General features: G+C 64.3%; 48 protein-coding genes, 3 tRNA genes, 1 other RNA gene and 1 pseudogene (2 of these 53 cut by a window edge). 36 read left to right on the forward strand and 17 right to left on the reverse strand.

Annotation, left to right across the window (positions count from 1 at the left end; genetic code table 11):
• The 3 genes from rpmA to proB all read left to right on the forward strand — a co-directional run.
• Positions 1–11, forward strand: partial view of a 50S ribosomal protein L27 gene (gene rpmA, locus SSA02_RS06835; RefSeq protein ID WP_023977546.1) — the 3' end only. Its footprint begins 256 nt before the window's first position; the window shows 11 of its 267 coding nt (coding positions 257–267); its start codon lies beyond the left edge, outside the window; it ends in the stop codon at positions 9–11.
• Between the two features lie 95 nt (positions 12–106).
• Entirely contained in the window at positions 107–1,123 is a 1,017-nt protein-coding gene (obgE, locus tag SSA02_RS06840) for a GTPase ObgE (protein ID WP_147093278.1), read from the forward strand.
• A complete protein-coding gene (gene proB, locus SSA02_RS06845) occupies positions 1,124–2,242 on the forward strand; it encodes a glutamate 5-kinase (protein WP_147093279.1) in 1,119 nt (372 codons plus the stop codon).
• Between the two features lie 119 nt (positions 2,243–2,361).
• Here proB and SSA02_RS06850 read toward each other — a convergent pair whose 3' ends face one another.
• The 6 genes from SSA02_RS06850 to SSA02_RS06875 all read right to left on the reverse strand — a co-directional run bounded on the left by SSA02_RS06850 (position 2,362) and on the right by SSA02_RS06875 (position 9,197).
• The gene (locus tag SSA02_RS06850) at positions 2,362–3,186 is read right to left on the reverse strand and encodes a hypothetical protein (protein ID WP_147093280.1); all 825 of its coding nucleotides are present in this window, start codon (positions 3,184–3,186) and stop codon (positions 2,362–2,364) included.
• 68 nt (positions 3,187–3,254) lie between these two features.
• Positions 3,255–4,703 carry a histidine-type phosphatase gene (locus tag SSA02_RS06855; protein WP_147093281.1) on the reverse strand — a complete coding sequence of 483 codons (1,449 nt, stop codon included), beginning with the start codon at positions 4,701–4,703 and terminating at the stop codon, positions 3,255–3,257.
• Complete coding sequence (locus tag SSA02_RS06860) at positions 4,700–7,204, reverse strand: TonB-dependent receptor domain-containing protein (protein WP_246103678.1); 2,505 nt, start codon at positions 7,202–7,204, stop codon at positions 4,700–4,702. Before SSA02_RS06860 ends, SSA02_RS06855 begins: the two co-directional genes overlap by 4 nt.
• A 96-nt stretch (positions 7,205–7,300) precedes the next feature.
• Positions 7,301–8,227, reverse strand: a complete 927-nt coding sequence (locus tag SSA02_RS06865) for a FecR family protein (RefSeq protein ID WP_147093282.1) — start codon at positions 8,225–8,227, stop codon at positions 7,301–7,303.
• Between the two features lie 16 nt (positions 8,228–8,243).
• Positions 8,244–8,768, reverse strand: a complete 525-nt coding sequence (locus SSA02_RS06870) for an RNA polymerase sigma factor (protein WP_147093283.1) — start codon at positions 8,766–8,768, stop codon at positions 8,244–8,246.
• 120 nt (positions 8,769–8,888) lie between these two features.
• The gene (locus SSA02_RS06875) at positions 8,889–9,197 is read right to left on the reverse strand and encodes a DUF2312 domain-containing protein (protein ID WP_147093284.1); all 309 of its coding nucleotides are present in this window, start codon (positions 9,195–9,197) and stop codon (positions 8,889–8,891) included.
• A 367-nt stretch (positions 9,198–9,564) separates the two neighbouring features.
• Between SSA02_RS06875 and zwf the strand changes: the two genes are divergently transcribed.
• The gene (gene zwf, locus SSA02_RS06880; RefSeq protein WP_147093285.1) at positions 9,565–11,034 is read left to right on the forward strand and encodes a glucose-6-phosphate dehydrogenase; all 1,470 of its coding nucleotides are present in this window, start codon (positions 9,565–9,567) and stop codon (positions 11,032–11,034) included.
• Positions 11,035–11,043: 9 nt separating this feature from the next.
• The gene (locus SSA02_RS06885) at positions 11,044–11,499 is read left to right on the forward strand and encodes a hypothetical protein (RefSeq protein WP_147093286.1); all 456 of its coding nucleotides are present in this window, start codon (positions 11,044–11,046) and stop codon (positions 11,497–11,499) included.
• Here SSA02_RS06885 and SSA02_RS06890 read toward each other — a convergent pair.
• Positions 11,429–12,604, reverse strand: a complete 1,176-nt coding sequence (locus SSA02_RS06890) for an alpha/beta hydrolase (RefSeq protein WP_147093287.1) — start codon at positions 12,602–12,604, stop codon at positions 11,429–11,431. The two genes, SSA02_RS06885 and SSA02_RS06890, sit on opposite strands and share 71 nt — an antisense overlap.
• Before the next feature lie 107 nt (positions 12,605–12,711).
• Between SSA02_RS06890 and rnpB the strand changes: the two genes are divergently transcribed.
• From rnpB to SSA02_RS07030, 28 genes and pseudogenes are all read left to right on the forward strand, one after another.
• An RNA gene (rnpB, locus tag SSA02_RS06895) (RNase P RNA component class A) lies at positions 12,712–13,108 on the forward strand.
• Between the two features lie 595 nt (positions 13,109–13,703).
• The gene (gene mraZ, locus SSA02_RS06900) at positions 13,704–14,165 is read left to right on the forward strand and encodes a division/cell wall cluster transcriptional repressor MraZ (protein ID WP_147093288.1); all 462 of its coding nucleotides are present in this window, start codon (positions 13,704–13,706) and stop codon (positions 14,163–14,165) included.
• Positions 14,162–15,163: pseudogene (rsmH, locus tag SSA02_RS06905) on the forward strand (16S rRNA (cytosine(1402)-N(4))-methyltransferase RsmH); the annotation flags it as partial. The gene mraZ and the pseudogene rsmH, both read left to right, overlap by 4 nt.
• 95 nt (positions 15,164–15,258) lie before the next feature.
• Positions 15,259–16,284: a cell division protein FtsL gene (gene ftsL, locus SSA02_RS12710; protein ID WP_186807706.1), complete on the forward strand. Its 1,026-nt coding sequence runs from the start codon at positions 15,259–15,261 to the stop codon at positions 16,282–16,284.
• A gap of 22 nt (positions 16,285–16,306) precedes the next feature.
• Positions 16,307–18,469: a peptidoglycan D,D-transpeptidase FtsI family protein gene (locus tag SSA02_RS06915; RefSeq protein ID WP_147093289.1), complete on the forward strand. Its 2,163-nt coding sequence runs from the start codon at positions 16,307–16,309 to the stop codon at positions 18,467–18,469.
• Positions 18,470–18,472: 3 nt separating this feature from the next.
• The gene (locus SSA02_RS06920; RefSeq protein WP_147093290.1) at positions 18,473–19,987 is read left to right on the forward strand and encodes a UDP-N-acetylmuramoyl-L-alanyl-D-glutamate--2,6-diaminopimelate ligase; all 1,515 of its coding nucleotides are present in this window, start codon (positions 18,473–18,475) and stop codon (positions 19,985–19,987) included.
• Positions 19,984–21,366, forward strand: a complete 1,383-nt coding sequence (locus SSA02_RS06925; protein WP_147093291.1) for a UDP-N-acetylmuramoyl-tripeptide--D-alanyl-D-alanine ligase — start codon at positions 19,984–19,986, stop codon at positions 21,364–21,366. The genes SSA02_RS06920 and SSA02_RS06925 overlap by 4 nt, the downstream gene beginning before the upstream one ends.
• The gene (gene mraY, locus SSA02_RS06930) at positions 21,366–22,457 is read left to right on the forward strand and encodes a phospho-N-acetylmuramoyl-pentapeptide-transferase (protein WP_147093292.1); all 1,092 of its coding nucleotides are present in this window, start codon (positions 21,366–21,368) and stop codon (positions 22,455–22,457) included. The genes SSA02_RS06925 and mraY overlap by 1 nt, the downstream gene beginning before the upstream one ends.
• A gap of 1 nt (position 22,458) precedes the next feature.
• Positions 22,459–23,823: a UDP-N-acetylmuramoyl-L-alanine--D-glutamate ligase gene (murD, locus tag SSA02_RS06935; RefSeq protein WP_147093293.1), complete on the forward strand. Its 1,365-nt coding sequence runs from the start codon at positions 22,459–22,461 to the stop codon at positions 23,821–23,823.
• A gap of 14 nt (positions 23,824–23,837) precedes the next feature.
• On the forward strand, positions 23,838–25,031 hold the full coding sequence (locus tag SSA02_RS06940; RefSeq protein ID WP_147093294.1) for an FtsW/RodA/SpoVE family cell cycle protein: 1,194 nt from the start codon (positions 23,838–23,840) through the stop codon (positions 25,029–25,031).
• Entirely contained in the window at positions 25,028–26,137 is a 1,110-nt protein-coding gene (locus SSA02_RS06945) for a UDP-N-acetylglucosamine--N-acetylmuramyl-(pentapeptide) pyrophosphoryl-undecaprenol N-acetylglucosamine transferase (RefSeq protein ID WP_147093295.1), read from the forward strand. The genes SSA02_RS06940 and SSA02_RS06945 overlap by 4 nt, the downstream gene beginning before the upstream one ends.
• A gap of 141 nt (positions 26,138–26,278) precedes the next feature.
• Positions 26,279–27,700, forward strand: a complete 1,422-nt coding sequence (gene murC, locus SSA02_RS06950; protein WP_147093296.1) for a UDP-N-acetylmuramate--L-alanine ligase — start codon at positions 26,279–26,281, stop codon at positions 27,698–27,700.
• Complete coding sequence (gene murB, locus SSA02_RS06955; RefSeq protein ID WP_147093297.1) at positions 27,697–28,635, forward strand: UDP-N-acetylmuramate dehydrogenase; 939 nt, start codon at positions 27,697–27,699, stop codon at positions 28,633–28,635. The genes murC and murB overlap by 4 nt, the downstream gene beginning before the upstream one ends.
• The gene (locus SSA02_RS06960) at positions 28,632–29,576 is read left to right on the forward strand and encodes a D-alanine--D-alanine ligase (RefSeq protein ID WP_147093298.1); all 945 of its coding nucleotides are present in this window, start codon (positions 28,632–28,634) and stop codon (positions 29,574–29,576) included. Before murB ends, SSA02_RS06960 begins: the two co-directional genes overlap by 4 nt.
• 14 nt (positions 29,577–29,590) lie before the next feature.
• Complete coding sequence (locus SSA02_RS06965) at positions 29,591–30,529, forward strand: cell division protein FtsQ/DivIB (RefSeq protein WP_246103680.1); 939 nt, start codon at positions 29,591–29,593, stop codon at positions 30,527–30,529.
• Positions 30,526–31,917, forward strand: coding sequence for a cell division protein FtsA (gene ftsA, locus SSA02_RS06970; protein WP_147093300.1), 1,392 nt, complete (start codon positions 30,526–30,528; stop codon positions 31,915–31,917). Before SSA02_RS06965 ends, ftsA begins: the two co-directional genes overlap by 4 nt.
• 84 nt (positions 31,918–32,001) lie before the next feature.
• Positions 32,002–33,495 (forward strand): cell division protein FtsZ, encoded by a 1,494-nt coding sequence (gene ftsZ, locus SSA02_RS06975; RefSeq protein ID WP_147093301.1) that lies wholly within the window; start codon positions 32,002–32,004, stop codon positions 33,493–33,495.
• A 170-nt stretch (positions 33,496–33,665) separates the two neighbouring features.
• Positions 33,666–34,688 (forward strand): UDP-3-O-acyl-N-acetylglucosamine deacetylase, encoded by a 1,023-nt coding sequence (gene lpxC, locus SSA02_RS06980; protein WP_147093302.1) that lies wholly within the window; start codon positions 33,666–33,668, stop codon positions 34,686–34,688.
• A gap of 141 nt (positions 34,689–34,829) precedes the next feature.
• Positions 34,830–35,645 (forward strand): outer membrane protein assembly factor BamD, encoded by an 816-nt coding sequence (locus tag SSA02_RS06985; RefSeq protein ID WP_371859196.1) that lies wholly within the window; start codon positions 34,830–34,832, stop codon positions 35,643–35,645.
• Positions 35,646–35,723: 78 nt separating this feature from the next.
• The gene (gene recN, locus SSA02_RS06990; RefSeq protein ID WP_147093304.1) at positions 35,724–37,439 is read left to right on the forward strand and encodes a DNA repair protein RecN; all 1,716 of its coding nucleotides are present in this window, start codon (positions 35,724–35,726) and stop codon (positions 37,437–37,439) included.
• The gene (gene ligA / locus SSA02_RS06995; protein ID WP_147093305.1) at positions 37,439–39,502 is read left to right on the forward strand and encodes an NAD-dependent DNA ligase LigA; all 2,064 of its coding nucleotides are present in this window, start codon (positions 37,439–37,441) and stop codon (positions 39,500–39,502) included. Before recN ends, ligA begins: the two co-directional genes overlap by 1 nt.
• 216 nt (positions 39,503–39,718) lie before the next feature.
• Positions 39,719–41,068: a hemolysin family protein gene (locus SSA02_RS07000; protein ID WP_371859191.1), complete on the forward strand. Its 1,350-nt coding sequence runs from the start codon at positions 39,719–39,721 to the stop codon at positions 41,066–41,068.
• 119 nt (positions 41,069–41,187) lie between these two features.
• Positions 41,188–43,251, forward strand: coding sequence for an FUSC family protein (locus SSA02_RS07005; protein WP_147093307.1), 2,064 nt, complete (start codon positions 41,188–41,190; stop codon positions 43,249–43,251).
• Positions 43,248–43,442: a DUF1656 domain-containing protein gene (locus tag SSA02_RS07010; protein WP_147093308.1), complete on the forward strand. Its 195-nt coding sequence runs from the start codon at positions 43,248–43,250 to the stop codon at positions 43,440–43,442. Before SSA02_RS07005 ends, SSA02_RS07010 begins: the two co-directional genes overlap by 4 nt.
• Before the next feature lie 12 nt (positions 43,443–43,454).
• The gene (locus SSA02_RS07015; protein WP_147093309.1) at positions 43,455–44,402 is read left to right on the forward strand and encodes an efflux RND transporter periplasmic adaptor subunit; all 948 of its coding nucleotides are present in this window, start codon (positions 43,455–43,457) and stop codon (positions 44,400–44,402) included.
• Positions 44,403–44,479: 77 nt separating this feature from the next.
• Positions 44,480–45,052 (forward strand): nicotinamidase, encoded by a 573-nt coding sequence (locus SSA02_RS07020; RefSeq protein ID WP_147093310.1) that lies wholly within the window; start codon positions 44,480–44,482, stop codon positions 45,050–45,052.
• A gap of 94 nt (positions 45,053–45,146) precedes the next feature.
• Positions 45,147–46,697, forward strand: a complete 1,551-nt coding sequence (locus tag SSA02_RS07025) for a PepSY domain-containing protein (RefSeq protein ID WP_147093311.1) — start codon at positions 45,147–45,149, stop codon at positions 46,695–46,697.
• Positions 46,694–47,656, forward strand: a complete 963-nt coding sequence (locus tag SSA02_RS07030; protein ID WP_147093312.1) for a DMT family transporter — start codon at positions 46,694–46,696, stop codon at positions 47,654–47,656. Before SSA02_RS07025 ends, SSA02_RS07030 begins: the two co-directional genes overlap by 4 nt.
• A gap of 49 nt (positions 47,657–47,705) precedes the next feature.
• Here SSA02_RS07030 and SSA02_RS07035 read toward each other — a convergent pair whose 3' ends face one another.
• Positions 47,706–48,089 carry a response regulator gene (locus SSA02_RS07035; protein ID WP_147093313.1) on the reverse strand — a complete coding sequence of 128 codons (384 nt, stop codon included), beginning with the start codon at positions 48,087–48,089 and terminating at the stop codon, positions 47,706–47,708.
• Positions 48,089–50,011 carry a GAF domain-containing protein gene (locus SSA02_RS07040; protein ID WP_186807707.1) on the reverse strand — a complete coding sequence of 641 codons (1,923 nt, stop codon included), beginning with the start codon at positions 50,009–50,011 and terminating at the stop codon, positions 48,089–48,091. The genes SSA02_RS07035 and SSA02_RS07040 overlap by 1 nt, the downstream gene beginning before the upstream one ends.
• Positions 50,012–50,611: 600 nt before the next feature.
• Between SSA02_RS07040 and SSA02_RS07045 the strand changes: the two genes are divergently transcribed.
• Positions 50,612–51,544 carry a restriction endonuclease gene (locus SSA02_RS07045; RefSeq protein WP_147093315.1) on the forward strand — a complete coding sequence of 311 codons (933 nt, stop codon included), beginning with the start codon at positions 50,612–50,614 and terminating at the stop codon, positions 51,542–51,544.
• Between the two features lie 172 nt (positions 51,545–51,716).
• On the opposite strand, the gene SSA02_RS07050 is transcribed toward SSA02_RS07045, so the two are convergent.
• From SSA02_RS07050 to SSA02_RS07065, 4 genes are all read right to left on the reverse strand, one after another.
• Positions 51,717–51,793: transfer RNA gene (locus SSA02_RS07050), tRNA-Arg, on the reverse strand.
• Positions 51,794–51,833: 40 nt separating this feature from the next.
• Positions 51,834–51,910 (reverse strand) — tRNA-Pro (locus SSA02_RS07055).
• A gap of 65 nt (positions 51,911–51,975) precedes the next feature.
• Positions 51,976–52,458, reverse strand: coding sequence for a xanthine phosphoribosyltransferase (gene gpt, locus SSA02_RS07060; RefSeq protein ID WP_147093316.1), 483 nt, complete (start codon positions 52,456–52,458; stop codon positions 51,976–51,978).
• On the reverse strand, positions 52,458–52,919 hold the full coding sequence (locus SSA02_RS07065; RefSeq protein ID WP_246103681.1) for a tRNA-binding protein: 462 nt from the start codon (positions 52,917–52,919) through the stop codon (positions 52,458–52,460). Before SSA02_RS07065 ends, gpt begins: the two co-directional genes overlap by 1 nt.
• A 74-nt stretch (positions 52,920–52,993) precedes the next feature.
• On the opposite strand from SSA02_RS07065, the gene SSA02_RS07070 reads away from it, so the two are divergent.
• Entirely contained in the window at positions 52,994–54,241 is a 1,248-nt protein-coding gene (locus tag SSA02_RS07070; RefSeq protein WP_147093317.1) for an MFS transporter, read from the forward strand.
• Between the two features lie 19 nt (positions 54,242–54,260).
• On the opposite strand, the gene SSA02_RS07075 is transcribed toward SSA02_RS07070, so the two are convergent.
• A tRNA-Asn gene (locus SSA02_RS07075) sits at positions 54,261–54,336 on the reverse strand.
• An 83-nt stretch (positions 54,337–54,419) separates the two neighbouring features.
• Between SSA02_RS07075 and SSA02_RS07080 the strand changes: the two genes are divergently transcribed.
• Positions 54,420–55,427 carry an ABC transporter substrate-binding protein gene (locus SSA02_RS07080; RefSeq protein ID WP_147093318.1) on the forward strand — a complete coding sequence of 336 codons (1,008 nt, stop codon included), beginning with the start codon at positions 54,420–54,422 and terminating at the stop codon, positions 55,425–55,427.
• Positions 55,428–55,497: 70 nt separating this feature from the next.
• Here SSA02_RS07080 and rnhA read toward each other — a convergent pair whose 3' ends face one another.
• The 3 genes in view from rnhA to ispH are tightly spaced (at most 44 nt apart) and all read right to left on the reverse strand, a layout consistent with a single transcriptional unit that may run on beyond the window.
• Positions 55,498–55,971, reverse strand: coding sequence for a ribonuclease HI (gene rnhA / locus SSA02_RS07085; RefSeq protein WP_147093319.1), 474 nt, complete (start codon positions 55,969–55,971; stop codon positions 55,498–55,500).
• Positions 55,964–56,926 carry a homoserine kinase gene (locus SSA02_RS07090; RefSeq protein ID WP_147093320.1) on the reverse strand — a complete coding sequence of 321 codons (963 nt, stop codon included), beginning with the start codon at positions 56,924–56,926 and terminating at the stop codon, positions 55,964–55,966. The genes rnhA and SSA02_RS07090 overlap by 8 nt, the downstream gene beginning before the upstream one ends.
• Before the next feature lie 44 nt (positions 56,927–56,970).
• On the reverse strand, positions 56,971–57,671 hold the 3' portion of the coding sequence (ispH, locus tag SSA02_RS07095; protein WP_147093321.1) for a 4-hydroxy-3-methylbut-2-enyl diphosphate reductase. The gene runs 313 nt beyond the window's last position; only the last 701 of its 1,014 coding nucleotides appear in the window; the start codon falls outside the window, past its right edge; its stop codon occupies positions 56,971–56,973.

Below are 57,671 nucleotides of genomic sequence, written 5' to 3' on the forward strand. Positions count from 1 at the left end.
CCGCAGAGTAAGAAACTGGTCAGGACCAGTTGACGGGAGAGGCCGGTCCGCTTGGGCCGGCCTTTCTCGTTTAGACCGTTATTGTTGGACGAAGACGAGACAGACCATGAAATTCCTCGACCAGGCCAAGATCTATGTGCGCTCCGGCGATGGCGGGGATGGTGTCGTCGCGTTTCGTCGTGAGAAATATATCGAGTTCGGCGGTCCAGACGGAGGCAATGGCGGTCGCGGGGGCGATATCGTCTTCCGTGCCGTCCCGAACCTCAATACGCTGATCGACTTCCGCTATACGCAGCATTTCCGCGCCCGAAAGGGCGGCAATGGCGCGGGATCCGACCGTACCGGCGCCAAGGCCGAAACCGTGATCATCAATGTGCCGATCGGCACACAGATTTTCGACGACGATCGCGAAACGATGCTTGCCGACCTCGATGAGGCGGGCAAGGAAGTGCTGCTCTGCAAGGGCGGCGATGGCGGGTTCGGCAATGCCAACTACAAGACCAGCACCAACCGTGCCCCGCGTCGCGCCGACAAGGGCTGGCCGGGTGAGGAACGCTGGGTCTGGCTGCGTCTCAAACTGATTGCGGATGTCGGTCTGGTGGGCCTGCCCAATGCGGGAAAATCCACCCTGCTGTCGGTCTGTTCGCGCGCCAGGCCCAAGATTGCCGATTATCCCTTCACCACGCTGCATCCGCAGCTCGGTGTCGTGCGCCTCTCGGCCACGGAAGAATTCGTCATCGCCGATATTCCGGGGCTGATCGAAGGCGCAAGCGAGGGCGCCGGACTCGGCGACCGCTTCCTCGGTCATGTCGAGCGCTGTGCCATGCTCATCCATCTGCTCGACGGCACGGAAAGCCAGCTGGTCAGGAACTACCGCATGATCCGCGGGGAACTCCAGGCCTATGACGAACAGCTTGCCCGCAAGCCGGAAATCATCGTGCTCAACAAATGCGACGCCCTGACCAGACCCCAGATCACCGCCAAGAAGAAGGCGCTCGCCAAGGCATCCGATGCCGAGATCCTCACCCTCTCGGCCGCGACCCATGAGGGGCTGGCGGAGCTGCTCCGGATCGTGCAGGATCGTGTTACGGAAACCCGCCTGAAAGAACGCGAGACCTCGTAAGTGAACATTCGGCTGACAGAGTCGCGCTGTGTCGTCATCAAGATCGGTTCGGCCCTTCTGGTCGATCCCGCCGAGGCTGCGCTTCGTCATGCCTGGCTGAAGACCGTCTGCGACGACATCGCCCGCCTGCGCCGCGGAGGCACGCAGGTGGTGGTGGTCTCTTCGGGGGCGATCGCGCTCGCCCGCTTCCGTCTCGGCCTGATCGGACGGCGCCTTCGTCTCGACGAAAAGCAGGCCGCCGCCAGCGTCGGACAGATCGAGCTGGCACAGGCTTGGTCACTCGCCCTCGCCGCCCACGATCTGACCGCAGCGCAGATGCTCCTGACGCCGGAGGATACCGAGGATCGGGAACGGCATCTCAACGCGCGCGCAACCTTGCGCACCCTTCTCTCGCTTGGCTGCGTTCCGGTCATCAACGAAAACGATGCGATCGCCACAAGCGAGATCCGCTTCGGAGACAATGACCGTCTGGCGGCCAGGGTCGCGCAGATGATCGGTGCCGACACGCTCGTCCTGCTCTCCGATATCGACGGTCTGTACACGGCCGATCCCCGGCGCGATCCAGGCGCCGTTCATATCCCCGTTGTCGAGACCCTGACGGACAGCATCATGGAGATGGGTGGCGCCCCTCCTCCGGGCTATTCCTCGGGCGGCATGCATACGAAGCTTCTGGCCGCACAGATCGCGACCCGGGCTGGCACCCGCATGGCCATCGCCTCCGGCCTCGGGGACCATCCGGTGAGCGCCCTCGTCGAGACGGGGCGCTGCACATGGTTTCTCGCTTCCGACGATGCGGGCTCGGCGCGCAAGCGCTGGATCGTCGGCTCTCTCGGGTCCAGGGGGCGGCTCACGATCGATGACGGGGCCGTTTCGGCCCTGCGGCGCGGCAGTTCGCTTCTTCCGGCGGGCGTATGTCTGGTGGAGGGCCGTTTCGATCCCGGAGATCTCGTTACCATCGTCGATCGTGAAGGGCGGGAAATCGCACGCGGGCTGAGCGCCTATGACTGCACGGAGGCACGCCGGATCGCTGGACATCGCTCCGGGGAGATCTCGTCCTGTCTCGGTCATGACGGCCCTGACGAACTGATCCACCGGGACGATCTCGTTCTGCTGCACTGATCCCTTTCGCACTGCCCCCTTTGCACCGGCCGCTCCTGCACTGACCGCCACTGCCTGGGCCGCCTCTGCTTTGCCCACTCGCCGCGCGCTGCGTCCTTGCTGCGTCGGCAGGCGTCCCGTCAGGGACGCGGCGGCCAGCGCAAGGTCGGTTCGGACCTCACCCTGCGCTGATCCTCCGCCTGACGCAGACGCTCTGCATCGGTCTGCGTCGCCCGGGGGGCCATTTCCTGTCTCTGCACCTTCAGGCGCCATGCCGCATCGCGGTCCGTCTGCGCTGCCGGCTCCGGGGCGGACCGCTCCGCCCGCTGATATGAAGAGGCTGGTCCGGTGCTCGTATAGGCCTGATAACCCTGCATGCGCTCTGTCGCGCCGTTTTCCGTCCCGGGGGCCATGCGCGGAGGACGGGGCGCCTCGCGCTGGGGCGGAGGATCGAAATGGGTCGGACGGAGGATTTTCTCGACCGTTTCCTGAGCCCCGGACTCCGCATAGCTGTAATCGTCACGCGCCGGAGGCACCGGCGCAGGCCGCTCTCTTCGCTCCCCTGCGGCCGGAGGCTCCCTGTACACGGCCGGACGATGCGACGCGGCACGGGCTGCCTCGCTGGACCAGGGCATCGCCTCGGCGGATGACGGGGAATGTGCGGCGCCCCCATGCTGGACAGGCACCTCTTTCGCATCTCCGTCCCTGGTTCCGGCGCTCCGGCGCGGCGGGGTAAAGACAGGTTCGCCCGAGGGTCCGGTTTCGGCTCCTCCCTGTGCAAGCCGCATGGCGATGATCCGTAATTCGGCCCGCACTTCGTTCAGCTGGAGTTCGACCTCCTCCAGCCGCGGTTTCACACCGAAAACCGAAAACGGCATGAGAATGAACATGAGCCCCAGCCCGAGCAGGACAAAACCTGCGAGGAACTGCATCCAGAGCGGCAGGGTAAGAAGCGTGGTCGTCATGATCTGCGATCTATGCTATTTTCAGCGACTCCGCCAAGAGAGATCTTTCGGCAGCTTTGCCGCGGCTCTTACCCCGCTCCGGGCCTTTTCACCCCCGTGCCGGAATCGACCCGTGGAACCTGACGGGTGATTTCACCCAGAAACAGCCTCCCCCCATGCTCCATATCCGGCGCCGCCGCCTGGCGCAGTGCATCGAGGGACTGGTGAAACACGACGGCGCGGGTGACCGCCCTGCCGTCTCGCAGGCGCCAGCGCTCGAAAGCGAGCACCGTATCCGGTGCCGTCGGATCGGGCTGATCGACAAAGTTCCAGCTCAGACCGTAATACCCTGCCAGAGCGTCGAGCGTCGTATCGTGCCCGGCAAGAACCAGAAGACGGGTTCGGCGAGCGGGACCGCTCCCATCGGGCAGACGCACCCCCTCACCCGTGAGAAACTTTCCGATGACAGCGGCGAGCCCCTCTCCCCGACGGAGCGCCCGCACGCCGCGCCTGCGGGTGAGATCCGAAAGATAGGTATGGACCGGCAGAACGGCGGCGAGGAGCGACGGGTCGATCCGCCCCAGCCAGGCCGGGCTGTCGCCTTCCGTCCCCAGCTTCTGGAGATAGACGAGCAGCAGGTTTTCCGAAACGCTCGCGCCGAGCGCCGGTCCCGACCTCCGGTCGAGCCGTCCGTCCGACGCGCTACGCAGAGGTGCCGAAAAACAGGGGGATTGTCCCGCACCGCAACCCTGCGGAGCGAAAAGGGCTTGCAGACGCGAAAGACCTTCCCTCACCGCTTCAGGTCGTTCATGACGATCGGCAAGAAGCACGTCATGCGCTTCGTCTCTGCCGTCGCTCCGGTCCTTTTCCTTCTGTATCGCCCCGTCAGGCGCCATACCGGTGAAAACCGGATCGTGCTCTCCCGCATGATGCGAGACGATGCGCGACGCCCCCAGCCCCCGCGCCATGATCGCACCGCTTTCCAGGGTTCGTGCATCGGCGGAATCCGCCCAGATCACCGGCTCGGGATCCGCAAGACAGGGATGATCGTCCCCGTGACAGGAGAGATCGTACCACTCCGCAAGCCCCTCGGTCATGGCACGAAGCGCGTCCCGCCCATGAGGGGTGAGCTGCCCCGGCCCCACCGGCCAGCGCGGCCAGACGCGACCGGTCAGACGACCGAGCACGAGAGGATCCTGGGTGGGTGAGCGTATGCCATGGCGTGCCACGAGCACGAGACGTTCGAGCCGTGCGCCCTCCTCCGCCGGCGCAGTGCGGAGGAAACCCGCATCCATGGCCCGTTGCCGGACGGGGGCGGAATTCTCACCGGGCGCGGCACGAGCCACCGGAAAAAACCCCTGTATGGCAAGGAGGCTGGCGGCCAGAAACGCAATCGGGACGGCGCGCACGCCTCGCCGCCTCACGCGATGCGATACCGGCAAGCGCGCGATATCCGGTCTGGTGTTGCCCGGACTCACGACGTTCGGACTCCCGAGGTTCGGGCTCGTGCTGTTCGGGCTGATCCTGTTCGGGCTCATGGTATGGTCGCGGTCAGATTGAAGAAGACGCTCCTCCCGGCGATCCGCCAGTAGAGCGGCGCGCCCTCGGGATAACCGGGGCTCGCAGAATTCTGGTTGCCGGCGAAGGCATTGACGGCGCGATTGTCGAAAAGGTTCGAGATCTTGAGGCTGGGCGTCACGTCGCGCAGATAACCGCCCACATGTCTGATATGCCAGCCGAGAGCGAGATCCGCCGTCACATTGCTGTGGATGCGATACTGGTTGGCGAAAACGGCGTTTCCGGCACTGTCGGTCGTGCTGTCGAGGCCCCAGCTATTGCCGACATATTTGCCGATCAGGGAGAAATACGGCCCCTTTCCGTCATCGTAAAGCAGGCCGAAGCTTGCGAGCGCGTTGGGACTCGCAGCCACGCGAACGCTGCTCTTCTTGTACTGGGCGTCGTTGACGCTGTAATTTCCATAGAGCGAAAAGCCCTTGCCCAGTGCATATTGCCCCTCGACCTCGAGCCCCTTGTAAATGGCACCACCGCTATTGACCGAAGTGGTCTGCGTGCCGAAACCGGGCACCTTGATCTGCGCCGAGGCGATATAATTCGAGAAATCGATGTAATAGGCATCGAATGAGAGGGTCCAGCGCTTGCGCTGCAGGACCGTGCCGACCTGATAGTTCAGGGTCGTTTCCGGCCGGACATTTCCGACATCCTCGGTCTGGAAGACGCTCATCGGCGGCGCGAGAAATCCCCGGGCTATCTGGCCATATACGCTCCAGCCGGGAATGAGGATCTGGTTGACCGCTATGGACGGTTGCCAGGAGGTGAATGTCTGGCTCGTATCCAGCGGCTTCTTGGTCGATTTGTTCACTGCAGCATCGTAATCGCGCCTGAAATAGGAATATTTGATCCCCGGCTTGATGACCGTGCCAGGGAAAGGCTTCCAGTCGAATTCGAGATAAGGCTGAACCGTCGTATTGAAATCGGAAATATCGTAATTGAAGGCGGAGCCGTTCTTGCCGGGAACCATGATGCCCCCCCGGCTGAGATCGACCGCATAGGTATAGCGACGATCGTCCTGGAGATCCGCCCAGGCGCCCAGCAGGATATCCCCCTGGCTCGTATGCCCCTTCAGGGTCAGTGTATCGCCATAGTCACGAAAACTCGCATTGGCATACTTCGCAGGAATATCCCTGGGATACACGGCGAGCTTCTTCCCCGTCGCAGAATAGAAGGTCACGCCATTGACCGATGACCGATCCTCCGAGGCATCGACCGTCTTGGTGTAGTCATGCTCGAAACCGTTGGTATAGAGACGGTTTTCGACGGTCAGCCAGTCCGTGACCCGCGATTTGAGGTCGATATAGTCGAAATCCGACGTATACGAACTCGGATTATAGCCCGCATAGCATTGCAGGGCCGGATTGGCGCAAAGACCGTAATTCTTGCCATAGCGACGATACTGGTCGAGCGTGGCTCCCTGCGTGGTGTTCTGCCATTCGATATTGTAGGTCGTCAGCAAGGTAAGCGTCGTCCGTGTTCCCAGCGGCACGACATCCTTGAACAGGAGATTGCTGCGTCTTTCCCCGGATCCGGTCAGATAGCCGTCCGTTTCCTCATGCTGCAGATCGAGCACCATCGAGCCGAACCGCGTCTTGCCGCTATCAATTTCGATACCGCCTGCCCGGGTATTGAAGCTGCCATATGTCCCGTAGGGCGTGACGCCGAATTTCTTCGCTGGGCTTCGCGACTCATAGCCGATCGTTCCGCCGAATGTGGCGTTTCCGATGGTCGAAGCCGTTCCGGGACCGCGATTCACCTGCACCTGCCCGAGGAAATGCGCGATGAAAAGAGAGGATGTCGTATGATGCAGATCGCTGGCATTGCCGAAGGGAATGCCGTCGAAAACCATGTTGTACTGTCCATCCTGAAACCCGCGGAGACTCATCGTTTCCGCCTTGCCCATCCCCGGGCCGTTGGGATTCTGGGACCAGATGCTCGGCTGGAACCTGATGATATCGTCAACGCTCGCGAGAGGAACGATATTATTGGTCAGAAAGCGCTTCTGGATCACCGAGGTCGGCTCGGTGATGGTGAGCGGAACGGTGGATGGTGCGAGACGCTCCGCACGCCCGATGACCGTGATCTGCTCATGTCCGGGTCGGGCGTGCCCCGCCGCGTCCCGGTCGTGCAGGCCCGAGGCTGGCGTTACGATCAGCACGACGCCATCGGGCTGGATGCGCGACATGAGGGACGATTTCGAAAGAAGCCGCGCGAGCGCCTGTTCGAAGGTAAAGACGCCGTCGAGCGCAGGCGCGCGAATCCCGCGTGTCTGATCGCCCGAAAACAGGATATCGCGTCCACTGACCCGGGCGAGCCGCGTCAGCGCCTCCGATAGCGGCGCTGCGGGCTGATGCATGGCGAGATGCCGGGCATCCGATGGCGGTGTCTGCGCATGCGCGGCATGAACGGCGAGTGCGAAAGCGAGAATCTGCGCCGGTAGGACACCCGCCCGGAATCTTGAAGTCATGGAAGCACGTATCCCCCTGGAATCGGACCGTGATGGTCCCTCTGTCCGGAGGACGAAGCAGAGCGGGTCTCCCTCAAGCGGGGAGACGCTCTTTCATCAAAGCTTAACAATCCTGATCGCGCCGTCCCGCTGCTCCACCCTGAGCGGCAGCAGATAAGGAAGAGCCGCGAAAAATCCGCCCGGTCGGGCCGTATGGAAAACGCCGCTCACATGCAGCGCAGACAGGGCAGGATTCTCGATCCTGACGGGAAGAGCGGAATACCGGGCCATTTCTGCAACGGCCACATCGAGCCGGGTGTCGCGAAAAATCGCCCTGCCCGTTCGCCATGCCAGAAGAAGATCGAGCGCCGGGCGCGTGACGACGCCCGCCCCCCGGGGGAGCGTTGCAGCCAGACAATCGCCCGCCTTGACGATATGGGCTTCCCGCCCCTTGCGCACGACCGATGCTTCTCCCGACACCGTCGTGAGGCTGAACCGCGTGCCGGTCGAGACGATGTCGAATTCCCCCTGACGCGACGAGAACCGCCAGTCTCCGCATCCGAGGCTCACAACAGAACGCCCCGGCTTCACGGTGAGGGCGAACCGCCCCGTGCGCAGGTCGGGGTCCGTATCGTCCGGGCCGAGAGCGACCGCGCTGCGCGCGTCGAGCAACAGGGAAAATCTCTGCGTCTCGATCCGTTTTCTCTCACCGAACCCCGTACTTACGAGTCGCGCATCGGCGGTGCGCCCCCCGATGACGAGCCCGGCAAAGAGGACACCAGCGCCGAGAACGACGCGCCGCCGCGTATCGCGCATGGCTGCGGAACGCGAACGCCCCGCCCTCGCACCATCCGGATCGGGTAGCGTGCGCGGGTCCATCTCCCATATGCGGGATACGAGTTCGAAAGCCCGACGATGGACGGGATCCCCCTCCAGCCAGGCCGCGAAACGTTCGCGATCCCCGGCGGTGCAGCGATCCGAATGAAGCCGTGCCTGCCATTGCGCCGCCTGCTCGACGGACTCGTTCAGTGTCGGCGTCGTCATGAGGCCTGTCCCGCCGTCATCGACCGATGGCACGAGAAGGATGCAGCTCAGCCGGATCGATCAGCGCAAGCGCGAGACCGGAGACCGCCCGTGCGACCGCCTTCTCCACGGTGCTGACGCTGACCTTCATCCGGATCGCGATCTGGCTGTAGGAAACGCCCTCCATGCGGTGGAGGAAAAAGATACGGGCCGTCCGTGCATCGAGCGCGAGAAAGGCCGATTTCACACGCGCGAGCTGCTCGCGCCCCAGGACGATCCGTTCGGGTCCGGGTTGGCTGCATGCGGCTTCGGGCAGGGATGCCTCGTCGAGGGATGAAAACGCGATGCATCGCTCCCTGCGGGCTCGATCGATGGCCAGATTGCGCGCGGCACGCAGGATATAGGCTTCCGGATGGGTGATACCGTCCAGACCGCGTTCGAACAGATGCAACAATGCTGTCTGCAACAGATCGTCCGTATCGGAACGGCGAAGACTGCTGCGAAGCCGGTTATGCAGGGAGATCCAGACGGCGTGACCGAGACGCCATTCCGCCACTGACATCGTTTTCCCACCCGCTCCAGGAATGACCGAAAAGCGGGTTTGTCATATCAAAAGCGGATCGTTCTGTCCTTTCCTGTTCCCGCCTGTCTCGAAATCTTAACAGAACGGGAACGGGGGCCATCACATGCCGAGCGCGCGACGATAGATGTCCAGAAGCGTTTCCTGCTCCTCGATCTCGTTGGGCTCCTTCTTGCGGAGCTTGATGATGTTCTTGATCGTCGCCACGTCGAAACCTGCGGATTTCGCTTCGCTGAAGATATCCTTGATATCGCCTGCAAGCGCCTTGCGCTCTTCCTCGAGACGCTCGACACGCTCGATCACACTGCGCAGGCGATCGACCGCGATGCCTCCGACATTCGATTCCGGATCAGCGGCCTGACGAGCGCGGCTGGCGGCAGCGGCATCGGTATCAAAAGGCGTGTCAGACATGGTGTCCTCGAATTCTGGCGTTGCACAAGACGGCCCCGGGAAGCGGAGCGGCGCACGCGCGATCGCCGGGGCGATGCGCACGGGAAGAACGGCGGCTTATCGCGGCTGGCCCCAACGGGTCAACGCATATCGCGCCAGACAGACCGCATGGGGGATTTCCGATCTGGCCCGAGCTGGCCCGAGCTGGCCCGATCCGGCCCGATCCGGCTCATGCGCGCGCCCGGGTCGGGGCTCGGGCTGGGGTTCGGGCTGGGGTTCGGGCACAGAAGCCCAGGGGCCCGGTATGCCGGCACGATCTTTACCGGGCCAAGGCCAGCGTGTCATAACGGCCGGACTGCACTTCATCGATAACCGGAGAGCCAGGCCGATGTCCCAGTCCCACCAGGTCGCCCCTTTCGACTACATCATATTCGGCGCAACCGGCGATTTGACCATGCGCAAATTGCTGCCCGCCCTCTATTATCGTCTTACCATGGGTCAGGTGCCCGATACGGCCCGCATCATCGGAACGGCGCGCTCCCCGCTCTCCCGCGAGGAATATCAGGGCCGTGCGCGCGATGCGCTCAAGCGCTTCGTCAAGGCCGACGATTTCGATGAGGACACGGTCGAGCGCTTTCTGGACATGGTCCATTATGTCAGCCTCGACGGCTCCAAGGCGGAGAGCAACTGGGATGGCCTGCGCGAGGTTCTCAGCCACAAGGCCGATGAACATGTGCGCGTCTTCTATTATGCGACCGCCCCCGATCTCTATGGCGCGATTTCCGCCAATCTCGCCAAGGAGGGCCTCGTCACCGACGATAGCCGCGTCGTTCTGGAAAAGCCGATCGGCATCGACCTGAAGACGGCGGACGAGATCAACGAAGGCGTCGGCAAATTCTTCAAGGAGAAGAACGTCTTCCGCATCGATCACTATCTGGGCAAGGAAACGGTCCAGAACGTGATTGCGCTGCGTTTCGCAAACCCGCTGCTCGAAGCCGTGTGGTCGGCCGAGCATATCGAATCCGTCCAGATCACGGCCGGTGAGGTCGTTGGCGTCGAAGGGCGTGCCGCCTATTACGACAATTCGGGCGCTCTGCGCGATATGGTGCAGAACCATCTGCTCCAGGTCCTGTGCCTCGTCGCGATGGAGAAGCCTGCCTCCCTGGAAGCGGATGCCGTCCGCGACGCCAAGGTTTCGGTGCTGAAATCGCTCGTGCCGCTCGACAAGGACACCCTCAGGAACGCGAGTGTGCGCGCGCAGTACACGGCAGGCCATATCAAGGGCGCGACGGTCGAGGGCTATCTCGACGAGCTGGGCCATGAAAGCAACACCGAGACCTATGTCGCCCTGCGTGCCGAGATCGACACGCCGCGCTGGAAGAACGTGCCGTTCTTCATCCGTACGGCGAAGCGCCTGAAGAAGAAGGTCAGCGAGATTGTCGTGACCTTCAGGTCGCCCGAGACGTCGCTCTTTCCCGCGCGTCCCGGCCGCAACGTGCTCGTCATCCGCATCCAGCCGGATGAGGGCGTGTCATGGTCGTTCAACGTCAAGGATCCGACGAACGACGATTTCGCGCTGTGGCAGTCGACCATGGATGTCCATTTCGAAAAGAGCTTCAATACGCGTTATCCCGATGCCTATGAGCGTCTTCTCCTCGACGCCGTGCGCGGTTATCCCGTGCTCTTCATCCGCAGGGACGAGGTCGAGGCTGCATGGAAATGGGTCGCCCCCGTCATGGAGGCATGGGCCCGCAACGACGTCCCGATGGCGCATTATCCCGCCGGAAGCTGGGGCCCCGAAGAGGCGCGCGCGATGCTCGCCCGCGACGGGCAGCTCTGGCACGAAGACATGGAATAAGGCACGCCCGTGGCATCAGACCCGAAACCCGCACCCAAACTCGGTTCCGGCCGCAGGAAACCGCGGACACTCAAGCAGCATCTCCTGCGGCGTATGCTCGTCCTGATCCCTGCCTCTCTTCTGGCCATTCTGGTCATGAAGATGGGCTGGCTGGATCAGGCCGCCGACAAGATCCAGTTCGATCGTCTTGCCTGGTTCGACAACACCAAGCTCGTCGAGCATCTCCGTGTCATGGTCACCCATAACGGAATGACCGATGTCCCGGCGAAATGTCTCGTGCCGATTCTGAACGGCAACGACCCGCCGGAAGCGACACGGATCGACTTCATGGAGCGCAGCTCCAAGGGGTGCCCGGGCAAGCCGGGCACGTTCGACCGGCTCTTCACGATCAAGGTCAACCGGGCCGATCGGCTTCTGGCGACGGATCAGGGCACACCGGGGCGTTTTCACGCCATGCCGCAATAAAGGGCGATCCCGCCCCGATCCGGGTCTCTCCGTCAGGGACACCGGTCGGGGGGCAGTCGCCGGTCCGGCAGATCGCTGCCGGTTCCGCAACCGATCGCCAGAGCGATCCCGCTCTTGCAGCGGCAAAGCGCCGTCGCAGGAACGCCCCCCCCTCGCGCAGGGCGCGCCTCCCCTCCACCAGAACCGCATATCCATTCAGAAAACCGTGGATCGCCGACGGGAAACCCCGCAAGCTGACCTCGACACCGGCTTCCCGCAGGAGCGCCGTATAGATCTCCCCCTCCCCGCGGAGAGGATCGAACCCCGCCGTGACGATCATCGCGGGTGGCAGTCCTTCCAGGGAAGGCGCGAATGCGGGGGCGAAATCCGGGTCGATCACCTTGCGATCGTCCTGCACGTATTGTCTGCCGTACCAGTCCAGAAGCCGGGCCGTGAGCATGTAGCCTTCGGCGTGATCGATCCGGCTCCGGGGCGACCAGAGGCCGGTCAGGGCCGGGTAATAGAGAAGCTGGGCCGCGAGGGCCTCTCCCGCATTCTCCCGGGCATGCGCCCCTGCGCCATCGCGCGCGCGACGCGCCAGAACGGCAGCCAGATTGCCCCCCGCGCTGTCACCGCATACGGCAACCGGAAGGTTCAGCGCGCGCGCCTGTCCGAAGACCCAGCGCAAGGCCTCCCAGCCATCTTCCACCGCCGCTGGAAAGGGATGTTCCGGCGCGAGACGATAATCGAGGGAGAGGACCATCGCTCCGGAATGCCGGGCCAGACGACAGCAGATTCCGTGATGCGATACGAGATCGCAATGGACAAAGCCGCCTCCGTGCAGGAAGAGCACGATACCGCCGACCCTGCCCCGGGGACGATAGAGCCGCGCCTTGCGCGGTCCCGCGGCACCCGGAACGGCAATGTCCGACCACCGCCTTATCTGGAATGAGGAGAGACGCTGCGGAAAACTCGGCAGCCCCGTCATGCGTCGCAATGAAGCCAGCGCCTCGGGCGTCACCCGTTCGGGAAGCGGCAATCCGTCGCGCCCACCCGAGGCCGTTCTGAGTCGACGCAGGAAGAGCCGGTACAGCAGGCCCGGACGGTCTGGAATTCGATCGGTCATCGGGTGGATCTAGCATGACGGGAGCGGAAACTCTGTAGCCGCGACGACAGGAAGAAAACATTGCCCATGCCTTGACCCTTTATCGCGCATGGGTCAGTTTGCGCGCGTCAGACGGTCGGGCGATCGCTGTTGCCCCGGTGAGAACCGGTGCGATGGAGGAAAGTCCGGGCTCCACGGGAGAACGATGCCGGTTAACGGCCGGCGGGGGCGACCCCAGGGAAAGTGCCACAGAAAACAAACCGCCTGCCCGGCCCTCGGGCTGCAGGCAAGGGTGAAACGGTGCGGTAAGAGCGCACCGCTCCTTCGGTAACGCGGGAGGCAGGGCAAACCCCATCGGGAGCAAGACCGAATAGGAATGGCGGATCCGTCCTCCGGGATGGGATCAGAGGCTCTCCCGCCTTGTCGTTCGGGTTGGTTGCGTGAGGCCGGTCGCAAGTCCGGTCCCAGAGGAATGATCGCCCCGTCCCAGACGGACAGAACCCGGCTTACAGACCGTCTGACGCTTACCTTTCTCCACCCATCTACCCCGATCCGTTTCGCTCCTGCACCGGAACCGTCAGCCTTGTGCGACCGGGCAACACAGCTCCCTGCCCACCACCTGCGGCCGCCACCTGCGCCCGCCACCTGTGCCGGACGCCGCGCCAGATGCCGCACAGGCATGTCGCCATCTGCCAGACCGACATGCGGACCAGCTAACCGGATCGGGCGCACGGGCGGTACAGAAAACGCGCAGGAAAAACGCTCACAGAAAAAAGACACTATGCTGCATGTCCGCCGCGGCAGCGCCATAATGATGACGCAGTCCTCATGCAGTGAAGGACAATAAGAACATAACAGAAACACATTAAAAAAGGCCGATCTGGCAACCCTTTCTCAATGATTGGAACATAACAAGAACTATCTTGATGCAGATCAGGCGAAAAATCCTAGAATTCTGCCGATTTCAGGCGCGATTTGTTTGACGTCCCATAAAATCCCATGATATCCCAAACAAGACCGGGAGGCTCTGCCGGACATGCCGCATAAAGGCTGAATCCTGTCCCGGAGCCAGAAACGTCAGTGCAAATCGCTCCAGAAGAAAGAGGAGGCATCGAACGGCGTGAGTGTGTTCCTCGGCACGCATCAGAACCGTTTCGACGCCAAGGGACGCGTGTCCATTCCGGCTGCGTTTCGATCTGCCCTTCGTGCGCAGGCCAAACCCGATGAATCGCTCGTGATCCTGCGCCCCTCCCATCTGCATCCCTGCATCGAGGCCTGGCCCTGCGCCGCCTTCGCGACCCTCGCCGGCCCCGTGGAATCGCTCGATATCTTTTCCGACGATCACGACGATCTGGCGGCCAGCCTCTATGCGGACGCCTATCCCATCGATGCCGACAAGGAGGGGCGGATCATCCTGCCCGATGTGCTGCGCCGTCATGCGGGCCTCAACGACGACGTCTCCTTCATGGGGCTCGGCCGTGTTTTCCAGATCTGGGAGCCGGAAGCGGCCGCAAGGCGACGCGAAGAGGCGCGCGCCCGTGCGCGCCGCATGAACAGCCGTCAGCAGGAGGCCGCACCATGACGGTATCGACGATCGACGCCCTCACCGCGCACGATCCGGGCCATGTCCCCGTCATGCTCGCCGAAGTGATCTCCGCGCTCGCTCCGAAAGCGGGTGGACGCTATGTGGACGGAACGTTCGGAGGCGGCGGTTACAGCCGCGCCGTGCTTCGTGAAGCTGCCTGCACCGTCTGGGGAATCGATCGCGATCCGACCGCCATCCATCGTGCCGAGGCTCTTGCGGCCGCGCTGAGGGACGATGACGCCGGACGGACCGGCACGGCCGCGCGCCATCTGGTGCCCGTATCGGGCACTTTCGGGGCGATGTCCGATCTGCTCGCCTCCGAGGCACCGTTCGACGGGATCGTTCTCGATATCGGCGTCTCTTCCTATCAGCTCGACGAGGCCGAACGCGGCTTCTCCTTCCGTCAGGACGGCCCGCTGGACATGCGCATGTCCAGCGCGGGGCGCTCGGCCGCCGATCTGGTGAATGAAAGCGACGAGAGCGCGCTTGCCGACATCATCTATCATTATGGCGAGGACCGGCTTTCCCGGCGCATCGCCGCTGCCATCGTCCGCGCCCGCGCAGAGGAGCCGATCCGCACGACAGCGCGCCTGGCCGATATCGTGCGCGGGGTCGTTCGCCCCGACAAATCCGGCATTCATCCCGCGACCCGCACCTTCCAGGCGCTGCGCATCGCGGTCAATGACGAGCTGGGCGAATTGCAGGCCGCGCTCGATGACGCCCCCGCCCTTCTCGACCGGAATGGCGTGTTCGTCGTCGTGACGTTCCATTCGCTCGAGGATCGTCTGGTCAAGCGCGCCTTCGCGAAAGCCGCGGGCCGGGTCAGCCGTCCGTCCCGGCACGAGCCCATGGCGGAGCGGGATATCCGCCCGGATTATCATCTTCCTCACGCGCGCCCTGTCCTCGCCTCCGAAGACGAGATCGCCCGGAACCCGCGTGCGCGCAGTGCGAAGCTGCGCAGCCTCGTTCGCAGCACCGAGGTCGCGACGCATTCTGCTTCCCCGGGCTCCGACCCCGTCGCCCCTGCATTCTCCGGCGCGGATCGCGCGCCGCATTTCCGCTCCCTCAACTCCGTTTCCGGACCCCGCTCATGATTCGGCCCTTCACAGTATTCTGCGCGCTTCTCGCTGGCGGTTCGGGACTCTTCCTCTATACGAAGAAGCACGAAACGACCGTTCTCGATCAGAACATCACGACGGTGGTCAGGAAGACCGAGCGGGTACGGCAGCAAACCGCCATGCTGCGCACGCAATGGGCGCTGCTGAACCAGCCCGACCGGCTGAGCACGCTCTCCACGCGGTTTCTGACCGAGTTGCGCCCGATGGCGCCCACCCAGTATGTCCGGCTTGCCTCCCTGACCGATGTCCTGCCGCCGCCCGGCTCCCGTCCGGCCCTGCGGGATCCGCGCGAGGGTCTGAGCATCGCTGTCGCGAAGGCGCCCCGCGATGCAGTGCCCACGCGCGAGGCGCCTGCTGTCGCCCCGTCTGCCATTGTTCCCTCTGCCGTTGTTCCGTCTGCCGGGGTCGTTCCTACCCAGCCGCCCGCTCTTGCAAAAAACGCTCCCGGGCGCGTGACATCCGGAAACACGCCCTCCGGAAACCAGCATCCGGGAGCTGCCTCTTCCCGGACGCATGACGTCGCAGCCACGCTCGCGCGCAACGAGACCCCGGCGCCGGAAGTCGCGTTGCGGACCGCAAGCGCCGTTCGTCCGACGCGTTCCGTCCAGCGTCCGGTTCCGCGTCCGGGAGTCGAGCTTGCACGCGCGACACCGCACCAGCATGTCGTTTCGGACGAGCGGGGACAGAGCAGCCATCGCGCCCATCGCTACGACGCGGTGGTCCATGCGACGACCCGCACGGCTTCCGCTTCGACAGGCGGCGCGACTGACGCGACAGCCGTGCGTCTGGCGACCTTCCACGGCCATCGTCCGCAAGCCATGCCCGCAACTGCCTGGCGTCCGGCGGAACATGCGGTCTCCTCGCACGTGACCCGCCCGGGAGCGGTGACGCCGCATGTCCCGGCGCGCCAGCCTGCAGCCTCCGGGTCTTCCGGATCGCATTCCGCGCTGGGCGGCTATGGCGATGCCCTGCCGCCGCCGACACCTCTCGCCAACTGAGCGGCGTTGAAGACGCCTGATCATGGCAGGCAACCGCCCCCCTCATAACGACAGGACGCGCCCCACCCGCAGCCCCACCGGCAACGGTCAGGATCGGGGCGGTCCCGTACGGCAGGAAGACAGATCGCCGAAACGCGCCCGCGCTTCGCTCGACCAGATGCATACGCGTCTGCTCGGCGTCGGGCTCGGTTTCTTCGGGCTGTTCGGCGCGGTCGCGCTCAAGCTCGCTTTCGCGACGGTCATCATGCCCATGGAGCCCGAGAAGCGGCAGATCGCCTCCCAGGTTCCGGACATTCCCAAGAGCGACCCCAAAGGGCAGCTGACCGGCGATTTCGCCCTGCCCGACATCCATCGCGCGACGATCATCGACCGGAACGGCCAGACCCTCGCGCTCTCTCTTCCCGTGGCACAGGTCTATGCCAATCCGATGGAGCTGATCGACCCGGCTGAGGCCGCGCGCAAGCTCAAGACGGTCTTACCGGATCTGGACGAGGCGGAGACGGCAAGACGCCTCTCGTTACGCAAGCAATTCGTCTATATCGCGCGCGATATCTCGCCGGTTCAGGAAATCGCGATCAACAATCTCGGTATTCCTGGGATCTATTTCGAGGCGAGCGAACGCAGGCACTACCCGCTCGGCCGGACAGCCGCGCATATTCTCGGCGGGGTCGATATCGACGATCACGGCATCGCCGGGGTCGAGCGTCATTTCAATACGCGGCTGAATACGGACCGCACTCCGCTGCGTCTCTCTCTCGATGTGCGTGTGCAGGCGGTCACCCGCGACGTGCTCCAGACCGCGAAGGACGAATTCCAGGCGATCGGCGCCGCCGCGATCGTGATGGACGTGAATACGGGCGAGATCATCGCCATGGTCAGTCTGCCCGATTACGACGCGAACGCTTTCGGAAAGGCGCCCGCCGATTCCCGGTTCAACAGGGCGGTGACCGGCATGTACGAGCCGGGATCCACCTTCAAGCTCCAGACCGCCGCGATGGCCATCCAGTACGGCATCGCCCATATCTGGGACCGGTTCTCGACCATCCCGATCCATATCGGCCGCTTCACGATTTCGGATATCAAGAGCGACCATTTCGCGCCCTGGCTGGCCCTTCCCGACGTTCTGGCCAAATCGTCCAACCCGGCGGCGGCCCATATCGCCCTGGATGTCGGCGCAAAGAAGCAGCAGGACTGGCTGCGCTTGATGGGGTTCTTCGATCGCGTGCCGATCGAACTGCCGGAAGCCAGCCGTCCGATCGTGCCCTCCTTGCGTAACTGGGGGCTCTCGACCGTCATGACGGTGGGCTTCGGCCATGGCGTTGCCGAGCCGCCGCTCTCCATCGTTCGCGGCACCGCCGCCTTCGTCAACGGAGGCATCCTGATCAAGCCGACGCTGCTTGCCCGTATCCAGGACGACAACAGCGCGCAGGAAGCGGACGGTGCGAACCCGGATGGCACGAACACCGAAACGGGCCCCGGCTCGGGCATAGGCCAGGGCATGAAGGACGGCGCCACGGGAAGCGCCGGGAAGATCGACGCCAGCGGCGCGGTCGTCCCGACGGCCTTCCGGCCTTCGGGAGGCTCCGCCACGGGCTCTGCACCCAGCGCTTCCCCTGCACTGCCCCGGCCGGAAGGCATCCGGGTCGTTTCGGAAGAGAACTCGGCGCTTCTGAGAAAGATGCTACGTCTGGACGTGACCCAGGGCACCGCGCGCAGTGCCGAGGTGCCCGGCTATTTCGTCGGCGGCAAGACCGGAACCGCCGAAAAGGTCGGCCCGAACGGACGCTATCTCAAACACGTCAACATATCGGCTTTCACGTCGATCTTCCCCATGAACGCGCCGCGCTATGCCGTCTATGTCATGCTCGATTCCCCGCATCCGACACCCAAGACCCATGGCTTCGTCACGTCGGGCTGGAACGCCGCACCCACGACCGGAAAGCTGATCGCGCGGATCGGTCCGATGCTCGGGCTGTTTCCCGACATCAAGAATGCAGCGCGGATCGATGCCGAGATGGCGATTCCGCTCGAGCCCGGCATTCCCCCCGGGCGCCGCGCCCTCGGCCCCGGCAACGATCCCGGAGATCCGCGCATCGCCGCAAGGCGCGAAAAGGCGGAAAAGGCTGCGAGCAAAGCCGCAGAGAAAGCGGCCCGCGCCGCCCGTCGCCATTCTGAACGAGGCTGATCAATGCGTCTCTCAACGCTTCTTGCCCATGCGGGCCTCTCCACGCCCGTTCTGCACGTCGACCCCGACATCGCCGGGATCGCATCCGATAGCCGACAGGTCGCACCGGGCACGATATTCGCTGCCCTGCCGAGCGCCGCACGCCCCCGGGCGGGGCAGGAAGGCGGAGCTGACGGCGCCATGTTCATCCCGCAGGCCATCGCACGCGGCGCCGTGGCGCTTCTCGTTCCCGAGGGAAGAGTCACGGCGGGCGGCGCCAGTGACGGGATCGACCCGTCCATCGCGATCGTGGCCGTTCCCGATCCGCGTCATGCCCTCGCGCGGATAGCGAGCCTGCTGGCAGGACCGGCGGCGCGCCATGTCGCTGCGATCACGGGAACCAACGGGAAGAGCAGCACGGCGGATTTCCTGCGCCAGTTCTGGTCTCTGGGCGGGATGGCATCTGCCAGCATCGGAACGCTCGGCCTCATCAGCGACCGCCCCGTGGAAGCCCCGGCTGCCCTGACCACGCCCGACGCGATCTCGCTTTCGCGAACGCTCGCCGCGCTCAGGGCTGTCGGCGTCGATCATGTCGCTCTGGAGGCCTCCTCCCATGGGCTCGAACAGGGACGGCTCGACGGCATCGCGTTGCAGGCGGGAGGATTCAGCAATCTCACCCGCGATCATCTCGATTATCACGGCAGCATGGACGCCTATCGGACGGCAAAGCTCCGTCTGTTCGACCGGCTCCTGCCGCAGGGCAGCCTCGCCGCCTATAACGCAGATATGGATCCCGTGACCGTCGATGCGCTCTGCACCCTGATCAGCCGGCGGGCTTTGCGCCCCCGGAGCGTGGGCGAGCGGGGAGCGACCATCCGTCTGCGCAAGGCGCGCCCTCTCCCTCACGGACAGGTCGTCTCGCTCGATCTCTTCGGCGCCCCTCTCCCGGATTATGAAATTCCCCTTACAGGTCGTTTTCAGGTCGATAACGTTCTGCTTGCGGCCGCGATGGCCTGGGATGACGACGGCGCGGCCCGGACCGTTCTGGACCTCCTCCCGGGTCTTTCCGGCGTGCGCGGACGGGCCGAGCACGCCGCCACGCTTGCAAGCGGTGCCGGAATCTATGTCGATTACGCCCATACGCCCGATGCGCTGGAAAATCTCCTCCGGAGCCTGCGGCCTCATGCCAGCAACCGTCTCATCGTGGTCTTCGGCGCAGGCGGAGACCGGGACAGGGGAAAGAGGCCGCTGATGGGCGCCGTCGCCGCAAGACTGGCCGATCTGAGTATCGTCACGGACGACAATCCCCGGAGCGAAGACCCGGAAACGATCCGGGCTGCCATTCGCGCGGCCTGTCCCGATGCGATCGAGATCGGGGACAGGCGGGCAGCGATCGCGGCGGCCCTCTCCGAAGCAGGCGCGGGCGATGTCGTCGTCGTGGCCGGGAAAGGCCATGAGAGCGGTCAGACGGCTCAGGGCGTGACTGTGCCTTTCGACGACCGCGCCGTCATCCGTGATCTGGCAGGCATCGCGTCATGACCGCACTCTGGACATCCCAAGAGCTCCGCGCCGCAACGGGAGGAACCCTTGCAAGCGAGATCGCTGCAAACGGCGTCTCCATCGACACGCGCAGTCTCGCACCGGGCGACCTGTTCATCGCCCTTTCAGGCGAGCATGGCGACGGTCATGCCCATGTCGCGGACGCCCTCGCGAGAGGAGCGGCGGCCGTCATGGTTCATCGCCCGGTCATGGACGATCCGCGCATCCTGCATGTGAACGATACGATGGAAGGGCTGCGCGCGCTCGCCCGTTTCGCGCGTGCGCGCTTCCAGGGGCAGATGTTCGCCGTGACGGGCAGTGTGGGCAAGACGACGACGAAGAACATGCTTCGGACGGCCCTTTCCGCCCTCGGCCCGACTCACGCTGCGGTCGCCTCCTACAACAATCACTGGGGCGTTCCGCTGACCCTCGCCCGCCTGCCGTCACAGGCCGCCTATTGCGTTTGCGAAATCGGCATGAACCATCGTGGCGAGATCGCGCCGCTCGCCGCCATGGTGAAGCCCGGTTTCGCAATCGTCACGACGATCGGAAGCAGCCATCTGGGTCATATGGGCAGCCTCGATGCGATCGCCGAGGAAAAATCCGACCTCATCGCGTCCCTCTCCCCGGGCGGTACGGCAATCGTGCCCGACGATACGGGGATGAACCCGATCCTCGCGCGCGCTGCCGCGCGGGCCGGAGACGGATCGGGCTGTCGGCTCGTCGAGGTCGGTGCGACGGAACGGGCCGGATACCGGATCACGGCGATACAGTGCGATGCGAAGGGGTCGTCGTTCCGGCTGAACACGCGCGATGTCGCCCTGGAAGCGCCGGGCCGACATCTCGTGCGCAACGCCGCACTTGTCGTCGCCGCTCTCGACGTGCTCGGACAGGAGACCGGCCTTGCGATCGACCCTGCGATCGCGGCCCTGCGCACATATCGCCCCGGTGCCGGACGGGGGCTGCTCCAGCCCATCCTGCAGGGGCAGGCCTCCCTCCTCGACGAGAGCTACAACGCCTCGGTGCAATCCATCCGCGCGGCGCTCGAGACCCTCGCCCTGCTTCCCGCCCGCCGGCGCATTGCGGTGCTGGGCGATATTCGCGAACTCGGCGCCCATGCGGAGCGCGAACACCTCTCGCTCGTCCCCGATCTGATCGCCCATGCCGATCTCGTCTATTGCTGCTGCCCTCATATGGGCCATGTTTTTGCCTCGCTGCCGCCCGATAAACGTGGCATCTGGCAGGAGGACGCGGCCAGTCTCGCGCCCTTCGTGCTCTCCCATCTGAAAGCCGGTGACGTGGTTCTTGTGAAAGGCAGCCTTGGCAGTCGCATGCGCGATGTCGTGTCCCCCCTACTTGCAGGCGGAGCCAAAGCCTGATGCTCTATAATCTGATCGCCATCCACGACACGACCCATGGCGGTTTCTTCAATCTCTTCCATTATCTGACATTCCGTTCCGGAGGGGCCTGTCTGACCGCCTTCCTGATCAGTCTCGTCTTCGGCCGCCCCTTCATCGCGCAGCTCAAGCGCATCCAGCGCGAAGGCCAGCCTATCCGGACGCTCGGCCCCGAGCGCCATATCCTCGAAAAGGCAGGCACCCCCACGATGGGCGGCATGCTCATCCTGATCGCGCTTTTCGCATCGACCCTCCTCTGGGCGGATCTGACCAATGGATTCGTCTGGGCCGTCATGTTCGTCACGGCCAGTTTCGGCGCGGTAGGGTTCGCAGACGATTATCTCAAGCTTTCCAGACGCAACACCAAGGGCGTCTCGAAACGCGCCCGCCTCGGCACGGAATTCGCCACATCCCTGATCGCGGGATACTGGATGGAAAGCCTCATGCCGCCCGAGTTGCGGAACATGGTGGCCTTTCCCTTCATCAAGGATTTCCTGCTTCCTCTCGGTTTCGCGTTTCCGCTTTTTGCCATGATCACCATGACCGGGTTCGGCAATGCCGTGAATTTCACCGACGGGCTGGACGGGCTGGCCATCGTACCCGTGGTGATCGCCGCGCTCGTCTTCGCGCTCATCGCCTATCTGGTCGGCAATCGCGTCTTTGCCGATTATCTCCAGCTCCATCTGGTGCCGGGTACGGGCGAGCTGGCGGTTTTCTGCGCGGCCCTGATCGGGGCGGGGCTCGGCTTTCTCTGGTACAATGCGACACCTGCCGATGTCTTCATGGGCGATACCGGCTCGCTTTCGCTCGGGGGCGCTCTGGGTGCGGTGGCAGTTGCCGTCAAGCACGAGCTGGTGCTGTGTATCGTCGGAGGACTTTTCGTGGTCGAGACGCTCTCCGTCGTCATCCAGGTCTTCTGGTACAAACGCACGGGCAGACGCGTTTTCCTGATGGCACCGCTCCACCATCATTTCGAGAAGAAGGGATGGCAGGAACCCAAGATCGTGATCCGTTTCTGGATCGTCTCCATCCTGCTGGGTCTTGCCGGCCTCGCCACGCTGAAGCTGCGCTGACATGACCGGCGGCTCCTTCCCGTCCGCTCTGTTCGGCGGCAGGCGTTTCGCCGTTTGCGGCCTCGGTCGCAACGGACGCGCCGTGGTGGATGCGCTCCTCTCCATGGGTGCGGAGGTGCTTGCCTGGGACGACCGGTCCCCTCCGGCTCCCGATCCCGACAGACCCCGGCTGATTGCGGCTCCGCTCGACGATCTGGGTGGCTGCTCGGCCCTGATTCTCTCCCCCGGCATTCCGCACGACCTTCCTCACCCTCATCCTGTGGCCATCCACGCACGGGCCATGGGCGTGCCGATCCTTTCCGATGCCGAGATCCTTTACCGCGCCGTACGCGAAAGCGGATCGAAAGCGCGTTTCGCCTCCGTGACCGGAACCAACGGCAAATCGACCACCACGGCGCTGCTTGCGCATATGCTGGGCGAAGCCGGCGTGCCCGTTGCGGCGGGCGGCAATCTCGGTACCGCGGCACTTGGCCTCCCGCTCCTGCCGGATGATGGCGTCTATGTCATCGAGATGTCCTCCTACATGCTCGAGCGTCTCGACCGGTTCCACGCCGATACGGCCTGTCTTCTCAATCTGACACCCGATCATCTGGACCGGCACGGCGACATGGCCGGATACGCCGCGGCCAAACGTCATGTGTTCGACAACATGACGCCGGACGATCTTGCCGTCATTTCCATCGACGATCCGTATTGCCGAAAGGAGGCCGAGCGCCTCTCCTCCCTCGGTCTGCGGGTAGAGACGCTTTGCGTCCACGAAGGCAGCGACAGGGAGCGGATCGCAGGGTTCCTTTGTCGATCGCCGGCTCTTCCCGGGGCGCATAATCTGCAGAACGCGCTTGCCGCCTCCGCCATGGCCCGTCATCTCGGACTGAGCGATGCCCGTATCCAAGACGGGCTGGCCAGCTATCCCGGCCTGCCTCACCGGCAGGCACTGGTTGCCGAAAGCGGTGGCGTACGATTCGTCAACGACAGCAAGGCCACCAATGCCGAGGCCGCCGAAAAGGCGCTGCTCTGTTATGACAGGGTCATCTGGATCGCGGGCGGGATCGCCAAGTCGGGGGGGATCGATTCGCTTGCACCGCTCTTCCCCCGCATCGCGAAAGCCTTTCTGATCGGGCGCGATGCCGAAGCGCTCGCCTCGGTCCTCGCCGGACATGGCGTCGCTTTCGAATGCGTGGGCACGCTGGACCGTGCCGTCACCTGTGCGGCCGATACGGCCAGAGCGCTCGACGTCGGGACCGTGCTGCTCTCTCCGGCCTGTGCGAGCTTCGACCAGTTCGCGAGTTTCGAGGCGCGCGGCGAGCGTTTCGTCCGGCAAGTCCAAGAGATGATCGCATCGGAAACGCCCGCGGACCGGGCATGAAGGAGTAGGGATCGATGGCGGGACTCTCGCGTGTCGACACATCCAGAATCGGACGCTGGTGGCGCAATATCGATCGCGTCACCCTGAGCTGTGTCGGGATTCTCATCGCGCTCGGCTACATCCTGATGCTGGCAGCGAGCCCGGCCGTCGCGGTCCGCATCGGCGCCTCGCGCGAGATGTTCATCCTCAAGCAGGTGGTCTTTCTTCTTCTGGCCGGAGGGGTCGTTCTCGTCGTCTCCTCGCTTTCGCGTCAGGCCGTCCAGCGTCTCGCGCTCATCGGCGGCATTCTGGCCCTTGGCGCGACCTTTCTGACGCTGGTCCACGGTGTCGAGATCAAGGGCGCACGCCGCTGGATCGCCCTTCCCCTGATGTCGGTGCAGCCTTCCGAATTCCTCAAGCCGTTCTTTGCGGTCATGACGGGCTGGCTCCTCGCCGAGCGCCGCCGGAGGGTCATTTTCGGATCGATCCGCTTTCCGGGGATGCTGATCGCCTTTGCCTGTTTCGCGCTCATCCTCCTTCTGCTCAAGGCGCAGCCCGATATCGGCATGTTGTCGGTCATCACGATGGTCTTTTTCATCCAGCTCTTCGTGGATGGTCTGCCCCTTCTTTTCGTCGGCGCCGGGGTGGGCGCCATGATTGCGGCCTTCGCAGGTGCCTATGTCGCCTTCCCGCATGTGCGCTCGCGCGTCGAGCGCTTCCTTCATCCCAATGTCGGCGATCACTACCAGATCGATACGGCGTTGCGTGCCTTCGGCAATGGCGGCCTGACCGGGCGCGGTCCGGGCGAGGGGCGTGTCAAGGATCTGCTTCCCGACGCCCATGCCGATTTCGTCTTCGCCGTCGCCGGAGAGGAGTACGGGCTCATCATCTGTCTCGGGATCATTCTCGTCTTTCTCGTGATCGTCATCCGCACGCTCCTCAAGCTCATGCGCGAGAGCGACCCCTTCGTGATCACGGCGGCGACGGGTCTGGTGGCCGGGTTCGGGCTCCAGGCCTTCATCAATATGGGTTCGACCTTGCATCTCATTCCCACCAAGGGCATGACGCTGCCTCTCATCTCCTATGGCGGCTCCTCCGCCATCTCCATCGCGCTGACCCTCGGCATGGTACTGGCCCTCACGCGGCATCAGGTTTCGGCCAGTCCGATCAGTGCCCAGTACGCCACCGGAGGTCACTGGACCTCGCTTCGGGAAGGACCGATCTCATGAGCCGACCGATCGTCATCGCCGCCGGGGGTACGGGAGGGCATTTCTTCCCCGCGGAAGCCCTGGCGACAGAGCTCGCCGCGCGAGGCCACGATCTCGTTCTCATGACGGACAAGAGAGCCGGACGGCGTACGAGCGGCATATTCGCGGATCGTCCCCAGCATGTCCTGCCCGGGACCGGCGTTGCAGGAAAAGGCATGCTGGCAAAGCTGCGCGGCGTAACGGCGCTTTTGCGGGGTGCCTGGGCGGCGCGCGCGCTTCATCGCACGCTGCGCCCTGCCGCAGTCATCGGGTTCGGTGGCTATCCCTCGGTTCCGCCCATTCTCGGCTGCTGTCTCCTGACCGGTCGGAACGATATCCAGATCGTTCTGCACGAAGGCAATGCCGTTCTCGGACAGGCGAACGCATTGCTCTCGCGTTTCGCATCCGCGATCGCGACGTCTTTCCCCACCGTGGCCAGGCTGCCGCTCGGGCTGCCGACGACGCTGACGGGCATGCCCGTGCGCCCCGGGATCGAGGCCCTCGCCGGGGAGACATATACGCCGCCGCAGGAAGCGATCCATCTTCTCGTCTGGGGCGGCTCGCTCGGCGCGCGCGTGTTTTCCGAAACCGTTCCGGCCGCGCTCGCGCTGATGCCGGCAGGATTCCGCGCGCGACTGCACGTCACCCAGCAGGTCCATGAAAACGATATTCCCAAGGTCCGTGAGCAGTACGAGGCAGCGGGGATAGACTGTACGCTCTCGCCCTTCTTTACCGACGTCGCGCAATGCCTGCGCGAAGCCCATCTCGTCATCGGGCGGGCCGGTGGCTCCTCTGTGGCCGAGCTTGCCATAGCGGGGCGCCCTTCCCTGCTCGTCCCGCTTCCTATCGCGGCCTCGGACGAGCAGGGCGCCAATGCGCAACAGCTGATGGATCACGGCGGCGCGTGGATGATGCGTCAGGACGCCTTCACCCCGGATTCCCTCAGCGCCTTTCTGGGACAGCTCCTCGGCGATCCCGACCGTCTCTCGGCTGCCGCCCGCGCGGCGCGAAGCTTCGCCCATCCCGGCAGCGCGCGCCTTCTCGCCGATCTGGTCGAGGCACGAATAGCCCGGGCCGGAGAGGACTGAACGGAGGTCTTCCTCTCCTCCCCGCGCGGCGCCTCTGACGTCGCGATCGTTCCGTCCGGTCCTTCTTCCCGCGTCCTTCCGCCCCCCTCCGCCCCCGCCCGCCTTCCTTCTGTTTCTGTCGTTACTGTGAAAGCCCGGTTCATGCGTGCTCTGCCTCTTTCCATTGGAACCATCCATTTCGTCGGTATCGGCGGTATCGGCATGTCGGGAATCGCGGAGGTTCTCCATATGCTGGGCTACAAGGTGCAGGGATCGGACATCAGCGAGAACGCCAATGTCTCGCGCTTGCGCAAGCTCGGCATTGCCGTGGCGATCGGCCATGACGAGGCCAATCTCGGCGGGGCGCAGGTCGTCGTGACCTCGACGGCGGTCCGGAAGGACAATCCGGAGGTCGTGGCGGCGCGGGCCCGGCTCATTCCCGTCGTGCGACGTGCGGAAATGCTCGCCGAGCTGATGCGCCTGCGCTGGGCCGTGGCCATCGGGGGAACCCACGGCAAGACGACGACGACCAGCCTCGTCGCCTGCGTTCTCGAACAGGCCCGTCTCGATCCGACCGTGATCAATGGCGGCATCATCGAAGCCTATGGCACCAATACGCGCATGGGCTCGGGAGACTGGATGGTCGTGGAGGCGGATGAGAGCGATGGCTCCTTCCTCCGCCTGCCCGCCGTCATCGCCGTCGTCACGAACATGGATCCCGAACATCTGGATCACTGGGGAACGGCCGAGGCGATGCAGGCGGCCTACGATCAGTTCGTCTCGAATATCCCGTTCTACGGTTTTGCCGTCCTGTGCATCGACCATCCAGCCGTTCAGCAGATGATTCCCCGGCTTTCGGATCATCGCATCGTCACCTACGGATTCAGCCCCCAGGCGGATATCCGCGCCGACAAGCTGATTACCGACCGTCTCGGAGCCACTTTCGAGGTCGTCATCACCAACCGCACCCAGAAGACGACGCGGCGCGCCGGTCCTTTCCGCCTGCCCATGCTGGGCCAGCACAACGTGCTCAATGCCCTCGCGGCCATCGCAGTCGCGAGCGAGATGGATATCAGCGACGAGACGATCCGCCTTGCCCTCGCAGGATTCCGGGGGGTCAAACGGCGCTTCACGCGATGCGGCGATTATAACGGCATCACGGTGATCGACGATTACGGTCATCATCCGGTCGAGATCGCCGCAGTGTTGCGCGCCGCGCGTCAGGCAGGCGCGCGCGACGTGATCGCCGTGGTGCAGCCGCATCGCTATTCGCGCCTCGAGGCGCTGTTCGGCGAATTCTGCACCTGTATGAACGATGCCGGGACGGTCATCGTCACCGACGTCTATGCGGCAGGCGAGGCACCGATCGAGGGGATGGATCGCGATGCGCTCATCGAGGGTCTCCGCGCCCGCGGTCATCGTTCGGTCGTGCCGCTTCCGGGGCCGGAACATCTGGCGGAGATGATCAATGCCATCGCAAAGCCCGGCGATTTCGTCGTGTGTCTCGGCGCGGGTACCATCACCAACTGGGCGCATGCGCTTCCGGGCCAGCTCGCCGCTCTGAACGGGAAGAGCGTATCGTGACCGGGTCCGTTGCGGAGATCCTGCGCGGGCTGACGCCGCGCGGCCGTCTGGGCTTCGAGACGCCGCTCGGCCCGAGAAGCTGGTTTCGCACCGGCGGCCCTGCCGAAGCGCTCTTCGTCCCCGATGATGCCGAAGATCTCGCGGACGTTCTCTCCGCTCTTCCCGCGACGGTGCCGGTCACGATGCTCGGCGCCTGCTCCAACGTGATCCTGCGCGATGGCGGCGTCCGTGGGCTGGTCGTCCGGATGGCGGGCGGGTTTTCCGAAATCCTCATCGAGGAGGACGGTCTCGTCGCGGGTGCGAGCGCGCTCGACATGATCGTCGCGGAGCGGGCGGCGCAGGCTGGTCTCGAGGGGCTGGAGTTCCTCGCCGGCATTCCGGGTTCCATCGGCGGCGCAGTCGTGATGAATGCCGGGGCCTATGAGTCGGATATCAGGACCGTACTCGACTGGGCCGAGATCCTGACGCCGGACGGCGCGATCAGACGCCTGTCGAACGAGGCGCTCGGGTTTTCCTACCGTCATGCGACGCTGCCTGCAGGCGGCATCGTGCTGCGCGCGCGTCTTCATGCCCGCAAGGGCGATCCCGCAACCATCCGCGCCCATATCGCCAGGATCAAGACCGCGCGCGAGGCGGCACAGCCCGTCCGGGCCCGCACGGGCGGTTCGACGTTTCGCAACCCCGAGGGATACAAGGCCTGGCAACTGGTGGATGAAGCCGGATGCCGGGGGCTTCGTATGGGGGACGCGCAGGTCAGCGAGAAACACTGCAACTTCCTCCTCAATCTCGGCAATGCCACGAGCAGCGCGCTCGAGGGACTTGGCGAGGAAGTGCGCCGCCGGGTACTGGAAAAGAGCGGCATTTCCCTCCAATGGGAGATCAAGCGTCTGGGCGAGCCCGCCCCCGCTCTGTCGCCAACAGGAGAACTGGCATGAGCAAGAGCCTTTCCGTCGCGGTCCTCCAGGGAGGCACATCGAGCGAACGTTCCGTCAGCCTCCGGAGCGGTGCCGGCGTTGCGGCGGCTCTGCACGAAGCCGGGCATCGCGTCACGACGGTCGATGCCGGAGCGGATCTGATCGCGACGATCGAGGCCTTGCGCGCGGCTGCGCCCGACGTCGTGTTCAATGCCCTTCACGGGCCGCTCGGAGAGGATGGCGCCATACAGGGCGTGCTCGAATGGCTCGGCCTTCCCTATACGCATTCCTCCGTGCGGGCATCGGCGCTGGCCATGGACAAGGATGCATCGCGTCGGGTCTTCGCCGCCGCGGGACTGCCTGTCGCGGAAGGGCGGGTGGTCACGATGGAGGCGCTGGCCGAGGCCGACCCTCTCCCCCCGCCCTATGTCGTCAAACCCGTGGCCGAGGGGTCTTCCTTCGGTGTCGAGATCGTGCGTGAGGGCGACAACAGACGGGCCGATATCGCCAGACGCTGGGCCTACGGACGCGAAGCGCTCGTCGAGGCCTTCATTCCGGGCCGGGAGCTTACCGTTGCCGTGCTCGGCGATCGCGCCCTGACCGTGACGGATATCGTGGCGGCTTCTCCGACGGGAGATTTCTACGATTTCGATGCCAAATACGCCCCGGGATGCTCGGTGCATCATCTGCCCGCCGCGCTCCCGCCTGAAATCTTCGAGCAGGCGCTCCGCCATGCGGAGGCAGCTCACCGGGCGCTCGGCTGTTCGGGCGCGACGCGGTCCGATTTCCGTTTCGATGAGGATACGTCGCGTCTGGTCCTTCTCGAGGTCAATACGCAACCCGGAATGACACCGACCTCGCTCCTGCCCGAGCAGGCGGCGCATTGCGGGATATCCTATCCCGATCTCTGCGACTGGATCGTCAGGGAAGCACTCGAAAGACGGGGGCTGCCCACGCAATGAAGCGACGGGAGGACATGCCGACCCGTGGCGCCATGAACCAGGATCGCCCTTCGCGGCTCGTCCTGTTCGTGCGGCGCCACCGACGCGGGTTGCGCACGCTGCTCGGCCTGTCTTTCGTTCTGGTTCTCTGCCTCGCTGGCGCGGCGGCCCTGCGGCTCTCCACCTCCGATCTGCGCTTTGCGCCCTATCGGGCGAAGCTCGTCCAGTACATCCCGTTCCGGATCCAGACGATCCGTGTCGAGGGCCGCAGCCTCACCGGAGAGAACGAACTCATGAACGCGCTCGGCACGACGGTCGGACAGCCCATTTTCGGGTTCTCCGTCTCGGCTGCACGCGACCGTATCGACGCCCTGCCTTTCGTCGATCACGCGACGGTGGAACGCCACATGCCCGACACGGTGGTGATCAAGATCGTCGAGCGCAGTCCCATCGCGGTCTGGCAGGATCGCGGGCGTTTCATCCTGATCAACCGCGCCGGAGAAAAGGTTCCCGATCAGGGTTTGGAGGGAAAGAACGGCCAGGCCTTTCTCAAGCTCCCCCTGGTGGTGGGTGAAGGCGCGAATACCGCGGCCTCCGCTCTGGTCGATGCGCTCAACGCGCATCCGGATGTCAGGGCGTTCGTCATCGCGGCAACCCGGATCGGGCAGAGGCGCTGGACCCTGACACTACGCGACGGCACCTCGGTCCTGTTGCCGGAAGGGCGCGAGGATGTCGCCCTCGGCCGGCTCGGAGAATACCAGACGCGATTCAGGCTTCTGGAACGCCCCGTCACCTCCATCGATATGAGACTGCCCGACAGGATGATCATCCACCAGGCACCCGGATCGCAGGGCGCATCCTCCGCCTCGGGGCAGAAAGCCCGGCCGGAATCCGCCCCGCCATCCTCTTCATCCGCGTCGCATCAGACCCGCCATCCCTCTTCCCCCAGTCCAGATGGAGCCACACCCCGATGAACGATCTCGTGGTCACCGAGAAGGAGCCCCCCCGCAAGCGCCGACGCCGCAGCCGCGCGCTCCTGCCGGTCAACACGGGACGGTCGGGTCATGAGCGCCCGGAAGAGCATATCCTCTCCCTGCCTCCCGCCGACGAGCCTGCCATTCCGCGCGGGTGGCGGTTCGGCACGTTCGGCGTTCTCGATATCGGCTCGACCAAGATGACCTGCCTGATCGGACGCGGCGAGGCGGATGGGAGCCTGCGCGTTCTCGGTTATGGCTGGCGTCGTTCACGCGGCATACGCAATGGCAACATCGTCGATCTCAGGGAGGCCGAACAGGCGATCCGGGCCACGGTCGGCCAGGCGGAAGATGCCGCCGACCGGCGTCTCGACACGATTGCGGTCAATCTGTCCTGCGGCCATCCCGAAAGCCGGCTCTTCAATGCACGCATGCCGATCGGCGGCCGCGAAGTCAGCGATACCGACATGGCGCGCGTCGTATCCGAGGGGCAGGCGCGGGCCTATACCGAGGGGCGAACGGTCATCCATACCCTGCCCATCGGCTATGCGGTGGACGATACCTACGGGATCGTCGATCCGCGCGGGCAGGTCTGCGAGCAGCTCACGGCCCGCCTGCATGTGGTCGATTCCGCGACGGCTGCGGTCCGTACGCTCGACTCGGTTCTGACCCGTGCGGAACTGAAGATGACGAGCCTCGTCTCCTCCTCTCTCGCCTCCGGGCTCTCGGTTCTGGATGCCGATGAGCGCGAGCTCGGCGCGACGGTCGTGGATATGGGCGGCGGCACCACCTCGCTTGCGGTGTTCGGCGAGGGCATGTTGCTGCATACCGCGTTCCTTCCGGTCGGTGGGCTGCATGTCACGCGCGATCTTGCGGGCATGCTCTCGACCTCGCTCGACGAGGCCGAGCGGCTCAAGACGAAATACGGCGCCGCCGAACTGTCATCGGAGGACAGCAGCGAACTCGTGACGCTGCAGAAGATCGGCGAGAATGCGGGCAGCCTGACCACCGTATCGCGGGCCCGACTCGTCTCGGCCATCAGACCGCGCATCGAGGAGACGCTGGAACTGGTCCGGGATCGTCTGGACGATGCCGGTTTCGGCCGTACCGGGCGCGAACGGGTGGTTCTGACGGGAGGGGCCTCCCTTCTCGACGGGGTCGGACCGATGGCAGCCCGTATTCTCGACCGGCCGGTGCGGCTCGGACGCCCGCTGGGCATCGTCGGCCTGCCGGAGATCGGCGCGAATTCGGCCGGTTTCTCGACAGCCTCGGGCCTTCTCGCCTGGGCGGCCGGCGCCGATCGGGGATTTCACGACGCAGACTCACCCGAACCCCGACCGAATGGCATGCTAAAGCGGCTCGTTCATTTCATTAGGGGTCGCGCGTAAGAAAAAAGTCACTTATTGTGAATTACGCTCTTCAGTCATCTCGTTGAATTTCGGGACTGATTCCAGCCCTTTTCGGATTTCGCCATGACGCTCAATCTTACCGCACCGCAATATAATTACTCTGACTTCTCGCCGCGCATCACCGTGATCGGTGTGGGCGGTGGCGGCATGAATGCCGTCAACAACATGATCGAGATGCAGTTGCAGGGCGTCGAGTTCGTCGTGGCCAATACCGATGCGCAGGCACTCGCGGGCTCCCGTGCCGAGAGACGGGTCCAGCTCGGCCCGCATCTGACCCAGGGTCTGGGCGCCGGTGCGAAACCGGAGATCGGCAAGGCTGCGGCCGAAGAGGCTGCCGACGAGATCAGCCGTCACATCGACGGCGCGCATATGGTGTTCGTTACGGCCGGTATGGGCGGCGGTACGGGAACGGGCGCCGCGCCGGTGATCGCGAAGATGGCGAGGGATCGCAAGATCCTGACGGTTGGCGTCGTGAGCACGCCTTTCGGCTTCGAGGGCGCGCGACGCAAGAAGATCGCCGATGCCGGGATTGCCGAGCTCCAGCAATATGTCGATACGCTGATCGTGATCCCGAACCAGAATCTCTTCCGCATGGCCACCATGCACACGACGCTGCGCGAAGCGTTCAAGATGGCGGACGAAGTCCTTTACATGGGCGTGCGCGGCGTGACGGATCTGATGCTGGCCCCGGGGCTCATCAATCTCGATTTCGCCGATATCCGGACCGTGATGGCCGAGATGGGCAAGGCCATGATGGGAACCGGCGAAGCCGAGGGCGAGGATCGCGCGCTCGAGGCCGCCAATCGCGCCATCTCCAATCCGCTTCTCGACGATTCGTCCATGTCGGGCGCCAAGGGCCTTCTGATCAACATCACCGGCGGTGACGATCTTACCCTTTATGAAGTCGATCAGGCTGCCGAACGCATCAGGCAGGAAGTGGCCGAGGACGCGACGATCATCTGGGGGTCTGCCATCGATTCCTCTCTCAACGGTCGTATCCGCGTCTCGGTGGTTGCAACCGGAATCGACGGAAGCCGCCCCGTAAAGGCAGAGGAAACGGAAGAGCTTCCCGAATCTCCGGTCGAGGACGCACCGGTGGCTCCCGACGGGGCGGAAATCACCCAGGGAGGCACCCAGCCGCCGTTCCAGCCCGCATCGACCTATGCCTCGGTTCCGCGTCAGCAGCCTCATTACGCCCTCGATGGCCAGAACCAGGGGAACAATCAGGGCCAGGCGCAGTCTGCCCCTTCTCCGCATTCGGTTCCGCCTCAGGCCGCCAAGAACGGCTCCGCACCCTCGCCCCGTTCGGGTCTGTTTTCCGACCAGCCCCAGCGTCAGGCACCGGAGCCCCAGAGCCAGCCGCGCAGCCTGTTCGGTATCGTGACCGGTGCGCTGCGTGGCCGTTCGTCGCAGCCCGCACCTGCCCCTTATGAGGAACAGAGGACGGAGCCCACGGTGGTCGAGCGCGAGGAGAGCGTCAGAGGCAGCGGTCACGGCTCGGGTCATGAGCCCGGCGACGAAAACGGACTGGATATTCCCGCCTTCCTGCGACGCTAGGCATTTGCGGGCAAGACACAGAACGAAACGATTAAAAACGTTTTGAATCATGGCCTTAGCCCGTAATGTTTGGCAATAAACATTGACTGGTCGGCGCGCCCGTTTCCCGGTTACTGCTTTATTCGGATACTGGACTTATAAGACCGGGCAGCAAGGAGCATATATCAGTCATGCAGATCACGGCCGAGATTCCGTACCGCACGCCGATCGCTCCTTCCACGCCCTCTTTGCCTGCCAGATCTTCCACAGCCCTTCCGGGACGCGCATCGCGCGCAACCCGGGTGGCAGCCTCTCACCAGACCACTCTCAACGAAGCCATCACCTGCGTCGGCACCGGGCTTCACAGCGGCGCCCAGGTCCGCATGACCCTCCATCCAGCCGAGGCAGGACACGGGATCGTGTTCCGGCGTACCGATTGCGGGGACACGCCCCTCATCCCCGCCCTTTACGACCATGTGGTCGATACGCGGCTCAGCACGGTCATCGCTCATCCCGATGCCCCGTCCATCCGTGTCGCGACCATCGAGCATCTCATGGCGGCGTTGCACGCCAACCGGGTCGACAACGCGCTGATCGATATCGACGGCCCCGAGACTCCGGTCCTCGACGGTTCTGCTGCCGAGTTCGATTTCCTGCTCCAATGCGCCGGGTCGCGCGTGCTGGACGCGCCGCGCGCGGTTATCGAGATTCTCCGCCATGTCGTCGTCGAGGAGGCCAACGGCGCCTTCGCCGAGCTGCGCCCGGCGCGTTCGGGGCTCGCTCTCGCCATGTCCATCGATTTCGATGCCTCCGTGATCGGCCAGCAGCGTCATGCCATGCCCCTCACGCCGGAGCGTTTCAGGCAGGAGGTGAGCTTCTGCCGCACCTTCGTCGACCGGCAGGAAATCGAGGCCCTCAGAAAGATCGGCCTTGCCCGGGGAGGCTCTCTGGACAATGCGATCGTCGTCGATGGCGATGGCGTACTCAATCCGTGCGGCCTGCGTCATCCCAAGGAATTCGTCCGCCACAAGCTGATGGACGCCGTGGGCGATCTCTATCTCGCGGGACACACGCTCCAGGCCGGATTCATGGGACATAAATCGGGTCACGGTCTCAACAACCGCCTGCTGCGCGCTGTATTCGCCTCGCAGGAGAACTGGCGTCTCGTCGGGACCGACAGGGCCGCCGCACAGACACTGGCCGTGTCGGCCTGAGAAACGACGCGCTTACGGGCAGGTCTTCCGCGAATGGCAAGGCATGATATAAGACGCTTCGTCAGTGGAAGAGTCGGCATGCATCAGAACACAGATCCTCACGTAACTCCTGCGCGCGCAATCCAGCGTATCGGCTGCGCAATGATGGCCAGCAGTTTCCTGTTGCTGAGCGGATGTGCGCTCTTTTCCAACAAGGAACAGCCGAAAACCCCCAAGGTGGCGAGCGCCGAAACACTGTACAATTACGGCATCGATGCCCTGCACTCGAAGCGCTATACGCTGGCGAGCGGCGAATTCGAACTGCTCCAGCAGAATTATCCCTATTCCGGCTATGTCGGAAATGCGGAGCTGATGGAGGGGTACGCATATTATCTCCAGGGCGAATATGCGTTGTCCGTGCAGCAGCTCGAACGCTATCTTCTCCTGCATCCGACGAGCCCCGACGCAGCCTATGCCTATTATCTGCGCGCGCTCTGCTATTACGAGCAGATCGCCGAGGTCCAGCGCGACCAGCAGGGAACCGTCGAGGCCCTGAACGCCCTCGAGGAGGTCGTGACCCGCTTCCCGCAGACGGCCTATGCCCGCGATGCGCAGCTCAAGATCGATCTCTGCCGCGATCATCTCGCGGGCAAGGAAATGCTGGTCGGGCGCTATTACCAGCAGCAGCATATCTACGAGGCCGCACTCGGACGCTATCAGCGCGTGGTGCAGGACTTCCAGACGACCAATCACGTGGCCGAGGCGCTCGAACGACTGGTCGAGGTGGATCTCGAACTCGGCCTCGTCGACGAGGCGCGCAAGAATGCCGCTGTTCTCGGATATAACTATCCCGACAGCCAGTGGTATCGTTACAGCTACAATATCCTCCGCAATCACGGCCTCCTGCCCGATCACAGCGTCAAGCCCACCTCGAAGCAACGGGGATTTTTCGGGCGCATGTGGCACGCCGTTTTCTGAGCGTTCCGACGCTTTTCCGCCGGAGCGCCGGAGCGCGCCCGGCGTAATCTCCGGCCGGACCCTGCAGGACCCCAGATCATGCTGACCCATCTCTCGATTCGCGATGTTGTCCTGATCGAGAGGCTCGAGCTGCCTTTCCGCCCCGGGCTGACCGTTCTCACCGGCGAGACGGGTGCCGGAAAATCGATCCTGCTCGACAGTCTCGGTCTCACGCTCGGCGATCGGGCGAGTGGCGGCCTCGTGCGGGCCGGTGCGGATCAGGCTGCCGTTTCCGCCTGTTTCGAGATTCCGGAAGATCATCCGGTTCATCAGCTTCTTGCCGAACAGGATATCGTGCTGGACGATCCGCGCGAGCCTGTCGTCCTGCGTCGCACCGTCACGGCGGATGCCCGCTCGCGCGCCTATGTCAACGATCAGCCGATCGGTGTCGGTCTTCTGAGGCGCATCGCATCCCTCCTCGTGGAAATCCAGGGACAGCACGACCAGATGGGGCTGGCCGACCAGTCCACCCATCTCGACCTGCTCGATGCGTTCGGCGTTTCTTCCTCACGGCGCGAGGCTGTCGCCCGGGCCTATCGCCGCTGGATCGAGACGACCGCGGCGCTCGCCGCCGCGCAATCGGACATGGAAGCGACGCGACGCGAAGAAGACTGGCTGCGTCAATCCGTCGAGGATCTCGGCGCCCTCGCCCCACAGGAAGACGAGGAGGAGCAGCTGGCGGCCCTGCGCGTCGGACTCCAGCAGAACGAACGCCGGGGCGAGGCCATCGCCGCGGCCCTGTCGGAACTGACCCCGCGCGATCGCCGCTCCGCTGCGCCAGCCGCAGCCCTGCGCAGCGCGAGCCGGACCCTGGCCCGCCTTCTTCCCGCGCCCGGGGATTCACCCGCACCCGGCTCGTCGCAAGAGGTCCAGGCGCAGGAAGCCCTCATTGCGCTCGAGAAAGCCGAGGAGGCACTTGCCGAGGCGGAAACCCTGCTCTCGCGTCTCGCGGCCGATGCCGATACGGATCCGCGCCTCCTCGAGGAAACCGAGGAGCGTCTTTTCGCCCTGCGCGCGGCGGGTCGCAAACACGGTGTCGCGGTCACGGCTCTGCCGGGCCTTCTCGCCTCTCTGAAAGCCCGGCTCGAGGCGCTCGATTCCGGCAATGCCCGGATCGAGCAGCTGCAGCAGGAGACGCGGGTCACGCGGGAGGCCTTTGCGGCCGCGTCCGAACTGCTGAGCGCCGATCGTGCGAAGGCGGCCCGCCGTCTCGAAAACGCGGTTACGGCAGAACTCAAACCCCTGCGTCTGGACCGGGCGCGCTTTATCGTCTCTCTCCTCCCCCTCGCACCCGAGGCGTGGAACCTGCGCGGCAAGGAGCAGGCTTCCTTTCTGATTGCCGCCAATCCCGGTCAGCCACCGGGACCGCTCGCGAAGGTGGCTTCTGGAGGCGAGCTCTCGCGGCTCATGCTCGCGCTCAAGGTCGTTCTCGCGGAACGGTCGGCGATCCCGACGCTCGTCTTCGACGAGGTCGATTCCGGGGTTGGCGGTGCAACCGCCTCCTCGATCGGCGACAGGCTGCATCGCGTGGCGCGCGACGTTCAGGTGCTCGTCGTGACCCATAGCCCCCAGGTCGCCGCACGGGGCGACCAGCATCTGCGGATCAGCAAACGTGTCCAGCGGGAGCGGACGGAAACCCTGGCGGAACCCCTTGATCGCCCTGCGCGCCGGGAAGAGATCGCGCGGATGCTCGCAGGCGAAACCATTACCGATGCGGCACGTATCGCTGCCGACAGCCTTCTGGAAGCCGATTGATGGACCCGACCGACGCCAGCGCCGAACATGCCCGGCTCGCCAGCCTGATCGCACGCTGGAACGACGCCTATTATCGGGACGATTCTCCCGAAGTTTCCGACGCGGAGTATGACAGCGCCCGACGCGCGCTTCTGGCGCTGGAGGATGCCCACCCCGCCCTGCGCGAAAAGCACGATGTCAGCACCCGGATCGGCGCGGCACCCGATTCCGCCTTCGGCAAGATCGCCCATCGCGTGCCGATGCTCTCGCTCGACAATGTGTTCACGACGGAGGAATTCACCGCTTTCGTAACCAGAGCCGCGCGCTTCCTCGGGCTGGACGACAAGGCTGCCGATGCGCTCTGCTTCGTCGCGGAACCGAAGATCGACGGACTTTCGATCAGCCTGAGCTATCACCGGGGGCAACTCGTGCGCGGCACCACGCGGGGTGACGGCATGACGGGAGAGGATGTCACAGACAACCTGCTGACCATCGATGCCATCCCCCGGACCCTGCCATCGGATGCGCCCGAGGATATCGAGATCCGTGGCGAGATCTTCATGGCGAAAGCCGATTTCCTTGCCCTGAACGAAGCGATGCAGGCGAAGGGCCAGAAAATCTTCGCCAATCCGCGCAATGCGGCGGCTGGATCCCTGCGCCAGCTCGATCCGGGCATTACGGCGCAACGGCCGCTCTCCCTGTTCGCCTACGCGCAGGGATTCACCTCGGCGCCGGTCGCGCCGACGCACTGGGCCTATCTCGAGACGCTGCGCCGCTGGGGTTTTCCGGTCAATCCGGAATCCACCCTTCTCGCCCATGCCCGCGATATCGCCCCCTATATCGAACGCATCGGGCGCGAACGCTCCGCCCTGCCCTATGACATAGACGGTGTCGTTCTCAAGATTGACGATGTCGCGCTTCAGGCCCGTCTGGGCTTCGTCGGTCGGGCACCGCGCTGGGCGATCGCGTGGAAATTCCCGTCGGAACAGGCGATCACGCGGCTCGAGCGTATCGAGATCCAGGTAGGGCGTACCGGCGCCCTGACCCCGACGGCGCATCTCGAACCCGTCAATGTCGGCGGTGTGATCGTCTCCCGGGCGACGCTGCACAATGAGGACGAGATCGCACGCAAGGACGTGCGGCCGGGCGATCTCGTGCGCGTCCAGCGCGCCGGAGACGTCATTCCCCAGATTCTCGGCCCTGTGCCCGAAGACGCCGAACGCGGCCCGGCTTTCGTCTTTCCGGTCCTGTGTCCCGTCTGCGGGGCGAAGACGGAACGTCAGGAAGGCGAAGCGGTCCGTCGGTGCACGGGCGGGCTCACCTGCGAGGCCCAGGTCGTCGAGCGCCTGATCCATTTCGTCTCCCGCCCGGCCTTCGATATCGAAGGTCTGGGCGAGCAGTCGATCCGCGAGTTTCACGAGGCCGGTCTCGTGCGCAGCCCGGGCGACATCTTCCGTCTCCATCGTCGCCGTGACCAGATACTCGGACGTTTCGGATGGAAGGAAACCTCCACCGGCAATCTCCTGCGGGCGATCGAGGCGCGACGCAGCATAGCGTTCAGCCGCTTTCTTTTCGGCCTGGGCATCAGGCGGATCGGCGAGCGAACGGCGCAGCTGCTCGCCCGACATTACCAGAGTTTCGAGGCATGGCAGGAAGCGATGCAGGCTGCGGTCATCATCGGCTCGGATGAGCGCCTCGCTCTCGGCTCCATCATGGGCATCGGCGAGACGATCATCGCCGATCTTCTCGCCTTCTTCGCCGAGCCGCATAATCGTGACACCCTGTCCGATCTCGCGACCGAGCTGACGATCCTGCCCGAAGCCCGCCCCGAGGAAGGGCCGCTCTCGGGCAGAACCATCGTGTTCACCGGAACCCTGCACAGCATGACCCGTCCGGAGGCGAAATCCATCGCCGAGCGGCTGGGCGCACAGGTCAGCGATTCCGTTTCGAAAAAGACCGGCCTCGTCGTGCTGGGGGAGAAAGCCGGTTCCAAGGCGAAGAAAGCCGCGGATCTCGGGCTCGAGACCTGCGACGAGGCCGGATGGCGTCGTCTCGCAGGGCTGCCTCCCGCAGAGAGTGCCTGACGACCCCAACCCGGGAGACACCGGATCCGCAGCCGGAACATGCCCGATCGGAACCTGCCCGTTCCGGGGCCGGGCGCATCGCTCCGGCGCGGCGGGTTCACGGAAATGCCGCAGCGCGACCAGGGTATCCGGTCGGGAATACTGGCGCAGCGGAGATGAGGCGACTACAAGAAGGGCAATGAGCCTCTCTTTTCTTCTCCATCCGGGATGTCCGCGATGACATTGCTGCTTCTCGGGCTGGTTGCCATGGTGGCGGCCATCGCCGTCTCCATCCTGATATCGCTTTCCGAAATCTCTTTCGCCGCGGCGCGCGATATCCGGCTCCGGGCTCTGGCGGAGCAGGGAGACAGCCGCGCAAGCGCCTTCCTCAGGCTGCGCCGCAACAGCGGTCAGGTCATTACCGTTCTCCAGATCTGCCTCAACGCGGTCGGCATTCTTGGCGGCGTGATCTCGAGCGAGCTGCTCACCCCGGCCTTTACCCATGCCCTGATCGAAGCGGGGCTCGCCCCCGCGATTGCAGGCAAGACGGCGGCGGCTCTCGCCTTTATCGTCGTCACCGGGCTGTTCGTGCTCTTCGCCGATCTGCTGCCCAAGCGTATCGCCCTGAACAATCCCGATCGCGTGGCCCTGCGCGTGGCCTGGTTTCTTTCGGCGGCGCTGCGTCTTCTCTATCCGGTCGTCTGGATCTTCTCGATCGTGTCCGACTGGCTCCTGTCCCTCCTGCGCATTCCCGCGGCCTCGACGGTCGAACCCGTCACGCCTGAGGATCTGAATGCGATGCTCGCCGCGGGAACGGCATCGGGCGTGCTGCAGGAGAAGGAGCATCAGCTCATCCAGAACGTTCTGGCGCTTCAGGATCGCTCCGTCACCTCCGCCATGACCCCACGCGACGAGATCGTCTATCTGGACATGCAGGAGAGCCTCGACTCCCAGCGGGACAAGGTGAGGATACGCCCCTATTCCCGATATCCGCTCTGCGATGGCGGGCTGGATCACGTCATCGGCTCGATCCGCGCCGAGGATGTGCTCGTTGCCGTGGTGGACGAAGTTCCCCCCGATGCCGATCCGAGCCAGCCGATAAGCAGCCAGATCTTCCGTATGCGGCGGGACGTGCTCTCCCTGCCCGACACGCTCAATCTCTGGGATACGCTCGCGCAGTTCGACACCCATGGCGCGGGCTTCGCGCTCATCGTCAACGAATACGGTCTCGTCGTCGGGCTGATCACCTTCAAGGACATCATGGGCGCCCTGATGGACGGGCTGGCAAGCCCCTTCGAGGAGCAGGCCATCGTTCGTCGCGATGCCAATTCCTGGCTGATCGACGGTGCGGCGCCCATTGGCGATGTGACCCGCGAGCTCGATATCGCCCTCGATGCGGACAGGGACCTGTTTCACACGATCGGAGGTTTCGTCATGCATCGTCTGCGTCGCATGGCACGCAAGGCCGATCGCGTGGAGGCGGCCGGCTACCGTTTCGAGGTGGTCGATGTCGACGGCTTCCGGATCAACCAGCTTCTCGTCTCGCGCCTGCCCGGGACGGTCGGCGAGAAAATTCCCGGGCCGTAACTGACAAAACGTTACTCTCCCGCCCTGCCATCAACCTTTCCTTGACCTTTCGGCCCCGCCCGGCGTTCCTGTGACGATCACGCGAAACCGGATGGAGCGGAATGACGGAAGGGGTGCAAATGCGCGCGCGCTGGTGGCCGCTGCCGAGCGATCTGCCGGCCCCCCCTTTCCAGCCGGGATGGATCGGTTTTTCGCTGCGTACCTGGGCTGCGGTCTGTCTCGCTCTCGCCACGGCCTTCTGGTCCCAGCTCGACTCTCCTGCCGGGGCGGCCGTCACGGTCATGATCATCGCCCAGCCCCTCAGGGGGCAGGCGCTCTCCAAGGCGATGTACCGCCTCATCGGGACGGCGCTCGGTGTCGCGGTGTCCATTGTCCTGATCGCGACCTTCAGCCAGGATCGGGGCATGTTGCTCGGGGGCTGTGCGCTCTGGCTCGCAGGCTGCACCTATGTCGGCACGCTCGAGCGGCATTTCCGCTCCTATGGCGCGCTGCTCGCCGGATATACGGTCGGACTGGTCGCCATCAATGTCATCGATACGCCCCAGACGGTTTTCGATGTTGCCCTCTCACGCGCGAGCTGCGTGGCCATCGGCATCGCTTCGGTCGCTCTGGTGAACATGCTCACCGGCTCGCCCAGGGCGTGGCAGAAACTTGCGGATAATCTCGAGGCAAAGGCGGGCAAGGTCAGACAGCTCGGTCGCAAGGCGATGGAGGGCGCTGCCATCGCCGATGCCATGGAGACGACGGCGCTTGCCAGCGAGGTCCTCTCGCTTTCCGCCCAGATCAGTTACGCACGCACCGAAATCGACCGGAGCACGCGCCGCATGGCGGGCGCGAGACTTGCAATCATCGGCATGCTGACCGTGCTCGGGGCGAGCCGGTCTCTTGCCCATATTCTCCGGAACAAAGCCGTATCCGGTCTCGCCAGACGCCATGTTCTCGCCTGGCACGAAAAGCGTGACGAAGGATTCGACCGGTTCGAAACCGTCCGCTCCGTGCTCGAACGGATGCGCGAAGAAGATCCCGCCTATCGTCTGACGCCCGTGGACGCCCATTATCTGGAACGCGCTGCGGTGATGCTCAGCAATCGTCTGCATATCAGCACAGGCACGAGGACGCTCCAGCACGCGACCCCGGCTGGAAAAGCGCTCAGGCTCGCCCGTATCGCGCAGCATCCCGACCATGTCGCGGCCTTCGTCAATGCGATGCGGGTCCTGATCGGGTTCTCGATCACGGCGGGTCTGTGTATCGCCTGTGGCCTTCCGGCCTCGATGACCGCTTTGTCGCAGGCGGCGCTGATCCTGACGCTTGCCTCGACCTCGGCCGATACGTCGCAATTCGGCATGGGGGCAATTCTCGGACTTTCCCTCGCAGTGGGCGTCGCTATCGGCATGAATTACTGGGTCCTGCCCTATGTCGCGGCCTTCGGCGCCCTTTCCCTCGTCTTTCTGCCCCACACGGTCTTTGCGTGCCTCATGCTCATGAACGCGCGCACGAGCGCGATGGGCTTCAATTACGGGGCGTTCTTTCCGGTCATTCTGGGTCTCGGCAATCATCACGAATACGATCCGTCCGCGTTCATCTCCAGAAACCTTTTCTATCTCCTCTCGGGGGTGGTCTCCTTCGTCATCCTCGTTCTCCTGTTTCCACCCACACCCGCGCATAGGCGGTTTCGTATCGCCGCCGCCATCGGCCGGGATTTCGAGAGACAGATGGAAGGAAAGGGCCTGCCCGCCGGCGCCACGCTTCTGACGCGCAAATATGACCGTCTGACCCAGCTTCTCGACTGGACCAACCGGCTCAGATCGGGGCGCCCCGTCAATCGCCATGTCTTCGACCGGCTGGTCATGCTGGAAGATCTCACTTCCACCCTGGCGCGGCTCCACCATTATCTCGATCAGGCACGCGACTGCCCGGAGCTCGCATCGCTTTCGGACCAGGCAAGCCGCGTCATGAAGACGGCGTCGCTCGACGCGCTGCAGGAGACCCTCGCCCGGTTCGCCTCCCGTTTTCTTGCCCGGGCAGACGAAGCCCCGCCACAGGCATGCGCCGTTGCCGTTCTCTGCGCGGGGAGCCTGGAGGCAGTTCGCGAGACGCTCGGCGAGAACCGTTCGACCCTGCGTCATTTCGGGCTGGCCCGGCCCCGCTGGGCGAACCGGGCCGGCCGGGAGACGCAGGGATGAGTAATGTCATCGATATCGAGGGCGTTCTGATCTCGGCCTTCGTCGCCAATCTGTTTCTCGCGCTCCTGACCCTGGCCGTGATCCGGTGGAGCTTCGGCCGGCTCGATCTCTGGCGCTTCTTCTGGAATCCGCCGCTCGCGCAATTCGGCCTTCTGGTCTGCCTGCTCGGTCTGTACACCTGGTTGTTGTGAAAGAACCCCGTCTTGCTCGCTCGCGCTTCGCGTTTCATCCGGTTACTGATCACGCTCTCCGTTCTGCTGGTGGCGGGCGTCGTCATCGTGATTCTCTGGGATTACTACACCGCCGCACCATGGACCCGTAACGGGCAGGTGCGTGCCCAGGTGGTGAACATGGCGCCCCGGGTTACCGGCGAAATCGTCTCGGTGCGCGTGCATGACAACCAGTTCGTCCATCGTGGCGACGTGCTGTATGTGATCGATCCGTTCGACTTCAATGTCCGTGTGGCCTCGGCGGAGGCAACCGTCGCCGAGCGCAAGGCCGATCTCGACTTCCGCACCTCCCAGTTCCGCAGGCGACGGGCGATCCCCGGCGTTGCGGTATCGGGAGAGGAAAAGCAGCAATACGAGGCCGCCGCGGCACAGGCAAAAGCCCAGTTCGACGCAGCAAAGGCAGAGCTGCGTCAGGCGCGCATCAACCTGCAGCGCACGGTCGTGCGGAGCTCTCTGGATGGATATGTCACCAATCTGATGATGCGCCCGGGCGATTTCGCAACCGCAGGCCACGTCAACATCCAGATCATCGACTCCGCTTCCTACTGGGTCGATGGCTATTTCGAGGAAACGAAGGTCCATAATATCGAGGTCGGCGACAGGGTCCGCATGGATCTCATGGGCGCACACACCCCGATCTTCGGTCATGTCGAGAGCATCACCCGCGGTATCTCGAGCATGAATGCCTCGACCGCGACACAGGGCCTGCCTTCAGTGGACCCCGTCTATACCTGGGTCCGGCTGGCGCAGCGTATTCCGGTACGGGTCCATATCGACACCCTGCCTCCCTCGGTTCACCTTGCGGCTGGCATGACGGCGACGGTCACGATAGTCTCCGAAAATGGCCATCGCAGGCATATGTCAGCCGGAGAAGCCCTGCATCATTTCGGCGACGACATGGCGCATGTGTTCGGTCACTGATCCATCGTCGAGGCGTCACCGGGCCACCACCGGGCCCTTCCTGTCACTCTCCTCCCGCCCTTCTTCCGGAGCCGTTCTTGACCGATCTTTCCCGCGTTGCGCTCCTCGTCATCGATGTCCAGAACGATTTCCTGCCCGGGGGCGCCCTCGCCATCCCCGACGCTGACTCGATCCTCGCCCCCGTCAACGCGCTCATGGCCTTGCCCTTTGCCGCAATCGTCGCCAGCCGCGACTGGCATCCCCCGCTTCATGTCTCGTTCCAGCCCGAAGGCGGCCCCTGGCCCGTGCATTGCGTTGCAGGCACGAAAGGCGCCGCCTTCCCTCCCGCGCTGGAGCGGAGCCGGCTGACCCATATCGTGCACAAGGGCCTCGATCCGCAGTGCGATTCCTATTCGGCGTTCTTCGACAATGCCCGCCGCCACCGGACCGGCCTCGAGGGCTTGCTGCGCGATCTGGACATCACGCGGGTGGTTCTGTGCGGACTGGCGCTGGATGTCTGTGTCGCCGCCACCGCAATGGACGCGGTCGGATGCGGCTTCGGGGCGTCCATCGTCCTTCCCGCCTGCCGGGCCGTCCGACCGGATACCGGGGCCTGCCTGTCCATGCTCCGGAAGCACGGAATCGGACTCGGGACGACCCTCGCGCCCTGATCGACCGCGCCCGGCAAGAGGGGCGCGTCGACATGGGCTGGACATCGGAAGCAACGCACCCGGAACGGTGCATCGAAGCTGCGGGATTCTTTTCATGCCAACGGGGAGAAAAGCCACGATCCGACGGATCTTCCTGCTTCATCGCTGGCTCGGCATGGGTCTCGCCCCTCTGATGGTCATGTGGTGCCTCTCGGGCATCGTCATGCTCTGGCACCCATGGCCCACGCCGGACGCCGAACGCGTCCTGCGTGCGCATCCCGATCTGCATCTCCCGGCTACAACGATTCTTCCACCGGCGCTCAACGTCGCGCGCAGGGCACGGATCGCCATGGCGGGCGACGACGCAGTCGTGACCGTGCTGCCCGACAATGCCCCCGGCAGTAGCGACGCATCGGGGTTCTCCCTCCGCTCGGGGCGGGCGGTAACGCACCGGGCAGAGGCCCTCGTGCCCGATGCACGCGCCTATCTCCCCGGAGGCGAACGGGATGCGCCGCTCCATGCAGCCGGTCTGCGACGCACCGACCAGTGGATCATGAATACGAAAGGGCGCGCACAGGGATTCTATCGCTACGATTTCGCAGACCCCGAACGCACATCCCTCTATATCGCGCCGGTCAGCGGCGACGTCGTTCAGTCAACGACACGCAGAGAGCGTTTCTGGGCATGGATCGGCCCCGTGCCTCACTGGTTGTATTTCTCGCTTCTGCGTCGTCACGACCGGCTATGGGCCGACACGCTGATCCTTCTCTCCGCGCCCTCCATTTTCCTGACCGTAACCGGGCTGTGGATCGGCCTGAGGCGTTTCGGCTCCCGCAGAGGCCGCAGGACCGGCGCAGGGAACAGGGACGGAGGCCGCCGCCGGAGGTTCCGGGCCTCTCCCTATCGCGGTGCTGCCATGCTGCATCATCTGGCGGGATTGTCCTTCGGCCTTTTTGCACTGAGCTGGATCACGACGGGCTTTCTGAGCATGAATCCCGCCGGTTTCCTCGAGAAGACCCCTCCCCCCGACTGGACGCAGCAGATCAGCGGCCCTCTCGATGCCAGAGCGGTCGCCGCTGCCCTCCCCGCTCTGCAAAAAGAACCCGGCATCGTCGCCGTCGAACTCGATCATATCGGCCCCGGGCTCTTCCTCACCCGTCTCAACCGGGATGGGACGCGCAGACGCACCGATGACAGGGCACGTCCCGCGCCCCTCAGCGCAGACGCGCTCAGGCAGCAGCTCGCACAGAACGGCATCGAGGCACGGGTCGACAGGCTCGCCCGTGACGATGCCTATTATTTCTCGAACCGCCATCGCACCCGACCGTTTCCGGTGTTCAGGATCGCGGGGCCTGACGGCACGCGTCTCTATCTCGACCCCGTTTCCGGCGCACCGCTCCTCGTCGTCGGCCAGGCCGCACGCGAGACGCGCTGGATCGTGTACGGTCCGCACGATCTCGATTTCCTCTCATTCCTGCGCGCGCCGTCGAGCCGCATCCTGCTGCTCCTGCCCCTGCTTTGTGGCGTAGCCCTGCTCTGCCTTTGCGGGTTATGGATCGGGATATGCCGCATGGGCTACATGCTGGACCGGCATCGTCGCAGCGCGAGGCGCCGCCGGCCTGGCCGCAGGCCGGTCCGGCAGAAGGAAAGAGAGTCCCGACCATGACCGCATCGGCCCGTCAGACGGAAACCGCTCACGATATCCCGCTCGGGATCCTGAGCGGTGCGGGAGCCGGAGCCTTATGGGGGCTGGTCTTTCTCGCGCCCGAACTCGCACGCGATTTTTCTGCGCTCGATCTCGCTGCGGGGCGCTACTGCGCCTATGGCCTGATTGCGCTCGTGCTCGTCTTTCCCCGGCTGGGCCATTACCGGCGCCTGCTCACCCTGCGGGACTGGTGGGTACTGGCCGGGCTCGCCCTGTTCGGCAACAGCTTCTATTATGTGATGCTTTCGGCGGCGGTACAGAAAGGCGGCATTGCCCTGACCTCTCTCGTCATCGGTTTCATGCCGGTCGCAGTGACCGTTATCGGCAGCCGCGACCGGCATGCGCCCTCGCTGCGCAGGCTTTTCCCCTCGCTTGCCCTGTGCGCTGCCGGCGCCTGCTGCATCGGCTGGCAGGCCGTGACAGGCCATGACGGGCTCTCCCGGCGTCTGACCGGGCTGATCTGTGCGCTGCTGGCCCTTGCCTCCTGGACCGGATTTGCCGTCGGCAACAGCCGGGCCCTTGCCGCACATCCTGCGATATCGCCCCATGACTGGAACCTGCTGACCGGGGTGATGACCGGACTTCAGGCCATTGCCCTCATTCCTCTGGCACGGCTGACCGATACGGCCGCGCATGACGCAACGCGCTGGCTCTTTCTCGCGGGGCTTTCGCTTGCCGTGGCCGTCATCGCGTCCCTGTGCGGCAATGCTTTGTGGAACCGCATGAGCCGGCTCCTCCCGCTGACCATGACCGGGCAGATGATCCTTTTCGAGACGGCATTTGCGCTCACCTACGGCTTTCTCTGGTCCTGGCGCTGGCCCAGCCTGCCGGAACTTGCCGCTTTCGGGTTCATCGTGGCCAGCGTCACGAGTTGCATCGCCGCGCATCGCAAGCCGGTCGGTCCTGCCCCGGCCGGATAGGCAGTCCTTCCCGGCCGGTCCTCATGCGAGGTCTCGCCGGGACGGGTACTCAGGCAAATGCCTCCAGCGCGCCGCGCACGCGATGTTCGTTGAGCGGTTTCGGAAGGAAGGTCGCACGCGGCGGGATGGTCCCGCTATGCGGAATACCGCGCCCGCTCGTGACGATGATATCGATGGAGGGCCAGCGCGCCCTGACGATGCCCACGAGTCCAAGCCCGTCCATCGTCCCGGGCATATCCACATCGGCCATCACGATCCGGATATCGGACCGCCGCTCGAGAACGTCCATCGCCTGATCGGCATCCGCCGCCTCGAGCACGCGGTACCCCGCCTCCTCGACCAGATCCATCAGACTTATGCGCTGGAGCGCTTCGTCCTCGACGATCAGCACGAGCGCGCCCTGTTCCGGGCAACAGGAAAGCGAAGGCGGCATCAGGTCCCCTTGATCTTTTCGATATCGGCGCGGAATTCCGCGCTCAGCCCGTCTGCGTCATAGCGCAGGACGGTGCCCCCCGTTCCGGCGAGACCGAAGGAAATGAGCCTCGAGCCGAATCCCGTCCGCTCGGGCGGATGCGCGCGGGGCCCGTCGCGCTCCTGCCAGCGCATCACCAGGTCATGACCCTCGCGGCTCCTCTCCACGTGCCAGCAGAGTTCGACACGCCCCTCCGGACACGACAGGGCCCCGTGCTTGATCGCGTTGGTCGTCATTTCGTGGAGCAGCAATGCAGCCGACATCGAGGCACGGCTCCCCAGCCTGACAACAGGCCCCGAAAGATGGCATCGATCGCTGACGCTGGCATCGCGCAATATGCCCGCGGCGAGCTCGCCGAGGATCGCGGCGCGCTGATCGTCGCCATGCAGGAGATCATGCGCCCGCCCGAGGGATTGCAGCCGTTCGCTGAAGCGGTCGGCCTCCTCGCGCGAGAGAACGTTGCGCAGGGTCATCCGGGCGATGGCCTGAACCATCGCAAGCGTGTTGCGCAGGCGATGAGCGATCTCGCCGTTGATGACGGCCTGCATCTCCTCGCCGCGGCGACGCGCGATCGCGACTTCGATCCTGTCTGCGGCATTGCGCAGCCAGTGGCGCTCGGCAGCGCTCCAGCAATGGGGCTGCGCGAAGTGAACGAGCAGAAGGGCAATGGTCCGGCCGCTCTCGCGCACCGGGATATTGATCACACCGCGCGCCCTGAGCGCGAGCCAAGCATCGGCCTCGTTGACGGTGCGGATATCGGTCAGCACGTCCTCGATCACCAGATCCTCGCCCTTCAGGAGCGTCTCCCGGAGCCGACCGTATTCGTCGAAACGATAGAACCCGGCGATCGGCGGCATGTCCGGGCGCTTCCACCCTTCCATGACGGTCAGCGTCTCCACATCGTGGTCGAGTGCGCCATAGGTGACCCGATCCGCCTCGAGGGCCTCGCCGATGATGACCATGGCCGTGTCGATCATCGGCTGGATATCGCGCGCCTCGCGCAACAGATCGCCAAGCCGGATCAGCCCCTCCTGGCGTGCCTCTGCCGCGACGCGCTCCGATACCTCATGGAACGTCGCATAGAAATGCTCCGCCCCCAGACACTGGAAGGCGCCATCGTACCAGCGCTTTGTGGAACCGATCCTCTTGGTGAAAGGAAGACGCCGCCTTTCCTCTATCACCCGGGCGGCCAGATCGATCCATTCCTGCGCCTCGGCGCCGAAAAGCTCCCTGACGGAACGGCCGACCGCCATACGCGACGGGATGCACATATGGCGCTCCCAGGCGGGATTGACCTCCTCATAGCGCCAGTCGCAGACGCGCCCTTCCGCATCGCGCAGGACGACCGCGAGGAACACACCCTCTTCCATCGACTGGAAGAGATGTTTCCACCGCGCCTCGACCCTTTGAAGGGCCGCCGTCTGGCGACGCAGTTCGAGAAGATCGACCACCTGACAGGCGAGTTTCTGCAGGGAGGAACGCTGCGTCTCGCTCAGCGCCTCGGGGCGCGGCACGGGATCGACCACGCAAAGCGCCCCGATCGTTCCGAAAGGCGTACGAAGCGGGGTTCCCGCATAGAACCGCAATGCAGGCGGTCCCGCGACCAGTTGCGCGGATGCCGTGCGCGGATCACGCGAAAGATCCGGAAACGCAACGTATGAATCCTGTTCCAGAACGAAACGGGTTATCGCGTCATCGGCTCCCAGCTGGGAGACATCTATGCCCGATTTCGCCTTGAACCAGTACCGGTGCCCGTCGACGAAGCCGATCACAGCGCCCGAGGTGCCGCAAATCTCGCAGGCGAGCGCGACGAGATCGTCATAACCGCGTTCGGCAGATGTATCGATGACATCATAAGCGCCGAGATCGAACGAATTACCCATCTTCCCGATCATGCCTGACCCTGCCCGAATGGGATCCCGGCTGACCGCCCGGAGCAATCTCACCGTATTGTTATGACAAACTGTTGTAGCGAGGACCGGAGCAACGAAGCAAGCCCGGAAAAGACCAATCGCACAGGTCCCCTTGGCGCAGGGTCAGGCATGATCGCGTTCGATCGGGACGCGTGTCCCGGATGCGAAAGCAATCCGGCAGACACCGGAAACCGGGGAGTGATCAAAACGACGACGATACAGCCGATCGGATGTGTCTCCGAAGAGAACCGGCGTTTATCCGCATCTCTCGTGCCGCGCTCGAAAATCGTCATCAATGGAAATCGTCATCAATACTGGTGATGTCTTCGTCGCTCATGCGGGACCACATGGCCGGGTCGCACTTTCCTGTCTTGCAGCTGACTGTCAGCCAGAATTCATACTGTGAGAAAATGCCTTTCGGACCAGTATAATCAGGTAATCTTCTGGGTCTTAGTTTGTAAAATATTTACTCAACGCATCTCACTGTGTTGCTGTATTTGAATACATGTGCACATAAAACAACGATAGCGGCACAAGCCAGACGCAGACGAAAGAAAACGGCCTGAGTTCATGACCATTCCAACCTATCAGGATCTGATGCTGCCCGTTCTGCGCCTTGCTGCCACGGGCGAACAGCGTGTGACCGACGCAGCCGAACATATTGCCGATGAGCTCGGTCTGAGCGCAGAGGAACGTGAGGCGCTGCTCCCGAGCGGCAATCAGCGTGTGCTCCATAACCGCATTCACTGGGCGAAATCCTATATGACGAAAGCAGGGCTGATCGCCTCGCCCAGACGCGGGTGGTTCGTGGCTACCGGAAACGGGATAGCCCTGCTGGACACCAACCCCGCGCAACTCGGTGTCAACGAGCTGAAAAACTATCGGAGCTTCAACGACTTCTATAACGGACAGAAACCGGCAGAGGATGAGAGCGCGGTATCGGCCCTCCCTCTGGCAGAATCTCCCCAGACCATGGAAACCGCGACACCGGAAGAACAAATCGAGACCGCCTGTCAGGCCATGCACTCGGCCCTGCGGACAGAGCTGCTGGAGCGCATCGTCCAGAACAGCCCGGCGTTTTTCGAGCGCCTGATCGTCGATCTGCTGATTGCCATGGGTTATGGCGGCTCGCAGAGAAGTGCGGCGACACAGCTGGGACGCTCGGGCGATGGCGGCGTGGATGGTGTGATCAACGAAGACCGGCTCGGCCTCGACCGGGTCTATGTTCAGGCCAAACGCTATGCCGATGCCACGATCGGCCGCCCCGATGTGCAGGGTTTCGTCGGCAGTCTGGTGGGGCACGGTGCCACCAAGGGCGTGTTCGTCACGACCTCGGGATTCAGCAATCAGGCACGGGAGTACGTCAGGCATCTGACACAGCGCGTCATCCTGATCGACGGAGAGCGGCTCACCGAACTGATGATCGAGTATGGCGTCGGCGTCCGTCTCAGTCGTGCGATCGCAGTCAAACGGCTGGATGAGGATTTCTTCACCGGGGAATAGCCCTGCAGCGCCCCTGACGGTCTGAGCCGCCCGACCGTCTCCCTCCCTCCCGGCCTCCGTCACGCCGGCACTTTACGCGCATGCAGGAAACCTCCGGGGATCCTCCCGCGGCAAGGGCGCACGACTCATCTGCGCGCCTTGAAAACCCGGATGAGCGAGAAACAGCGGAAAATGGCGCGCCCTGCTGGATTCGAACCAGCGACCCACAGCTTAGAAGGCTGTTGCTCTATCCAACTGAGCTAAGGGCGCCCGAGAGGAGCGTCTGAAGCCGTAATGCGGTCTCAGACCGTGGTCGGGGCGCCCGGACTCGAACCGGGGGCCTCTTGTACCCAAAACAAGCGCGCTACCAGGCTGCGCCACGCCCCGAACGCGCGGACCCTACCCCAACTCGCGTCGGGGTGAAAGGTGCCGTCGCGGAAAAAAGACAGGAATCAGCCGAGGTTACGGGCGAGAGGCGGAACGAAGAGCGGCGCCGTATCCCAGGGGAAGAGAACCCAGGTGTCCTGTGCCACTTCCATCACATACTGATCCGTATGCGGTTTGCCGTTCGGCTTGGCATACAGGCAGGCAAAATGCGCTTTCGGCAGCACGTCGCGAACGATCTTGGCCGTCTCGCCGGAATCGACGAGATCGTCGATGATCAGAAAGCCCTCTCCGTCACCGGCGGCCACAGGCGCCTTGACGACGCGCGGCTCTTTCTGGTCCTCGGCGCTTTCTCCCGAATAGCTGATGACGGAAATGGATTCGACGAGACGACAATCGAGCTCACGGGCGATGATTGCGGCCGGGATGAGCCCGCCCCGCGTGACCGCGACAATCCCCTTGAACGGCGCGCGTGCCATGAGCGCCGATGACAGGGTGCGCGCATCGCGATGCAACTGATCCCATGTAACAGTCGCGTAATTCGTAGCCATCAGAACAATTTTCCCCCGTCTGGTACGCGGCGGTCCGGACAGATCAGGACCGTGTCTCCGGAGTGATCCGGCATGCCGAGCGCCAGCACTTGATTGATAGAAGCGGTGTGCAGATGCGGATTAACCACAGCACAAACTTGCCTGCCAACCAGCTGCGCGGGTTTGTAACGCTTCGCGAGCGTCATTGTGGCACGACGGACACCAAGATGTGCGCCGAAATCGATCCAGAGATGGGTTTTATCCTGGGTCCGCTCGGCCGAGGAGACGGTGCCGACGCGGATATCGGGGATTGCCGGGGTCGTGCCCCGATCCCCGGGGGCCGATTCGCTGACGGGATCGCTGTGCAAGGTCATGGCCGGACGTTGCCCGTCCGGCCCGCGAAATGCAATCGGCGCACGTCCCTGCCAGAGCGTGCTCCAGCCAGCGCGTATTCCTGCCGGTTTGTGTTCCTGAAAATGCATCTCCCGGCCCGGGCATGTTTTCCTGCCGGTACGCGTTCCTTCCCGCGCGCGGCTTTGCTTATAGTGGGGCCATCATGCCCGACCCCTCCCCTTCCTCATCCGATATCGCGCTCGGTCGCATTCGCGGCCTCAAGCCGTTTCTCGCCGGTCGCACGCTGTCGGCCCTGTCGGCGCAAGTGCTGGCCGTCGCCGTCGCCTGGCAGACCTATGCGCTTACACACAGCGTCACGGCGCTCGGCTGGCTCGGTCTCGCCCAGTTTCTCCCCATGCTCGCGCTCGTCTTCGTCTCCGGGCATGTGGCCGATCGCTACAACCGCAAGCGGATCGTGCAGATCTGCCAGTTCATCGAGATTCTCGGTGCCCTCGCTGTTGCCGCCGCGACCCTGACAGGACAGCTCGCCCCCTGGGCACTTTATTGTCTCGTCGCATGTTTCGGCGCTCTGCGCTCTTTCGAGGGGCCATGCCAGCAGACATTTCTGCCCGCCATTGCAAGCCCGTCCCAGTTTCCGCGCGCGGCCGCGCTTTCGGCCTCCCTGTTCCAGACTGCCTCGATCGTGGGGCCTTCCCTCGGCGGGCTGCTCTACGGTCTCGGGGCGGATTTCTGCTATCTCACCTGCGCCTGCGGTTTCGCCCTCGCCCTTGTCTCGACCAGCCTGCTGGATCTGGGCAGGCATGTGGCCAATCGCGCGCCCGTGACACTCGAATCCGTGTTTGGCGGTATCGCCTTTCTCAGGCGGCGACGCGATCTTCTGGGAGCGATCTCTCTCGATCTCTTCGCGGTTCTTCTCGGAGGGGCCACGGCAATGCTGCCCGTCTATGCGAGCGACATCCTTCATCTCGGCCCTGTCGGTCTGGGTATCCTGCGCGCCTCGCCGGCGCTGGGCGCGCTGCTCGGCTCGCTCGTTCTGGCGCGCTATCCGCTGCGCCGTCATGCGGGGCCGATCATGTTCGCATCGGTCGGGATTTTCGGGCTGGCCACCATTCTTTTCGGCCTGTCGCACACACTCATCCCGTCGGTTGTCGCCCTGGCCGTGCTCGGTGCTGCCGACGTGGTGAGCGTCGTCGTGCGGGGCGCCCTGACCCAGCTCGCAACACCGGACGGCATGAGAGGACGGGTTTCGGCGGTCAACATGCTGTTCATCGGGTCCAGCAACCAGCTGGGCGAATTCGAAAGCGGAATGCTCGCTTCGGCCATCGGTACGGAGGCGGCGGTCGTCACCGGCGGGATCGGGACGCTGATCGTCGCCGCCTTGTGGATCAGGATGTTTCCACGCCTGTGGTCACTCGATCGTCTCGATACGATCAGACCTGACGAACCATGATAACTTGTGGGGAAATGCCTGGCTCCCGAAGTAGGACTCGAACCTACGACCCAGCGATTAACAGTCGCTTGCTCTACCAACTGAGCTATTCGGGACCGGCGAGGCAGTGTGTAGCGAAACCTTTTCATGGGGTAAACCCCCCTTTGTCATTTTTTTCCAACATGGAGTTCCGAACCTGATGGCAGCGTCCTCCCGGCGCCTCCTCCTCCTCGGAGGCGGTGCCGTTGCATTTGCTACCGCCCTGGAATCGCGTCGTTTCTTCACCCGTCATCACCCGGTCCGCACCGACGGCAAGCCGCGACGCCTTCGCCTCGCCTGGCCCGAACCCGATTACGATCCCCTGCTCTTTCTCTGCAGGCGCGACACCTTCGCTCGATACGGGCTGGACGTGGAGATCGTGGATGCGGAGGAAGGAAATGCCGCAATCGAGACGGTGCTCAGCGGTCAGTCCGATGCGGCGGTCGCCCCCCTGCTCGACTGGCTGCCCACACTGTATCGCGACGAGGGCGGCGAATTACCGGCGCATCTCGCCTGCGGACTCCGCGGCGGGAGCTACAGACTTCTGGTGCGCCGCGCCCTGCACCTGCACAGGATCGGCAATCTCGCCGGAAAGAAGATCGGCGTCGTCAGCCTCGAAGGGGCTGACAGGCGATTCGTCAGCATCCAGCTGCGACGCCGGGGACTGCATCCAACCGATTCGGTGCATTGGGTCGCGATACCGGCGGACGATATGGCGGATGCCCTGCGCGCGGGCGAGCTCGACGCCGTGGCCGTACACGATCCCGTCGGCTGGCGGATCCTGCAACAGACGCGCGGCATCAGCTGGAACATGCTCGACAGCATGACCGGAGCGGAGCGCGACCGGATCGATCTCACGCTCGGGCTTTCCAGCCGGGCGGAAAACGCGGATCCCGGGCTGGCCGCCGCGCTGACAGCGGCGCTCGAGGATGCCCAGCGTGCCTTTCCCTCACAGAGAAAGGCCATCGCACAACTCTGGCGGGCGGATCCGGAGGCCCCTCAGGATCCGGGGGGTATGCTGATGCGCGAGATCCCCACCGCCCCGGTGACAGGCCACGCGCTGCGTGTCCAGGTCGAGCAGTACACGGACGAACTCAAGCTTCTCGGATTGATGCAGGATGCGGACGATCCGGGCGAGATCGCCCACAGGCTCTGTCTCAGGCTGTAAGGCCGGGCGCCATGTCGGGCGGGAACCGGGGCGCAGCGAAACGCCGGACGGAACAGGAGGCAGCGCGGCCCTACAGGCCGAGCGCCTCGCGTCCCTGGGTTGCCAGCTGGTCGACACGCTCGTTATTGACGTCGCCGCTATGGCCCCGCACCCAGAGCCACGTCACCTCATGTCGTTTCTCGGCCGCGAGAATACGCTGCCAGAGATCCATGTTCTTGACCGGATCGCCTGCGGCATTGCGCCAGTTGCGCCTGACCCAGCCCGTATGCCAGCGCGTGATCCCGTTACGCAGATATTCGCTATCCGTATGCAGTCTGACCCGGCAGGGGCGCTTCAGCGCCTCGAGCGCCTCGGCAGCGGCGGTCAGCTCCATCCGGTTATTGGTGGTTTCGGCCTCGCCGCCCGACAAGGTGCGTTCCTTGCCTTTCGCGCATAACAGGACACCCCACCCTCCCGGCCCGGGATTGGGCTTGCATCCACCATCGGTCCAGATCTCGACATCGGGCGCATCGTCGGGAAGAGACGGTTTCGTGTCGTCAGACATCGAGCAGACGCTCCGCATTCTGGCGCCATATCCCGAGGCGCCGGTAATAGGCCAGTGGATCCTTGCGCGTCACGAATGCGTCGTCCGGCGTATTGATCCAGTCATAGAGACGGGTCAGGAGAAAGCGCAGTGCCGCCCCCTGAACCAGAACCGGCAGCGCTTTTTCCTCTGCCGGTGAGAGCGCCCTGACCGCACGATATCCCGTGAGCATGGCGCGTATGAGCGCCGGATCGGCTGTCGCCTCGTCCGGGAAACACCAGGCATTGAGACAGATGGCGAGATCATAGGCAAAATCGTCGGTGCAGGCGAAATAGAAATCGATGAGCCCCGAGATCTCCCCGCCTTCGAAAAAGACATTATCGGGAAAGAGATCCGCATGGATCTGCCCCGCAGGGAGGCTGCCCGCGCGCGGCCAGGATGAAAGAACGTGCCCGAGTGCGGTCTGCAGGGATGACGTCAACCCAGGCGAGATCCTGTCTCCGGCGCCCTCGCACGAGTCCAGAAGCCCCTGCCACGATCCCGGGCCGAGCCCGTTCGGACGCCGGGCCTCGTAACCCTGCCCCAGAAGATGAAACCGCGCCAGAGAGCGACCGAGCGCGTCGCAGCACGCGCGCGTGATCGTCCCTGCCGGGCGCCCGGGCAGAAAGGTCGTGATGGCGGCAGGCCTTGCCATGAGGCGCCGCAGCGCCACACCGTCACGCGCCGCGACCGGCACCGGGCATTTCAGCCCGCGTGCGGCAAGATGGTTCATCAGACCGAGAAACCAGGGAAGTTCCTCCTCCCGGACACGTTTTTCATACAGCGTCAGGATGGCGCGGCAGCGCTCGGTCTCGAGCAGATAATTCGTGTTCTCGACCCCCTCGGCGATGCCTTCGCATCGTATGAGGGCGCCGAGATCGTATTCTGCCAGAAAGGCCAGAAGCGTATCGGGAGGAATGGGCGTATAGACCGCCATGACGTCAGGCGGGAAAGAGCAGTGTCATGATCGAGCGGCGTGCCTCACACAGGCTCGCCGAGCGGGCTGGGAAGACGGAACGCCACGTTTTCCTTCTTCACGATACGCTCCTCGATATTGAGGCGGAACCGTGTGGACATGGCATCGACCATTTCCTGCACCAGCGATTCGGGAGCGGACGCGCCCGCGGTGATCCCGACCGTTTCCACATCGTCGAGCACGGCCCAGTCGAGCGCGGCCAGTTTCGGGACGAGCAGCGCCCGCTTCGCACCGGACCGCTCGGCCACTTCACGAAGGCGTTGCGAATTCGAGGAATTCGGCGAACCGATGACGATCACGAGATCGCTTTCCGGCGCGATGGCCTTGACCGCTTCCTGACGGTTCGTGGTCGCGTAGCAGATATCTTCCTTTTTCGGCCCTTCGATCAGCGGGAAACGCTCGCGCAGGATCTCGACGATTTCGGAGGTATCGTCCACGGAGAGCGTGGTCTGGGTGATGAAAGCAAGACGGGACGGATCTTCCGGCTGGACCGTACGCGCCTCCTCGGCGTCGTTGATCAGGGTCACGGCCCCGGGCGGGAGCTGGCCCATCGTGCCCACCACCTCCGGATGACCGGCATGGCCGATCATGAGGATATGACGCGCATCCGGGCCACCGCCGGCGAAATGACGCTCCGCCTCGCGATGAACCTTCGAAACCAGCGGGCAGGTGGCATCCAGATAGAGGAGATTGCGACGCTGCGCCT

The sequence above is a fragment of the Swaminathania salitolerans genome, assembly GCF_007988945.1.
Taxonomy (GTDB): domain Bacteria; phylum Pseudomonadota; class Alphaproteobacteria; order Acetobacterales; family Acetobacteraceae; genus Swaminathania; species Swaminathania salitolerans.

Coding starts and splice junctions, on each gene's coding strand:
- obgE (WP_147093278.1), top strand. CDS start 107: ATGAAATTCCTCGACCAGGCCAAGATCTATGTGCGCTCCGGCGATGGC.
- SSA02_RS06850 (WP_147093280.1), bottom strand. CDS start 3,186: ATGACGACCACGCTTCTTACCCTGCCGCTCTGGATGCAGTTCCTCGCA.
- SSA02_RS06855 (WP_147093281.1), bottom strand. CDS start 4,703: ATGAGCCCGAACAGGATCAGCCCGAACAGCACGAGCCCGAACCTCGGG.
- SSA02_RS06860 (WP_246103678.1), bottom strand. CDS start 7,204: ATGACTTCAAGATTCCGGGCGGGTGTCCTACCGGCGCAGATTCTCGCT.
- SSA02_RS06865 (WP_147093282.1), bottom strand. CDS start 8,227: ATGACGACGCCGACACTGAACGAGTCCGTCGAGCAGGCGGCGCAATGG.
- SSA02_RS06870 (WP_147093283.1), bottom strand. CDS start 8,768: ATGTCAGTGGCGGAATGGCGTCTCGGTCACGCCGTCTGGATCTCCCTG.
- SSA02_RS06875 (WP_147093284.1), bottom strand. CDS start 9,197: ATGTCTGACACGCCTTTTGATACCGATGCCGCTGCCGCCAGCCGCGCT.
- zwf (WP_147093285.1), top strand. CDS start 9,565: ATGTCCCAGTCCCACCAGGTCGCCCCTTTCGACTACATCATATTCGGC.
- SSA02_RS06890 (WP_147093287.1), bottom strand. CDS start 12,604: ATGACCGATCGAATTCCAGACCGTCCGGGCCTGCTGTACCGGCTCTTC.
- ftsL (WP_186807706.1), top strand. CDS start 15,259: ATGATTCGGCCCTTCACAGTATTCTGCGCGCTTCTCGCTGGCGGTTCG.
- SSA02_RS06915 (WP_147093289.1), top strand. CDS start 16,307: ATGGCAGGCAACCGCCCCCCTCATAACGACAGGACGCGCCCCACCCGC.
- SSA02_RS06920 (WP_147093290.1), top strand. CDS start 18,473: ATGCGTCTCTCAACGCTTCTTGCCCATGCGGGCCTCTCCACGCCCGTT.
- SSA02_RS06925 (WP_147093291.1), top strand. CDS start 19,984: ATGACCGCACTCTGGACATCCCAAGAGCTCCGCGCCGCAACGGGAGGA.
- mraY (WP_147093292.1), top strand. CDS start 21,366: ATGCTCTATAATCTGATCGCCATCCACGACACGACCCATGGCGGTTTC.
- murD (WP_147093293.1), top strand. CDS start 22,459: ATGACCGGCGGCTCCTTCCCGTCCGCTCTGTTCGGCGGCAGGCGTTTC.
- SSA02_RS06940 (WP_147093294.1), top strand. CDS start 23,838: ATGGCGGGACTCTCGCGTGTCGACACATCCAGAATCGGACGCTGGTGG.
- SSA02_RS06945 (WP_147093295.1), top strand. CDS start 25,028: ATGAGCCGACCGATCGTCATCGCCGCCGGGGGTACGGGAGGGCATTTC.
- murC (WP_147093296.1), top strand. CDS start 26,279: ATGCGTGCTCTGCCTCTTTCCATTGGAACCATCCATTTCGTCGGTATC.
- SSA02_RS06960 (WP_147093298.1), top strand. CDS start 28,632: ATGAGCAAGAGCCTTTCCGTCGCGGTCCTCCAGGGAGGCACATCGAGC.
- SSA02_RS06965 (WP_246103680.1), top strand. CDS start 29,591: ATGCCGACCCGTGGCGCCATGAACCAGGATCGCCCTTCGCGGCTCGTC.
- ftsA (WP_147093300.1), top strand. CDS start 30,526: ATGAACGATCTCGTGGTCACCGAGAAGGAGCCCCCCCGCAAGCGCCGA.
- ftsZ (WP_147093301.1), top strand. CDS start 32,002: ATGACGCTCAATCTTACCGCACCGCAATATAATTACTCTGACTTCTCG.
- lpxC (WP_147093302.1), top strand. CDS start 33,666: ATGCAGATCACGGCCGAGATTCCGTACCGCACGCCGATCGCTCCTTCC.
- SSA02_RS06985 (WP_371859196.1), top strand. CDS start 34,830: ATGATGGCCAGCAGTTTCCTGTTGCTGAGCGGATGTGCGCTCTTTTCC.
- recN (WP_147093304.1), top strand. CDS start 35,724: ATGCTGACCCATCTCTCGATTCGCGATGTTGTCCTGATCGAGAGGCTC.
- ligA (WP_147093305.1), top strand. CDS start 37,439: ATGGACCCGACCGACGCCAGCGCCGAACATGCCCGGCTCGCCAGCCTG.
- SSA02_RS07000 (WP_371859191.1), top strand. CDS start 39,719: ATGACATTGCTGCTTCTCGGGCTGGTTGCCATGGTGGCGGCCATCGCC.
- SSA02_RS07005 (WP_147093307.1), top strand. CDS start 41,188: ATGCGCGCGCGCTGGTGGCCGCTGCCGAGCGATCTGCCGGCCCCCCCT.
- SSA02_RS07010 (WP_147093308.1), top strand. CDS start 43,248: ATGAGTAATGTCATCGATATCGAGGGCGTTCTGATCTCGGCCTTCGTC.
- SSA02_RS07025 (WP_147093311.1), top strand. CDS start 45,147: ATGCCAACGGGGAGAAAAGCCACGATCCGACGGATCTTCCTGCTTCAT.
- SSA02_RS07030 (WP_147093312.1), top strand. CDS start 46,694: ATGACCGCATCGGCCCGTCAGACGGAAACCGCTCACGATATCCCGCTC.
- SSA02_RS07035 (WP_147093313.1), bottom strand. CDS start 48,089: ATGCCGCCTTCGCTTTCCTGTTGCCCGGAACAGGGCGCGCTCGTGCTG.
- SSA02_RS07040 (WP_186807707.1), bottom strand. CDS start 50,011: ATGGGTAATTCGTTCGATCTCGGCGCTTATGATGTCATCGATACATCT.
- SSA02_RS07045 (WP_147093315.1), top strand. CDS start 50,612: ATGACCATTCCAACCTATCAGGATCTGATGCTGCCCGTTCTGCGCCTT.
- gpt (WP_147093316.1), bottom strand. CDS start 52,458: ATGGCTACGAATTACGCGACTGTTACATGGGATCAGTTGCATCGCGAT.
- SSA02_RS07065 (WP_246103681.1), bottom strand. CDS start 52,919: ATGCATTTTCAGGAACACAAACCGGCAGGAATACGCGCTGGCTGGAGC.
- SSA02_RS07070 (WP_147093317.1), top strand. CDS start 52,994: ATGCCCGACCCCTCCCCTTCCTCATCCGATATCGCGCTCGGTCGCATT.
- SSA02_RS07080 (WP_147093318.1), top strand. CDS start 54,420: ATGGCAGCGTCCTCCCGGCGCCTCCTCCTCCTCGGAGGCGGTGCCGTT.
- rnhA (WP_147093319.1), bottom strand. CDS start 55,971: ATGTCTGACGACACGAAACCGTCTCTTCCCGACGATGCGCCCGATGTC.
- SSA02_RS07090 (WP_147093320.1), bottom strand. CDS start 56,926: ATGGCGGTCTATACGCCCATTCCTCCCGATACGCTTCTGGCCTTTCTG.